This is a genomic window from Coprobacter tertius (assembly GCF_024330105.1).
GTDB classification, from domain to species: Bacteria; Bacteroidota; Bacteroidia; order Bacteroidales; family Coprobacteraceae; genus Coprobacter; species Coprobacter tertius.
On the sequence record NZ_JANDHW010000003.1, the window covers coordinates 57672 to 115342 of the forward strand.

Below are 57671 nucleotides of genomic sequence, written 5' to 3' on the forward strand. Positions count from 1 at the left end.
AGTGAAAAAATGCAGAATAGTTTAGACCAAATTCTCCCCGGATAATATCCCCAAAATCTGTTACTTCCGAGAAAAGATCCGATTATAGTTGTAATTGCAGTCAATAATGTAAGCACTAACAAGATAGGTAGTGCTATAAGCCATTGATAAAAGAAAAAGATCACTTTCATGAGTTGCGTCGTTTTTTTAGATTATACGGTTGATAGTGACGACAAAGTTAAGAAAAAATTCGAGACCTGGTGCTGAGGAAGAGTGGTTTGGATATGAATAATAAAATCTTACGAATCCGATATGATAACAATTTATAATATCGGATTATTTCCTTTGGTAAGTAATAATTGTATTATTTACAAACATTTTATAAGGTATTCAACTTTTCTTTTTATTTCTTTTTGAATGTAAGTTTATTGTAAAAATCATAATAGTTGGTGTTAGTTTCTGTTCTCAGATTGTAGTAGGGTGGTTGCATCGCCTATTTCATATAGAGAATTGATCACGGAGGAAATTTATACTCTATAAACTGGCGATTTCTTTTTTCAATACGGTTCTTTATTGTGTGAAGGATAAAAATTAATATGTATATATAAAGAGATATCTATGCATAGGAGTTAGTTTTGATCGTAAACAAAAACCCGGAACACTTTGTATTCCGGGTTTATAAAATATATAGAAGGACGTTTATTTTGTGGTTACTTCTATTTCGGGTGCAATGAGTTTATAACCTTTACCGTGTATGTTGATGATTTCGATAGAGGGATCATCTTTCAAGTGTTTCCGGAGTTTGGTAATATAAACGTCCATACTTCTCGCATTGAAGTAATTGTCGTCGATCCAGATCGTTTTCAGAGCAAAGTTACGTTCCAGAATCTCATTTACATGAGCGCAAAGCAGGCTCAATAATTCAGATTCTTTTGTGGTAAGTTTGGTTACTTTGTCGTCGATAGAAAGAACTTGTTTTTGTGTATCGAATTTAAAACGTCCGATCGTATAAGTCGTAACTTCTTTCCCTTTTTTACCTTTTACCCGACGCAGGATAGCTTCGATTCTGAATACGAGTTCTTCCATGCTGAATGGTTTGGTAATATAGTCGTCGGCTCCGATTTTGAAACCTTCGAGAATATCCTCTTTCAGTGATTTTGCTGTAAGGAATATGATGGGCACCTCACTGTTTACAGTACGAATTTCCTGAGCCAGTGTGAAACCGTCTTTCTTAGGCATCATCACGTCGAGTACACACAGATCGTATTTACCTTTTAAAAACGCTTTGTAACCGCTTTCACCATCAGAGAAAAGGTCGGCCGCATAACCTTTTGCAAGTAAATATTCTCTCAGTAACATACCAAGATTTTCATCATCTTCGCATAGCAGTATGCGCAATTTTTCTTCCATAATCATTTGTTTTTTATTAGAGGTAATGTAATTATAAATTTCGTTCCTACACCGAGTTCACTTTCGGCTCTTATGCTTCCTTTCAGATCTTTTACGATCTTATATACATAAGCTAAACCGAGACCGAACCCTTTTACGTTGTGAAGATTGCCGGTAGAAACCCGATAAAATTTATCGAATATCTTCTTTAAATCTTCTTTTTTTATCCCAATACCGTTATCCTGTACCGATATTTCTACTTTGTCGCCATCGACCAGTGTACGGATCATAAGCTCGAGCGGTACATCTTCCCGGGCATATTTAACGGCGTTATCCAGCAAATTGAAAATAACATTCGTAAAATGCATTTCATCTACCATGATGAGTGCGTCTTTTGTGTCGAGATCGGCATCGATTGTTCCTCCGAATTTCTCCACTTTAAGTTTAAATGTACTCATCACACTGGTGACAAGGTCGTTTGCATCTACCGTAGTAAGTTTCATCATCGTTTTCTGGCGCTCGAACATCGACATTTGCAGAACCTTTTCTACTTGAAAGCGTAGTCGTTTCGTTTCGTCGTTTATTACCCCCGAAATATGTTGGAACATTTGAGGGCTTTTAGCAACAGCCGGGTCTTTCAGCATTTGAGCTGCCAGAGAAATCGTCGAAATCGGCGTTTTGAATTCATGCGTCATGTTGTTGATAAAATCATTCTTCATTTCGGTAAGCCGTTTTTGACGGAAAGCGATAATAATTGTAAATAAGAATGTTATCAGCAAAATCAGCGTAAATGCGAACGATGGGATCATAAATCGTACCGAACTTAGAATATAATCCTGTTTTGTAGGAAAATAAACCTTTAGATAATTCAACTTATTTAGCGGGTCGTTGGGAAAAATTACTTGTGAAAATATTTCCGAATCTTCCTCGGGTGTATATTCAGGCGTGTTATAAAGGATTTTCCCACTCCGGCTCGTTATTGCGAACTGAAAAGGTATATTCAATCCGTTATTTTGAAATTCGGACCGTAAATAGTTTTCGACTTTCTTCGGATCGATACGTTCCATAATCGGATGATTGCTCGCCGTATTCAGTATTTTCAATATCACGCTTTCTAATAACCCTTTCTGATAAAGGTATTGCCCTTTCAGAATTTCCTGCATACCGCGGTAGGTTTTAGTCAACGGATTATTGTCTTGATCTTCTCTGCCTGAAATGACCGGTTCTTTAATTATAGTACTGGTTTGTTCATTATAACTCAGGTTCGATATGGTTCCGTCAGGGGAGAGAAGAGACAACCGCTGTTGTGTGGAAGAGAGCCCTGTCAGATTATTTCGACCTTGCTCGAATGTGAGCAATCTTTTCTGGTTTTCTTCAATGTCTTCTTCAAGATATCGTTTTGTTTCGTCTTGTTGTAAACTTGAAGAAACTTCATAAAGGCTACGTTTTACGGCTTCGGAAAACTGCTCGTTTCGCATTTTCACTATATTTTCCATATAAGTGATCTGTAAGTAAAGCAGCCCCGCGAATGTAAGCGTCATCACCAGTATCAATAACCAGATCGTCGATTTCTTCATTTTTATTATATTCTGAATAACAAGGTATTGCCTTATTATTTCATTATAATCTCATGTATTTAATTACACTAAATTTTAAACAATTTCATATTATAAACAATCGTGAACAGTCATTTGTTTAACTAAATATGAGATTTTTTTTCAAACTTAGCCTTTAACATTTCAGTGCAAATTTAACATATAAATGTTTATATGCAAAAAGTCGCCATAGCTATGGCGACTTTTTGTGTTTATTTAACGTATAAATTATTTTTATTTTCAACAGTCTTATTCAGCTGTTTGTATTGCTTCGTAAGCTTTCAATAATTTTTCTTGTACATCGGCCGGTACGAGTTCGTATGAAGAGTATTTCATTGTAAAGGATGAGCGGCCTCCTGTAATAGAACTGAGTGCGGTAGAATAGGATGACATTTCTTTTAGCGGGACTTTTGCGATGATTTTTTCAAATCCTTTTTCGCTCGACATTCCCATTATGATGGCACGTCGTCCTTGTAGGTCGCTCATAACATCTCCCATCTTATCGGCAGGAACCCACACCTCTACGTCATAGATCGGTTCGAGGATTTTAGGTCCGGCATTTTTAAAGGCTTCGCTGAACGCATTTCTACCGGCAAGCCTGAAAGAGATCTCATTGGAATCTACTGGATGCATTTTGCCGTCGTATACGCAAACTCTTACGTCTCTGGCATAGGATCCGGTAAGCGGGCCTTGTTCCATACGGTCCATAAGCCCTTTTAAAATGGCCGGTAAAAAACGGGCTTCGATTGCTCCGCCGACAATGCAATTTACGAATATCAGTTTTCCGCCCCATTCCAAATCTATGGTTTGGGTATCGCGTACATTCATTTTATATTCTTGATTGTTGAATCGGTAAGTATCCGGGGCCGGCATTCCTTCGTAATAAGGTTCGATAATCAGGTGCACTTCTCCGAACTGGCCTGCACCTCCCGATTGTTTTTTGTGTCGATAGTCTGCCCGAGCAGCTTTGGTTATAGTTTCACGGTATGGAATGCGGGGTTCTTCATAAACGATTTGGAGTTTATCGTTATTTTCGATACGCCATTTAAGAGTTCTCAGGTGAAATTCCCCTTGTCCCGAAACGATGGTTTGTTTCAGTTCTTTCGATTGTTCAATGACCCATGTCGGATCTTCTTCGTGCATACGAGTGAGAATTTCACTCAGCTTTTCAGCATCGGCTTCATTAACGGGTTTTATAGCACGTTGGAATTTAGGATCGGGATATTTTATAAAATCGAATTTATATTCGCAACCTTTTTCATTTAATGTATTTCCGGTACGTACATCTTTTAATTTTACGGTAGCACCGATATCTCCGGCTACGAGTTCTTCTATTTTTGTCCTTATTTGACCGCATACACAGAACATCTGAGCAATACGTTCTTTGCTGCCACGGTTCATATTTTGTAAGTCTTCACCTTCGTGTATCTTACCTGACATGACTTTAAAATAAGATACTTCTCCGATATGAGGCTCAACAGTTGTCTTAAAGAAGTAAAGGCTGGTAGGCCCGTTTACATCGGGGGCTACTTCATTGCCTGCCGTATCGGCTGGTTTCGGCATTTCGGTAACGAACGGTACCACATTTCCAAGAAATTCCATCATTCGACGTACTCCCATATCTCTTAATGCACTTACGCAAAAAACGGGGAAAATACTGCGTGTAATGAGTCCTTTGCGTATTCCTTCGCGCATTTCATCTTCGGAAAGAGAGCCTTGTTCGAAAAATTTTTCCATCAGCGTTTCATCGTTTTCGGCTGCGGCTTCTACCAGTTGCTGATGCAGTTCGGCCGCTTTATCTTTTTCATTGTCGGGAATATCCAGTATTTCCGGTTCTCCACCTTCATCTTTCCATTTGTACATTTTCATTTTCAGAACGTCTATCATTGCATTGAAAGACGGTCCGCAACTGATCGGATATTGTATTTTTACGATTTTGTTACCGAATGATTCGCGCATTTCTTCGATTACTTTGTCATAATCGGCTTTTTCTCCGTCAAGCTGGTTCATGGCGAACAATACCGGTTTATTCAAGTTTTCGGTATACCGAAAGATATTTTGTGTACCTACTTCGACCCCATATTGAGAATCGATGACAATGACTCCCGTATCGGTTACATTAAGAGCGGTAATGGCGCTCCCGATAAAGTCGTCTGAGCCCGGACAGTCGATTACGTTGAGTTTCTTTCCCAGAAATTCGGCATAAAAAACGGTGGAAAAAACGGAATATCCATATTCTTTTTCCACCGGGAAATAGTCCGAAACCGTATTTCCGGAATCAATGTTTCCTCTACGTTTTATCACGCCACACTCGTAGAGCATAGCTTCTGCGAGAGTGGTCTTGCCTGATCCTTTACTGCCTAACAAGGCGATGTTTTTGATTTCATGAGACTGATATACTTTCATATGAAATATGATTTAAGGTGAAACAATCGGTCTTGCCTCGTCTCAAAATAAGGTGAAGCGTCCGCAAATTAAAAATTATAATCGATAAAAGCAATCAATATAATATGTTACAAAACAGTATTATTAAACAGATATCTCGATTTGTATTATGTTTTTTGGAGGCGATGTAATATATTTGCCGTTACATATGTCGGGTTTATACATACATATTCCTTTCTGCAAAAAAAGATGCATTTATTGTGATTTTTTTTCAGATACGCGTACAGGGTTGATATCGCGTTTTACGGGTGCATTATGTCGTGAGATAGAATTGAGGGTGGGAGAATTGGGAAATACGACTGTTTCAACCATATATTTTGGTGGGGGGACTCCATCTCAATTGCCGGTCGAACGTTTGAATGATATCTTTTCGGCTTTGTCTGGATATTTCGAACTTGATTCTTGTCTGGAAATAACTCTCGAAGCTAATCCCGACGATCTTACCTCTGAGTATATTTCCGCGTTAAAAGATAGCCCTGTGAACCGTATCAGTATGGGAGTACAGAGTTTTCGGGACGAAGATCTTGTTTTTTTGAACCGGAGGCATGATGTGTCGGGCGCCTTACGTGCGTATGAACTTTGTAGCCGGGCTGGATATGACAATATAAGTATTGATCTTATATACGGGTTGCCCGGGCAAGATATTCGGGCATGGAATGAAAATCTCCGTATGGCCGTATCACTTTCTCCAGCACATATTTCGGCATATAGCCTTATTTATGAGGAGGATACCGCATTATATCGTTTACGTGACACCGGTAAGATTATCGAATGCGATGAAGAGGTTTATTTACAAATGTTCGGTTCCTTGATCGATCGTTTGACCGGTGCCGGTTATGATCATTATGAAATTTCTAATTTTGCGAAAAATGACCGATATTCTCGACATAATACTTCGTATTGGCAAGATGTCCCGTATCTCGGATTAGGGCCCTCAGCTCACAGTTATGACAGATTTTCGCGAAAATGGAATATTTCGGGTTTAATGTCGTATATCGAAAATATAGAAAAAGGCTATACCGTTTACGATACGGAGATAATCGATGATGATACCCGTTATAACGATATGGTTATTACATCTCTGCGCACAAAATGGGGGCTCGACCTCGAGGCTGTGTCATCAAATTTCGGTGAAGATAGACGAACATATTGTTTAAATGCTGCCACTCGCTATATCGAAGAAGGCTTGTTGGATTACGATGGCCGTATACTTCGTCTCTCTCGTGAAGGTATTTTTGTTTCCGATGGTATAATGTCCGATTTATTATATGTGTTGTAATTCTGATTCTTATAGAGTCAAAGCTTTATTTTGTATGAGAAATTCAGGAACATATTTGCCTGTTTCGGAGATGATTTTATCATCTGTTCTTCACGTAATTTAAACTCTACCGCATTTTTTTTATCAATAGAAAACTCTACCCCCGCTTCGTACCAAATGCGCTCGAGTCCGTTTCCTTTGGGGTTATTCAAAAAATTAAAAAATTCTATGTCGATTACTGGCTTCCACCGGCATTTTGGGGAAATTGTATAATTAAAGGTAACCAGATTTCTCCACCGGTTGTTAGGAATATTTACATGATGAGTATAAGTAGATTCGAAGCGGGAATTTAACGAAGCCGAAAAATGTTCCCATTTGTATCCGGTCAAAAGTCCGATCTGATAACGATGTCTGTTTTTGATTTCGTTTTTTAGATTTTTCTGGTTCAGATAACAATAACGGGCATTTGCTTTCAGATATTCTTTCCATAGGCTTACCGTAATACAGGCACTTGGCATGTTGCGTTCGTAATCCGAAAAATTTTCGTTAATCCACAAACTTTCCTGAATCTGTAAATTTACCCGTTTTCCGAATTTTTTACTGACGGAGAGGTTGAATATCCCTCCGTAATCATTCGAAACGGCATATACAGGGTTTGGCATAAAATAGGATATAATAAGAAATAATGTGATGAAAAAGCGACTTCTATTCATGGTGGTAAGGTTCGTTATTTAATATCGACATCGCTCGATAAAGCTGTTCTATAAAAATTAGTCGAATCATTTGATGTGAAAATGTCATTTTCGAAAGCGATATTTTTTCATTTGCTATCTTATATATGCTTTCCGAAAAACCGTAAGGTCCACCGACTATAAAAATTAGTTTTTTGGGTACAAAATGCATTTTCTTTTCGATGTAATCGGCAAATTGCATCGAAGTGTAATCTTTTCCCCGTTCATCGAGGAGAACGGTATAATCTCCCGGTTGCAGGTATTTTAGTATAAGGTCGGCTTCTTTTTCTTTTTGTTGGTCGAATGTGAGATTTTTGGTATTTTTTAGTTCGGGTATGACTTCCATTTCGAACGAAATGTAATGTTTAAGCCGACAATGGTATTCATTAATGGCTTGCGCAAAATAATTTTCTGTGGTTTTTCCGACGACCAGTAAAAGTATTTTCATATTTCCCGATTAGTTAATTTCACTTTTTTATTACTTTTGTGTGCTGTTGGTTTTATGTGATGGAAGACGGTGGTAATTCCAAAAACTCCTTTCGCAAAGATAGGGAAAATAAGTAAAAACAAAACAAAATTGAGAGATATGGATAAGTTAATTGACGATTTGATAAAACTGGCATTTGCCGAGGATATTGGAGACGGAGATCATACTACGTTATGTTGTATTCCTGAATCGGCAAAAGGTAAGTCTAAATTGCTTATAAAAGAGGCCGGTGTATTGGCCGGCGTTGATATTGCCCGCCGAGTATTCAAAGATTTCGATTCTTCATTGAAAATGACTGTTTTTATAGAAGATGGTGCAGAAGTAAAGCCGGGTGATGTTGCTTTTGTAGTCGAAGGGAGTGTTCGTTCTCTGTTGCAAACCGAGCGTCTTATGCTTAATATAATGCAACGTATGAGTGGTATTGCTTCTATGACGCGCAAATATGTAAAACAGCTCGAGGGATTGCACACTCGGGTTCTTGATACGCGTAAAACGACTCCGGGAATGCGTATGCTCGAAAAAGAGGCTGTTAAAATCGGAGGAGGGGTGAATCATCGGATAGGATTGTTTGATATGATTCTACTCAAAGACAATCATGTCGATTTTGCGGGTGGCATTGAAAATGCGATAAACAGAGCGCATGCCTATCTGAAAGATAAAAATAAAAATTTGAAGATCGAAATTGAAGTACGCAATATGGATGAGTTGGAAGAGGTGATGCGTGTCGGGGGAGTAGATCGGATTATGCTCGATAATTTTACGCCCGAACTTACTCGTGAGGCGGTAGAGCGTATTGGGGGTAAATATGAAACCGAATCTTCGGGTGGAATAACTTTCGAGACTTTACGTAATTATGCAGAATGTGGAGTCGATTATATTTCGGTGGGAGCTCTTACGCACTCGGTAAAGGGGCTCGATATGAGTTTTAAAGCTTGCTAAGAAGAATGAGTGTCGTATAAATGGCAGATCGCCTGATAAATTTATTATATTCTAAGAAAGTTAGGGAAAGGATCGGGGATGAAGAGTCTTCGGTCCTGTTTTGTTAAGTTATTAGTTGTAAAATATGCTTATATTTGTTTTGATATATGTTAATGTTTGAAAAAACAAAGAGCGGTTTAAAAGAGATGATTTTCTATATTTAAACATGGGTTTTTGGATATTGAGCGAACAAAAAAAAATAAATGTTTGTTACTAACAAGAATTGATAATTCAAATATTTTGCTAAATTTGTAAAATAGCATTACAAAAAAAATTAAATAGCGATATGTCGGAACGAGCAAGCAATAATGTTTTTGTACGGATTTTTTATTTCTATATAGACGGATTCAGAAATATGACTTTAGGTCGTACTTTGTGGGCGATTATATTAATCAAATTGTTTGTTATGTTTTTTATTCTCAAATTGTTCTTCTTTCCGAATATTTTGAAAACCGAGTTTGATAGCGATGCCGAACGAGCCGATCATGTCGGAACTGAACTGACAAGTCCCTTGGTTTTACCAACTAATGAATAACACACTAAAATATAAATAAAATATGAATGATTTGTTTTCACTTGTAGATTGGTCGAGAGCGCAATTCGCTCTTACAGCCATGTATCATTGGCTATTCGTCCCTCTAACTTTGGGATTGGGGCTGATTGTCGCTGTAATGGAAACATTATACTACCGTACCGGAGATGAACGTTGGAAGACGATCACTAAATTTTGGATGACACTTTTCGGTGTAAATTTTGCAATTGGAGTTGCTACCGGTATCATCCTCGAATTTCAATTTGGAACCAACTGGTCTAATTATAGTTGGTTTGTCGGTGATATATTCGGAGCTCCGTTAGCGATTGAAGGCATAATGGCCTTTTTTATGGAGGCGACTTTTATTGCGATTATGTTTTTCGGTTGGAACAAAGTAAGTAAAGGGGCCCACCTTACAGCAACGTGGTTAACCGTTGCTGGAGCCACGATTTCTGCATTGTGGATTCTGGTGGCTAATGCTTGGATGCAGTATCCGGTAGGGATGCAGTTTAATCCCGACACGGTACGTAACGAAATGATGAATTTTACCGATGTTATTTTTTCACCTGTTGCAATTAATAAATTTTTCCATACCGTGACGTCTGGATGGGTTCTCGGGGGAGTTTTCGTTGTAGCTATAAGTGCCTGGTTTATGTTGCGTAAGCGGGAAGCCGAGCTGGCCGGACGCAGTATGAAAGTAGGAGCCTGGGTAGGTCTTGTCGGTATGTGTATTGTTGCTTATACTGGTGATGGTTCTGCTTTTCAAGTTGCAGAAAAACAGCCGATGAAGCTTGCCGCAATGGAAGGTGTATATCATGGAGAAGAAGGTCAGGGTCTGGTTGCATTCGGGATTCTCAATCCCGAAAAGAAAAGCTATAACGACAGCATTTCTCCATTTCTTTTCGAAGTAAAAGTCCCTAAATTGCTTTCATTGTTGGCAACTCGTCACATAGACGGTTTTGTTCCGGGTATAAATGATATTATCGATGGTGGGTATATGACCAAAAACATTGCCGGAGAAGAAATTATCGCTTTATCTGCTATAGAAAAAATGGAACGGGGGCGTAAAGCTGTTGAGGCATTAGGACAGTATAAAGTCGCTCAGAAAGCGGGAGATAAAGACATTATGACCGATGCGGCAAACAGGCTGAGAGAAAATTATGAATATTTCGGATACGGATATATTACCGATCCGGCTCAGTTGGTACCTCATGTGCCTTTTGTATTTTACTCTTTCCATATAATGATTACATTGGCAGCATATTTCCTGATATTCTTTATTGTCGTACTTATTTTGCAGAAAAAAGGGAAAATGGGACAATGGAAATGGATGCAGTGGATTTGTATTTTATCTCTTCCGGTCGCGTATATCTGTCTCGAGTCGGGATGGATCGTTGCAGAAATGGGGCGACAGCCTTGGGTTATACAAGACATTATGCCGACCAATGCTGCAATTTCCAAAATTGCTACCACATCGGTACAAACGACATTCTGGCTTTTTGCTGTACTTTTTACGGTATTGCTTATTGCTGAAGTCGGAATTATGTTGAAACAAATAAAAAAAGGAACTGAACAAAAAATAAGATAATTATGGAACTCAATGAATTTTTTTACCAGCATTACTGGTGGCTTTTAATTGCCGTATTGGGCGCTTTACTGGTCTTTCTGCTTTTTGTTCAGGGAGGGCAGACTCTCATATCTACAATCGGTAAAAAGCCGATTGAAAAAACAATGTTAGTGAATTCTCTCGGTAGAAAATGGGAGTTTACTTTTACGACGCTTGTTGTTTTCGGAGGTGCTTTTTTCGCATCTTTCCCATTATTTTATTCAACCAGTTTCGGAGGTGCTTACTGGTTATGGATGGCGATATTGTTCAGCTTTATCATACAGGCCGTTTCATATGAATATCGTTCGAAAAAAGGAAATTTCTTGGGGACGAAAGTGTATGATGCATTTCTTGTAATTAATGGTTTTGTAGGTATTATTTTACTGGGTGTTGCCGTAGCTACTTTTTTTAACGGTGCCGATTTTAAAGTAGATAAAGAGAATTTGTTAAATGTGGGAATGCCTGTAATTTCTACTTGGCAGAATCCTACTCACGGTCTCGAAGCTATTATCGATTGGAGAAATCTACTTTTAGGAGTAGCTGTATTTTTTCTGGCGCGTGTACAGGCTTCACTCTATTTTATAAATAATATAGACGATCCTATTATTTATAGTCGTTGCCGTAAACAGGTTCTTTATAATGCAGTTCCGTTTTTAATATTCTTTCTTGCATTTGTAGGAGTATTGCTTACTAAGACGGGTTATGAATTTGCCTCATCGACAGAATCTACTATTTATGTACGTCCGTTTAAATATTTCTTTAATCTTATAGAAATGCCTTGGGTATTGGGGCTTTTCCTAATAGGTGTTGTAGGTGTGTTGTATGCTATTATCCGTTCTTATTTCGGAAAAGGGCAGTGGAAATACGGTATTTGGTTTAGTGGTATAGGTACGGTTTTGGTTGTATTGAGCTTATTTTTCTTGGCCGGATACAATAATACTCCGTATTATCCTTCGGCAACAGATATGCAAAGTTCTCTGACGATATATAATAGTTCGTCAAGTCTTTTCACTCTCCAGGTGATGAGTGTCGTATCGCTGTTGATTCCGTTCGTTTTGGCCTATATTTTTTATGCTTGGCGAGCTATGGACAGAAAGCCGATCACAGAACAGGAAATGGAAAGTGGAGATCATAAATATTAATCGAGAGAGAGGTTAAAAGAATTTTCCCTTTTTTAGATATACCGTATGATAATGAAAAATATATGATCAATCGGGAAAGAATAAATCGTAAATAGGACTTCACCTCTAATCATAAAAAAACGGGACCATTTAAAGTCCCGTTTTTTTATGATTAGAGGTAGTTACAATCCGTCACGTTCTAACGAAGCTAAACGAGCCAGTATTTCTACACAAGCACCTTCATGAATGATTTCCCATTCAGTCATAGTAATTCCTCCTCTCAAATCGTTATAATTCAAAAGGTTGGTATTCGAATTTCGGCAATCCGATAACCATGCGTGTGTCATGGTTTTTTCAAAGTTATCGATATAAGTACGATCGCCATCTATCTTATATAATTCTACGAATCCTCTGAAAGCAATGGCCATGAACCACATATGTTCTCCCGGATTGGGAATACGGAACGATTCACTTGTGGCATATGAGGTAAATGGCGTAAACCATCTTGAGTAAAATGATCTTGCGATATTTTGGGCATCTGTGAGATATTGGGGATCTCGTGTAATTTTATATAGCAAACACGCAGCTTGCATGGGTTGCCCCGAATTGTATGTATATTTTGCTTTAGAGATAGAATATTGGTCATTTTCTCCCGGTCCTATATTATCCCAGTAGAGATAGTCGGCAGGATCTTGTAACATTTTTTTTACCCAAGCATATAGTTTTTTAGCGTCTTCCAGATATTCTCCCTCTCCGGTCGCTAAATATAGTTTTGTCGCTAAAACTGCAGCAGGAGCGGTCGAACAAGTATTTTTCGTATTGCTTTTTTGGGGTAGTTCCTGCCAATATATACCATCTCCGCCTAATGTATTATCTCGTCCCGTTTGTAATAATTTCCACACGATTTTAGCGTAATTCAGATAACCTGTTTTTTTGGTTTGCATGTAAAGATCGGCCATATCCAGTCCTATCCAGACATTATCGTCAAAAAAACGGTCGTTTCCGCTGGCGGGATATACCGAATACCCGAGTACGTTATTACGGGTATCTCTAATTAAAAATTGGTTTATCGATTTTAACATACGGTCGTCAAATGTTCCTGTATATTTCGATTCGTATTCCTCGATTCCCAAAGAAGCTTCGCGTAAAGCTACATATCCCGAAAAACCTCCGCCTTGTCCCCATACGACTGCATCTCCGTCCCAGTATCCTGTAGGATTAGGCCATTTCCCTTTCCAAACATCGCGTGGTCCCAATAAATACCGCTTTATCAAAGAAGACATAAGTATGTCGGCTCGTTGTAAGAAAACCGGAGTAGGATGATCCGGATCTTCTGGTTTTAATGGGGTTGCGGTGGTGGTTACAGCAGCTGATTTTAATCCTGCTTTATTGATAGCGATTGCCGAAACGGTGTAAGTAGAATAATAGGGTAGGTCGATGTAAATGAGGCTTTCAGATCCTTTTTCCGCATTTACTAATATCGGATTAGGGGATGCCTTCGTCGTGTTTTTTACATTGGTACTGTAAGATATTTCTACTTTTAAAAGGTCATTGTCATTGGGGTTTTTCCAACTAATACATAATTGGTTTTCTTTTTCGGTAGGTACAGCGCTTAGAGAAGATACCGGTTGTATTTTATCACTTATATTATCTGTTACCGGAGCATTATTATCTTCGGTGCACGAACAAGAGAGAAATAAGATAAATAAAGATAGCGGGAGGATGAAATATTTTTTCATGAGAATATATTTAAAAGCAGTTTTATATAATAAAAATATAATGAGGTTACGTTTCGGATTACAATGATGGTTTATCGACAAAAACATTTGCAGGAGCTGTTGTCAAAGTATAGCTGCCGCTTTCCTTAGCATTGGCGATATAAAGATTCGTTTCGTATTTTCCGCCGTTGATATCTTGTATATAATTTGTAGCTACACCTGCTGTGAAATCCCAATGAGCGAGCAGGCCTGTCGGAGTACTTTCTTGTAAATTCCACATATTGTCATTAATTTGAGCGGAAGAGCGTGCGACAGTCCATACCCGGGCTTCAGAAACGACTCCTCTCATGCAACGCCAATCGTCTCCGAATGCACGGCCGATTTCAAAACGATCCCCATCGGTACTCGAGGCTAAGTCGACTGAAGTATGAGTTTGATTATTACGATTTACTTTCAAGACATCCTGCCTGCCGTTGATGTAAAATTTGTATTTATTGGTAATGTCAGACTGTTCGCAATCTACAACCAAAGCGATATGCATCCATTCATTCAAATTAAAGCTACTGGTACTTTCCAACATAATGTTATCACCGAGCCCGGCAATTTCTATAGGGTGTGTTTCTTTATAGTCGTCGTTTTTGCCTCTGATAATCAATTTTCCTTCCAGTCCCATAAAAGTTTGTAATCCCCTGTATCCGGTTATTTTACATGACATTTCGAATGTTACCTGTTTACAACTTCGTATAGAGTTGTCTACTAATGCAATATCTTTAAAATTAGCATAACCGAAATATTGATCGCTGAGATTCATGGCGTATCGGGGGCCGTTAACGGTTACGAGTATAGGTTGAGACTGACAACCATTATTGTTTAAAACGGTAATCGTGGTGCTTCCGTTTTTCTTTCCGGTAATATGTATTTCGTTATTACTAAGTGAAGCTTTAATAATATTTTTATTTTCGATAAGTAAGGAATATTTTCCCGGATCTGTCGACAGGATCTTTATCACGTCGTTTCCCTGTACCGAATTCAAGGTAATTTCATATTTATCTACTTCTATCGATACGGGATTGATAACCTTTATATCTATTATCGCTTCTTTATTAAGATGATCGGTTAATTTCAGTTTGGCCATGCCTGTTGCTAAAGCTTTTACTGTAAATATCCCGTTTTCTTCGATGTTTTCGGTATCTACTGTAACGATAGATTGTGCATCTTCGAGGTATTCGATCCGGTATCCGCCGTTTCCGCTGTTAATCGTAAATATGGTTTCTGCTTTGCTTGTTGAACCGAGTATCAGTATTTCAGAATTTTTATCCAAATCGAGTTCCGATAATTTTGTTACTATTACTTCGATATAGGTTCTCTTATAATATTTGTCTGTAATTACGACCATGGCGTTAGCTTTATCTTCTTGCGTTACTGCTGTTATCGTAATTTCGTTTCCTTCGGCATGTGCCGTTATTACGTTTTCATTAGATGTTGTAGCGATATAATCGCCGTTACCACTCGTTATTTTTACAGTTTTTGTTTGTCCCTGACTTAAAAAAATTTTAGAGTTTTCGATCACGATGTCTACCGGATCAGGATTATCGTTATTGTCTTTACAGGCCGAAAAAGACAACTGTAAGAGTGAAAATAATAAAAAGAAGATTTTTAATTTGTTGATTTTCATGGAAGTAAAAATAAGGTTGACGAACTTAAAATAATTATTTGTGATGATGAGCAAAGATAAAAAATAAAACGGAATTAAAGGTCGAATAACATGATAAGATTAAGAATGAAATGTTTTATGGGTATCTATATTTTAGAGAAAATTCAATCAAAAAAGTGCTTTTTATAATTAAATTAGACATATAAAAACAAAATAATAGTATAAATAATTGCAAAAGTGAGAGTAAAAAGTTTTATTTGTTACTATTTATTATGATTTGTATAATTTATAATCTGTAAAAATAAATGAAGCTTGATTAATGATAACTATTTTTATCTTTAAACATCGTACTGATAAAACACGGAAGATTTAAGTAATAAAAATTTGGCTAAATGGGGCAACAAACATCTGAGATACGATATAGTTTATATTCTTCGATAGTCTTATTATTTCTTTGTGTTATCGTGTCTACGATTAATGCCCAGCGGTTTACACCATCGCCAGCAGTATACTTAAAGGGTAAATACGTAGGGCGTTTGTATGATGTAGTCACAGTCGATAATGCTGAAGAAAAATTATATATGGTCGATACCGTGGGTATTTTTTCTCGAAAGATAGCCTTGAACTTACCTGTATTTGCGATGGGGATAAAACAAAATGATGATTGTTATTACGCGCCGTATTGGAGTGTGCAAGCCATAAATGAAAAACAGAATACCGCTGTAATAGAGCTGGCAAGTTCTATTACGGGAGATGTGTATCGGCTGGAAATTAAGAGAAAAAAATCACGGTTATATGTTACCGAAGCGATAATGTTTTGGATGAATTCTACTTATAATTACTTCTTAAGTAAAGATGATGTTATCTCTCTTAATGCCGTACAAATTTGCCGTAAGAAATGGAATAAGCCCATTAAGGGGGTAATCGTTTTCGATGATTATTTTAAGGAAACCAATGATTTTGAAAGCTATTACTGTCCCAGAAAATATCCCTTGGAAGTGTGTCTCCAAATGATGAGGCAAGGGCATATATTTAACCCTCGAGACTTTGAAGAAGAATAAAGTCGATATTATTGTGAGTACAGGATGTTTGCTAAACAAGTATAGATTATGAATAAATTGAACCAAGTAATTATATTGATTTTTTTGATATTTGTATTTACACCTCTTGTGGCACAGGATGAAACGATATATATAGTCGATACCATCCGTCAGAAGGAAAGCACCGATAAATATTGTTTCGATATTATACTTTCACATGAAGGGAAAAATATAATAGAAGATGTAGAATATATCCATATAAATGTATTAGATAAAGAGACTATGGGTATATTTCAGGTAATAGATTTCGATGAATCAGATTGTACCGGTTATAATGTCTATGTGGGAAAAGATATGCTCAGTGTAATGGATTATAATTTCGACGGATATGTCGATTTTAGTATCCCGCTTTGGTCTGATAGTCGTTTGGGGCAGATCGGATATGGATATTATTTATTTGATACGAGGTTGAATAAATTTGTCGAATCCTACTTTTTAAGTGGGTTGTGTATCGGAGGCGATAATGACGGTAGCGGATTTGATCCCCCAAATAAAACGGTTACCGAAGTCTGTTATGCGACGAAATTCGAAGCATTAAAATCAGTTTATAAGTTCGTCGAGTGTGATTCTACGGTATTGTTATCATCCGATTCGGTCTATTTCGCCCCTATCGATAGCCTCGATAATTTATTCGGTGCTTACTCCGAAGATTATACTTGGGCGGAGTTATACGGAATGGATTATGAAGACCCTTGGCATGCGATATTTCATACTTTCCCGGTTAAAGAGAAAGAAAACGCGGATATTTATTTGAAATTAGCGTTGAAATATTCCGAAGACAGCCTGACTTTCAGTGGTAATACATTTGACTACAAAAGTGTGAGCGAGGCTATTATGCAACAAATTGTCGCAGCATTCCCGAAAAATGAAAACGGCTGGTTGGCTTATGGTGACATTATGTATAATAAATATCGCTTTACAAAAGATGAAGATGCACTTTCAATAATGGGAGACGCTTACGAAAAATATGCGGAGTTAATGAGGGCAAAACGAAAAAAACGCAAGATTCCCGGGTATGTTTATGAGCGGATAAAAGAAAGGGATTCGTATCTTAAAAATCAATCAAATGATGATTCTCAATTTTAATTTTTTCAAAATAATCAGCAGAAATATCAGTTATGAAAAAAATAACCTTTTTTATTGCAATGGGGTGTATTTTTTTATGCATTGGGTGCAAGAGTAGTAAGTTTGAATATAATCATTTTGTATCTGATGTCGATTCTTTATATATTTCGAGAATAAATGAGTTACAGGCGCAAATAAATGAAATGCGTGCGCTTATAAAACGGTTAAATGATAATTTCGGGACTTTCGTACAAGATATATACGTCGATTCGTTAAGTTTCAAGGAGGTAAGATTATCACAGGGTTATACAGTATGCTTTATCCCTCAGAGGGAGTATGTTGATGGCAATCTCTCTATTTATTACAGTTACCTGCTTAAGGGTGATAGAATGAAGAAAATATTAGAAGGATGGTTTCGCACAGATGAAATTATAGATATTAAAGATTATTTCATCTTGTTTGGAATGCAAGGAAAACCTCGAGAATTCTTTTTGTACGAAAAAAAAACGGGAATGTTGCTCCTGCATGCGTCTTCTTTAAAGGTTAATTTTGAGAAAGAAGCAATTATTTATCAGGATTATCCCGAAGGGGATAATAATTTTTATATATTCGACTTGACAACCCAGTATAAAATTCAATTAAAATTGCCGGATAATGAGAAATATCAGTGGACGAAATATGGCAATGCCTATGAATCTGTATTTATTAAGGATAAAAGAAATGAATATTTTATACTGGGATCTTCTGAAGATGAAAATTGCGAATGGATACAAAAATGAAAAATACATGCGATTCAGTATCGGGTAGAGAAGAATAATTGAGGTAGTACTCTCGGTATAAACTTGCTGTCGGATTGTAAAAAACTCGATCAGAAATTTATCGTCATAATATGAAATCAACCCTATGCGAGAGTGAGCCGAAAAATTATAACCACAAAAACTTATATATATTTTTATTAGTCAAGTTTGTTAATTTATCGATGTGGAAAATTAATTAAGAGTGGATAAAGATAATAAAAAATGATTAAACCACGATATCATCCGGTAGCTGATTATATATAAGTGATATGATTGCCGGGAATAGTATTATATAGCAGAATATTAAAAATGAAATAAAAAGAATGTGAAACCAACCGTTCGGACTTATTATGAGTGTAAGACATTTAAAAAATAGATAAAATCGGATATGCGACATATATTTTAAAATCCATTTATACAAATGTTTTCAATATTGATGTTTGAGTAAAGAGATGCTACACCAGTAATATTGAAACTATGGCGAACCGATGTAATTTTCTGTTATTCCCATATTTCTTGAAATCACCGAATTATTAATATATTTGTAAAACTAATAATGGAGGGGGCAGATCCCGGTTTTTGTATTTTCTATAATGAACAACGATACTTACCTTACGATTGCCCGTTTGTCGGAAGGGCTTTATAAAGAAAAAATGAGTAAATTCATTTCTTTTGCCATTCCTGTCTCGGCGGTAGAGGAGGCAAAAGAATATATCGAAAAATATCAGAAAAAATATTATGATGCTCGACATGTATGTTGGGCTTATATGTTGGGGCATGAGCGCACTGATTACCGGTCGAATGATAATGGTGAGCCTTCGGGAACGGCCGGAAAACCTATTTTGGGTCAGATTAATTCATTTGGTCTTACCAACATACTTATTGTAGTTATACGTTATTTCGGAGGAATTAAACTGGGAACAAGTGGCCTTATCGTAGCTTACCGGGAAGCGGCGGCCGATGCGATACGTAATAATGAAATAATAGAATGCCTTGTCGAAGATGATCTCCGCATAGGCTTTGAATATCCCTTTCTAAATGATGTAATGCGTATTGTAAAAGAAGACAATGTAACGATTATTTCACAATATTTCGATCTCGATTGTGATATGACTTTGCGGCTCAGACGGTCGGGGATAATGCGGCTACGCGAACGATTATCGAAAGTAGAATCCTTGAGGTTTATCTGACTTACGAGACATTTTGATTTAATATTTCCTGTAAAATAGCGACGGCTGTTTCTACAGTTCCGATATGGGCTATGGCAAGGGATCGTTTTCCTTTAAGTTCTCGTAATTGGCAACGTTTTGGATTGGTTTGTAAGTAGTTCAGTACTTTCCCGAATGCCGGAGATTGAAAATATCGTGTATGGTTATCCGAAACAAAAAATAATATCATCCGCCCTTGTTTCAGTACTACTTTTTCCATGCCCAGTTGTTTGGCTAACTGGCGTAATCTGACAATGCGAATCAGTTCTTTTCCTTCTTCGGGGATGCGTCCGAAACGGTCTTCCAATCGGGAGGAGAAGTTCGCGATGTCTGTTTCCCGTTCCATATTATCGAGTTCCTGATATAAAGAGATCCGTTCCGACACGTTCGGTATATAATCGTTCGGGAATAGTAATTCGAGATCCGATTCGATTACGCAATCAGTTACGAAAGTTTCATTTCCTTCACTGTCGTGACGGCTTTCTTGATTGTATAATTCTTTGAATTCGTCGTTTTTCAGTTCTTCTACGGCTTCTTTCAGTACTTTTTGGTAAGTTTCATATCCCAGATCTGCGATAAATCCGCTTTGTTCGGCTCCTAACAAGTTTCCGGCACCTCGTATATCGAGATCTTGCATGGCAATATGTATTCCGCTACCCAATTCCGAAAAGTTTTCGATAGCCTGCAAACGTCTTCTGGCATCGGTACTAAGCGTATGCAAGGGAGGAGTTAACAAATAGCAGAATGCTTTTTTATTGCTTCTCCCTACACGACCCCGTAATTGATGTAATTCGCTGAGTCCGAAATTGTGGGCATTATTAATAATTATCGTGTTTGTATTGGGAATATCTATTCCCGATTCGATAATGGTAGTTGCGACAAGAACGTCGTAATCATAGTTGGCGAAATCTATAATAGTTTGTTCAAGTTTTTCCGGTTCCATTTGTCCGTGTCCGATACCTACACGTGCATCGGGTACGAGACGGCGTACGATATTCGCTAGTTCATCGAGTTGTTGTATTCGGTTGTTTACAATGAAAACTTGTCCGTTTCGACTCATTTCGAAGTTAATGGCTTCTCTAATAATTTCCTCGTTAAATCCGTGTACTTCCGTTTGTATTGGATACCGGTTAGGAGGTGGAGTGGTAATTACCGAAAGATCGCGGGCACCCATTAATGAAAATTGTAAAGTTCGGGGTATCGGAGTTGCCGACATGGTAAGCGTATCGACATTAACCTTCATTTGTTTTAGTTTTTCTTTAACGGCTACTCCGAATTTTTGTTCTTCATCTATAATCAGTAATCCGAGGTCTTTAAATTTCACGTCTTTTCCTATAATACGGTGCGTTCCGATAAGTATATCGGTTTTTCCTTCAGGCAACCCGTTTAGGAGTTGACGTATGTCAGATGATTTCCTGGCCCGACTCAGGTAATCTATTTTTATCGGGAATTCTTTTAAACGATCAGTAAAAGTCTTATAATGTTGAAAGGCAAGAACTGTAGTAGGAACGAGTACGGCCACCTGTTTGTTATCGCAAACCGCTTTAAATGCTGCACGTATGGCTATTTCTGTTTTTCCGAAGCCTACATCACCGCAAATAAGCCTGTCCATCGGTTGTTCGCTTTCCATATCCTGTTTTACTTCGGCTGTAGATTTTAGCTGGTCGGGGGTATCTTCGTAAATAAAGGAGGCTTCGAGTTCTTGCTGTAAGAAAGAATCTTTGGGATATGCATGACCTTTTTCTTCCCGTCGTTTAGCGTAGAGTTTTATCAGGTCTCGAGCGATATCCTTCATCTTACTCTTTGTCTTTTCCTTCATGCGTTCCCACGCACCGGTACCCAGTTTATTTATACGAGGAGGTTCGCCTTCTTTACCCCGGTATTTAGCCAATTTATGCAGAGCATGTATACTAACAAAAATTATATCGTCGTTTTGGTATATCAATTTAATAACTTCTTGCATTCGTCCGTTTATCTCGGTACGGATAAGTCCTCCGAATTTACCTACACCGTGATCGATGTGCACGATATAATCTCCCGGTTCGAATTGGTTAAGTTCTTTTAATGTCAGTGCCAGTTTTCCGGAACGAGCTTTATCGCTTCTCAGATTGTATTTATGGAAACGGTCGAAGATTTGGTGATCGGTGAAGAAGCATATTTTTAAATCTTTATCGGAAAAACCTTCATGAATGGTGCGCAATATAGGTGTAAAAGTAATTTGGTCTCCTCGATCTTCGAATATGCTTTGGAGGCGCTGTATCTGTTTTTCATTATCGCTCAGAATGTACAAAGTATAACCTTCTTTTAGAAAGCCGGTTAATGTTTCTCCTACTAAGTCGAAATTTTTGTGGAAAACAGGTTGAGGTACGCAATTGAACGAAAGGTGATTTTTGACTCTTTCCCGGTTTCGAGTTCCGTATCCGATCTGTTTGAATGTAAAAATGTTTTTTTTGAATGTCTCGGGATCAACAATCTTTTTGTGTATCTCCAGGTCTCCTTCCTCTGTTATAAGCAATTGCTCTGAGATCGATTCGGTTGCGATAGAGTTTATGCGTGTCAGACACCACTCGACATCTTTGAAACACCATATTGTATCGCTATTTACAAATTCGGGTAATGAAACACCGTAAACACCCCCTGATGCCATATCAGGTACAATACTGATACTGTCGAGTTGCTCATTCGAGAGTTGACTTTCTATATCGAAACAACGAATACTTTCTATTTCGTCTCCGAAAAAGTCGATTCGGTAGGGTTGTTCATGAGAAAAAGAATATACATCGAGAATGCTTCCGCGAATAGCATATTGTCCCGGTTCATATACATAATCTACCTGCTCGAATCCCTGATTGTGTAATGTATCGGCAATGGCAATCGAGTCGGCTTTACTTCCTCTTTTGAGTTTCAGCGTATTTTCATTCAGCATTTTTGCCTTTACCACTTTTTCAGCTAAAGCATCGGGATAAGTTACTACCAACAATGGCCCGTTATCTTGCAACCGGTTTAGCGTTTCGGTACGTAAAATAGCATTGGCAGGGTCTTGTTGGCCGTATTTAATATCTCTTTTATAACCCGAAGGAAAAAATAAAACATATTCTTCTCCTTTGATTTGTACCAAATCATGATAAAGATAACCCGCTTCTTCGAGATCGTTCGCTACAAGAATAAACGTCTTTCCGGTTTCGGTTAATGAAGAAAATAGTAGTGCTGCGGCAGAACCTTGCAGACCGTCGATTTGTAAAGTATTCGATTTTTTATCTTTTATAAAATGGGCCAGAGCCTCTTTACGGGCTGGCGTGTTGAAAATAGGATAAAGAGGATTCGTATCCATCGGAAGCCGGATTTCTGTAAACATCATGCAAAAGTAATTATTTTTTTTGCGAATGATTGCTGTTAAGGGGCTCAATATTGAAGATATTCTGAAAAAGAATCTTAAATGTCGAAATGTCTTCTGATAAACTTATATATGTATATTTTTATGCTTTTCTCTTAGTTAGGTTTTATGTTTATCGCACAAATATTTTATTTACAAGATGTATTTAAATAATATATATTGAATTATTATTTTTCATAAAAAATAGTATATTTGCTAATATTATTTCTTGATTTTGTAGTAAAGAATGAGAAATAGACAGATTTATTTAAAATCAGATGATAATTATATAACTTATGCATGAATCAGACGGTATAGTTATAATTCCTACTTATAACGAAAAAGAAAATATAGAGAACATAATACATGCTGTATTTCGTTTAAAAAAATACTTTCATGTATTGATTATTGACGACGGTTCTCCCGATGGAACTGCAAATATCGTAAAGATGATGCAGAAAGATTATCCCGATCGTTTGTTTATGATCGAACGAGCGGGAAAACAAGGATTGGGAACCGCTTATATTGCTGGTTTTAAGTGGGCATTGGAGCATGGTTATGACTATATTTTCGAGATGGATGCCGATTTTTCTCATAATCCAGAAGATCTTATAAGATTATGGGATGCCTGTGTAAACCAAGGTGCTGATGTTGCTATCGGATCACGGTATATCTCAGGTGTAAATGTTGTAAATTGGCCGATGGGACGTGTTATTATGTCTTATTTCGCATCGAAATATGTCCGCCTGATTACCGGTATGAAAATTGCAGATACAACAGCCGGTTTTAAATGTTATCGTAGAGAAGTACTGGAAACAATCGACCTCGATCGTATCCGTTTCAAAGGTTATGCTTTCCAGATAGAAATGAAGTTTACTGCATATAAATGTGGATTCAGACTTATCGAAGTACCCATTATATTTATAAATCGGGTATTGGGTGTAAGTAAGATGAACGGAGGTATCTTTGGCGAAGCCGTTTGGGGAGTAATTAGGCTTAAAATAGGTAGTTGGTTTAAAAAATATCCTTGCAAAAAAGGAATCTAAAAATGAAGATTTTTATAAAAAACGCGGAAATTATCAATGAAAGCAGACGTTTTACGGGTGCTGTTTTTATTGAGAATGACACAATAAAAGCGGTTTATGATGGTATTTATCCAGAAAATGTAATTGAAGAAGTTGATGAAGTGATCGATGCTACCGGTATGTGGTTGATTCCCGGTATTATAGATGATCAGGTTCATTTCAGGGAACCGGGTTTGACACATAAAGCCGATATACATAGCGAATCGGCAGCTGCCGTGGCCGGGGGTGTAACGTCTTTTATGGATATGCCTAACACCATTCCCCAAACAACGACGATAGATGTTCTTAACCGGCGCTTCGACCGAGCTGCAGAAACGTCTTTGGCTAATTACACTTTTTATATGGGGGCCAATAACGAAAATCTCGATCAACTGAAAAAAATAGATACGCATAGAGTAGGGGGAGTAAAAGTGTTTATGGGGTCTTCTACCGGCAATATGTTGGTTGATGATCGAAAAATTCTCGAACGAATTTTTGCAGAAATACCCGCTGTTATCGCGGTTCATTGTGAAAAGGAAGAAATTATTCGGTCAAATCGCGAATATTATACTAAACGTTTCGGAGAAGATCTCCCGATTATGTTTCATCCGCTTATACGTAGTGCCGAAGCTTGTTACGCATCATCTGCACAAGCTGTAGAATTGGCATCTAAATACGATACAAGATTACATATTTTGCATCTCTCTACAGCTCGTGAATTATCTTTATTTGAAGATAAGCCTTTAGAAGAAAAACGTATTACGGCTGAAGTTTGTGTGCATCATCTTTATTTCGATGATAACGATTATGCGGCATACGGAAATAAAATAAAGTGGAATCCGGCTATAAAAACGACCGGGGATAGATTGGCCCTAATAAATGCCGTTAAGAAAAACAAGATCGATGTTATAGCTACCGATCATGCTCCTCATTTATGGTGTGAAAAAGAGGGTTCGTGTCTGAAAGCTGCGTCTGGAGGTCCGTTAATTCAATTTTCATTGTTAACGATGATAGAGAAAGTTTTAGAGGGAGATCTTTCTATCGAAACTATAGTAGAGAAAATGTGTCATGCTCCGGCTCGTCTTTTTGGAATCGAAAAAAGAGGATTTATCCGGCCGGGGTATTTTGCTGATTTGGTATTGATAAATCCTGGTAAAAAATGTAAAGTGACATCTGATATAATATTAAGTAAATGTGGGTGGTCTCCTTTCGAAGGCCATACATTTCCTGTTACGGTAGATACGACGTTTGTTAATGGCATAAAAGCTTATCAGAATGGAGTAGTTAACAGAGCTTGCCGTGGACGAGAATTAGAATTTAAAGGATGAGAACCTGGTTATTGGTCGGGATAGGAGGATTTGCCGGTAGTATATTACGGTATGCTTTTTCCCGTTGGATTTCGGAACAGACCTCCGGTAGTTTTCCTTGGGGTACATTAGCCGTTAATCTGGCCGGGTGTTTGCTTATAGGTTTATTTTGGGGAATATCCGAACGGTTTGAATGGTTTGGGACAGGATTCAGAATGACGTTCATCGTCGGGCTTTGCGGTGGATTTACTACATTTTCTACTTTCTCGGGTGATGCGCTCAAATTGTTTCAGTCAGGAGCATTTTTACCTTTTCTCTTATATGTATTCGGAAGTGTTTTAATAGGTATTTGTTTTACGTTAGCAGGTTGGCGTTTAGTTGCTCCCTGATATTATTGAGTCATATGGAAATTGCATATTTGATTTTAGGTGTCGTTATTGGAAGCTTTGTATCGGGCGTTTTTTTCTATGGATACAAACGCCGGAATCGTGAGTTGCAAATGCAATTGGACGGTCGGCAAACAGAGATAAAAAGACTCGGTCAAGAACTTTTGAATGAAAAGGTCGAACGGGTGAAATCAGAAGCTGAGAAACGTTCCGCTGATGAAAAGTTACAACGACAAAAAGAAGAAATTATGGTGATGCGGGAACAAATGACAAATGAGTTCCGGCTTATGGCTAATAGTATTTTAGAAGAAAAATCGAAACGTTTTACCGAAATAAATCGAGAAAATATTGATCGTATTTTGCATCCTTTACAGGAGAAGTTGTCTGAATTCAAGCAAAAAGTAGAGGAGACTTATGATAAAGAATCGAAAGAGCGTTTTAGTCTCGACAGGAGGATTAAAGAATTGGTCGAACTGAACCAGCAAATCGGACGAGAAGCCAATAACCTGACTAAGGCATTGAAAGGAGATAGTAAAATACAGGGAGATTGGGGTGAGATGATTCTCGAGAGCATTCTCGAAAAATCAGGTTTAGTAAAAGGGCGTGAGTACTACACGCAAGAGACGATAACAGATGAAGCGGGGAAAAAACGCCTTAATGAAGATGGAAAAAGAATGCGTCCGGATGTGGTGGTGGTTTATCCCGACCAAAGAAAAGTAATTATCGATTCTAAAGTATCGCTGACGGCATATACCCGTTATGTTGAAGCCGAAACTCCTGAAGAAAGTGTAAAAGCTTTGCAGGAACATGTTCGTTCTTTGAAAAGTCATGTTTTGGAACTTTCTGCAAAAAATTATCAGGATTATGTGAAATCACTTGATTTTGTTATGATGTTTATTCCCAACGAACCGGCATATCTGGCTGCGATGAGACAGGACCCGTCGTTATGGCAATTTGCTTATGATAAGAGAGTGATGATGATTAGTCCGACAAACCTGATTGCAGCTCTTAAGCTGATCGTAGATCTTTGGAATCGGGATAAGCAAAGTCGTAATGCTCTCGATATAGCAGAACGTGGGGCGGCTTTATATGATAAATTTGTCGGATTTGTAGATTCGATGGGAGAAATAGGAGAGAATTTGGACAAGACATATCGTAGTTACCGCCAGGCAGTCGGACAGTTAAAAGAAGGAAAAGGAAATCTTATCGGACAAGTAGAAAAACTTAAAGCTTTAGGTATAAAAGCGAAAAAAGAATTACCTTCGAACGAATAAAATATATATTTTCGATTGCAATTTTTAACCTGTAAATTTTTATTATTAGCTTATGAAACTAAGCTTTGAACCCTATACTCTCGAATTAAGGCACGTTTTTACTTTATCATCTTCTTCCCGTACGACAACGCCTGTTGTTTTGGTGATGATAGAAAGTGAAGGATATATCGGATATGGGGAAGCATCTTTACCTCCTTATTTGAAAGAAACGCAGCAATCGGTAACTGCGTTTTTATCTGCTTTGAACTTAAATGGATTTTCTTTGAATCATCCGTTAGAAGATGTTCTCGGTTATATTGAAAATGTGGCTCCCGAAAATACGGCTGCTAAAGCGGCTGTAGATATTGCCTTACATGATCTTTACGGGAAGGCCCGTGAATATGCCTGGTGGCAGTATTGGGGACTCGATAGATTCTCTGTTCCGGATACTTCTTTTACGATAGGAATAGATACCGAAGAAGGGATAAGGTGTAAGACACTGGATGCGAAAGATTTTAATTTGTTAAAAGTAAAATTAGGCCGGCATACCGATAAGATGATTATATCGGCAATACGTTCGGTAACAGACAAGCCGATTTGTGTTGATGTAAATCAGGGATGGACTGATAAATATGAAGCTCTCGATATGTTGCATTGGTGTAAAGAGCAAGGTGTTATTTTTGCAGAACAGCCTATGCCTAAAGAATATATAGACGATATGGCTTGGTTGACAGCTCATAGCCCTATACCTACTATTGCGGATGAATCATTTCAGCGAATATCCGATTTGAAAAAAGTTAAGGGTGTATTTTCCGGAATAAATATAAAATTAATGAAATGTACCGGGATGAATGAGGCATATAAGGTTATACATGAAGCTCGTGACGCAGGTATGAAGGTCATGTTGGGATGTATGACCGAGACTTCTTGTGCCATCAGCGCTGCGGCCCAATTGTCCCCTTGGGTCGATTGGGCTGACCTCGACGGAAATTTACTGATTACGAATGATTGTTTTTATGGCGCCACGTTGCAAAACGGTAAAATAATTTCGACCAGAATGCCGGGAATCGGTATTAAATATAAATAGAACGAACTTTTATCTTGATTAACAGTTATACCATTAATGAAATATAGATATATGATTCCATTTAAACCTATAACGATACATGACCGGGAGATCATAACTTCGTTTACCTATAACAGTAATTTACGGAATTGTGATTTTTCTTTTGCCAATATGTGTAGTTGGCGCTTTTTATATGATAGTGAATTTGCCGTTGTCGAAGATAAACTTCTTATTCGCTTTTTTATTGAAGATCATCGCCCTGCCTATATGGTACCTTTGGGAACGGGAGATATGAAACATTCGATTGAGTTGCTCGAAGCAGATGCATCTTCATTGGGGCATACTTTATGTATTTTAGGTGTTACTCCGGATACAAAAGAAAAAATAGAAAAGCTTTTTCCTGAAGAATTCAAATTTATTGCAGAGAGAGATTATTTTGATTATATTTACTTACGGGATAATTTGGTCGGTTTGGTGGGCAAAAAATATCAATCGAAACGGAATCATATCAATCGGTTCAGGCAGGAATATGATAATTACCGTTATACTCCTATCACCAGAGATATGGTTCCTAAGTGTCTCGAACTCGAGACGAAATGGTGTGTTGAGAATGATTGTCGTGAGAACGAAGACTTGATGAACGAACGACGCTCTCTTACATTTTCTTTGCAGCACATGGATGAATTAGGAATAATAGGAGGTGCGATTTGGATAGGAAATGAGATTGTCGCTTTTTCTTTTGGGGCTCCGATAACGAATGATACTTTTGGCGTACATGTAGAAAAAGCGGATACCGAGGTGGATGGTGCTTATGCGGTTATCAATCAGGAATTTGCATCTCATATTCCTGAAGAATATATCTATGTAAACCGAGAAGAAGATTTGGGAATTCCGGGATTACGTAAAGCAAAGCTTTCTTACCATCCAGCAATATTACTTGAAAAATATGCTGCTATAAAGCACCGGTTCTGATTTATATAAGTGTTTAATGAATTGAAATACTTTACGATATGGATTTAAGGCAACAGATTATCGATTTGTGGCAGGCTTGTTTCGGTGACACCGAGGAATTTGTACAGCTCTATTTTTCAACAAAGTATTCCGATGAGAACACTTTAGCTATTATAGAGGATGATAAAGTTTTGTCGGCGCTTCAAATATTGCCTTACACCATGACATGCTGGGGTAAAAAGTATAGAGCATCTTATATTTCGGGTGCTTCTACCTGGCCTGAATATCGTGAAAAAGGACTTATGAGCCGCTTGATAAGAGAAGCTTTCATTACGATGAGAAACCGTGAAATACCTTTTTCATTCCTTATTCCTGCTGAAGAGTGGTTGTATGATTATTATGCAAAATCGGGATATGCACCTGTTTTCAGGAAGGCGTGTGAAGTTTATCGTGATATTTTACCGGCTGATTTTAATGTATGTGGAAACACGATTGGAGAATACTATGCTTATTTTTCATCGAGAATAGGAGAAAGAACTTGCTGTATACAACATTCACTCGATGATTTTAAAGTAATATTACAAGAGCTGGAATTGGCGGGAGGTAAAGTTATAGCTGTTCATAATAATGAAAAACGAATCAGGGGATTGGCTTTTGCATTGTTTTATAATAATCGGATACTGGTTAAAGACTGGTTCTATGATGATATTGCGGCCCGTAATGAATTGTTGCAGCTTATACGTAGAGAGTTTCCGAAAGGAGATATTTTTTGTGATATTCCTGCAACCGTTGAAAATAACGGATATAAAAGGGGAATGCTTAGAATCGTGAATGTACGTCGTATCTTGCATGGGTATGCGAAAGCGTTTCCCCAGGTTAAACATGTATGGAGAATAATCGACGATATTATTCCACAAAACAATGGGATTTATTTTATTAGTAATGGGAAATGCATGCAGCGTCCCGATGATGATAAATTTAATACTGATGATATTTATACCGTATCCGAACTGGCAATTCGTCTTTTTCCGATTTCAGACCCCCCTTTTTTAAGTCTGATGCTTGATTAATCTTTTTCCAAAACTATATTTTCTTTTGGAGTAATATCTTTAAGATTTGTTTTATCTGATTTTTCCCGATTCTCTGTTTTGCGGCGTTTGAGCTTCTGTACTTTTGCCGTAATTCGATAAAAAAGATCTGAAAAGCGTGTGAAATCACGTTTAAACATGATACCTACTCCTTGTGTAGTAAGTGCCGATTTAATATAATAATTCTGGTCGTTATAGTGGTTATAGGCTTTTAATCGTAAATTCCCGCTTTTGCTGAGTAAATATTCCAAATCGAAATCCCCGATAAAAGCGTTGCTGTTTACTTGATTGTCTCTATAACCGAAGTTCCCGTTAAAAATTAATCGATTATTCAAAAGCTGGCTTGAAAGAGCCAGTTCGAATTCAACATCCGAGAAGTCGCCTTTGTCGCTTCGTATATTGGTTCCTATATTCCATTTATCGCTTATCTGTCCCAGCATATTACTAAGTTGAGACGACAGGGTAGAGGATGCGACAGATACCAATTCGTTTCCTCTCGTCTGATCTACATTCATATAATCGGGGGTATAGAATTTACCGATTGCCAATAAGTATATAATTTGTCGGTTCATCATTTCGTCGGTACTGATAATACTTTTTACTTGGCGATCGATATCTTGGGTAAGGGTAGGAAATTCGATATTAAATTTAAGGTCGGGTTGTTGAAGACTACCCGAGACGCTCAAAACAGTTTGCACTGGGACTACAGTCCGGCTTAATTCTTTTTCTTCTGCAAAGCTTTCCGACAAATCTCTTAAATTAGCAGAAAGTGAATAAATAGCGTCTATATTTAAATCTGCATCGAGAGGATTTCCTCTAAAGGATATCTGACTTCCCGATTTTATGGTAAATACACGTGAAATAATATCTTGCAAATTAAAGCTATAGCTACCTTTTTCAAGAGTATATGTACCGTATATTTTCATATCTGAAAAAGTATTGTATTCGATACGGATACCGCCATTGCCATTTGCTTTTATGATATCATTCGTTGCCGGATCCATGATGATTTGCATGGTTGCGGCCGGAGTAGCATCTATCTGTAAATTTACGGTTACATCATGAGATTGGGTTTTGACGGTGGCATTTTGCGCCGGTATTATCAAAGTACTGTCTTGTTTTTCTTTGTCTCTTAATTCTTGATTCCGGTCGACAAAGGTTATAAATTGATAATCGGAGGCTTCTTCTTCTTTTGAGAGAACGAATGTAAATTTCGAATGATCGTTGGTACGCATATTTACATCGATGTTTGTACGGGCCATATCCCCCTTTATACTTGCCGTTCCAGATCCGAAAATAGTCCCGTAATAGACGGGATTGATCAGTTCGGTAACATTAAAAACAAGTAGGTTATTTGCATCTGAAAGGCCAATATCATATGTTAGATTTTTAAAATGTTTATGACGGAGTAATCCTTTGGCTTTTGCAGTATGGCCGTTTTGATCTTTTATTGTAACATTATCGAATGAGATACTTTCGGTTGTAAGTTTTACCGTATCGCTTAATTCATATACTGTATTGAGGTAGTCGACTCCAAATTTTATTTTTTCAGCATATGCTTTTCCGGTTACGTTTAATGCATTGAATTTTCCGAAAAAGTTTATTTTCCCAGTAGCGTTACCTGTAAAATTGGTGAGAATTTTCCCGATAAAAGGTTGTAGGAAATCGAGGTTGAGATGTTGCGCGTCGAACATAAGATTTAAAGAATCTTTTGTTGGGAATATGTAGCCGTCGATACCTGTGTCGGGATATCCTTTTTGGGAAACGCTCCCTTTAAGCAAAATTCCCTGATTTTTATTTTCCCATTGGCTGAACAAATGGAGATCGCCTAATACAGCATCGTTATAAGAGAAATTGGTTACATCAAATTTTCGTGTGTTCAATATCGGTGCCCCCGATAACAGGTCTGATATCCGAATATCTCCGGTAGCCTGTCCGCCGAAAGTAACGTTATTTATATTGAGCGATTCGAATATGTAGTCGAGATTCAAGTCATTCAATAAAAGAGAGAGTTCGTCGTCAGGTGATTTTGATGCAGTTCCTTCGATATGCAGAAATTGTTTTCCGTGACGTATTTCGAAGTCGCTTACTGCAATTCGGCCTGAATCAATCCGCACTATTGATGGCTGAACCTTCCAGATAGAGTCATTGAGTATCAGATCGGTCGCATTTATGCGTATATCCATAGATGGCAATTTCCCATTAATGCTTGGCTTGAATACAGTACTTGTCGATAGTTCCCCGCAAAAAGTAGATTTATCGGCATTACTCCAGTTTAAACGGGAATTTAACCGGTCATTGGCAGCATCGGCATTTACTGACCAAGTGATCATTTTTTTCTTTTTGTTTGTATGGGTAATGTTGGTGGATAAGTTTATTCCAAAATTGTTTTTTTCAACAAAAAATTGCATGTTATTCAATTGTGTCTTTTTTAAATTGAATTTTGGGGAGGAAGATACAACCCTGAATTGTTGTTTTTCATCGTTATAAAATCCTTCGAGAACTGCTCCGTCGGGAAACGATACTGGTAATTCGAAAATACGTGAAATATTTTCTGTTCCCGATAAATTGAATTGGAAGTTGAAGTCGTTCTGGTGATCAATAGTTTTATGGTCGGGTTGTATTATCGATGGAATAACTGAAGATAAAATTTCGGTAAGTGATTGTTTTAGAGTTGTAAATGAATATTTTCCGCGTACTTCTCCGTTGAAAAAGTCGGAATGTACCGTGATCCATTGCGGAACCCCCTCATTATGAGCATTAATTGCAAATTGTTTCATGAAAAATCGTTCGCCGTTATTGATGAACTCGAGGCTGTCGAGGGATAATGTTCCCTCTGCATTATCGGGGTGGTCACCGTGAATATCGGCATTGATGATAAATGATAATTCCGAGTCGGGATATTTGGGAGAGAGTTTTAGTTTTCCCGGTTTTATATTTTCTCCCATGGCTCTGAAATGGAAAGATGGCTGTTTATTCTCGAGGTCGATAATCCCGTCCATATGTAAATGTCCGTTTGGGTCGTCGATACCGGCTGTTCCGTCATATCGCATACCGTTGTAGCTACCGTTTAAAACGATATTTTCGTAGGGATAACCGTTGTAATCGAATTTTTGGATTTCGCCTTTAAGTTTTCCCGAAGGTTTTCTGTTACTTGCATGTAAGCCATTTAAGTCGAGGTTTAAACTTATTTTTCCCCAAGGATTTTTGTCGCGGAATAACCCGTGAAGATTAAAATCTTCGGTTTTTATGTTACCCTGATAGATGAAAAAATGTTGTATGGGATTACGGGAAATTGTCATATCACCATGTATATCGCCCTGACCCGTTTTAATGGTCCCTTGAGTAGTTAGTTGGGTGAGAATTCCCGAAACTTTTCCATCGAAATGTATTATTCCTAACCTGTTTAAAATGTCGGATGGTTTTTTGTCGACGGAAGAAAAATTATTTAGGATTGACTGAATACCATCAGGGGTAGCTTTTGATGCACTGATTTGTGCAGCAATATAAGCACTGTCTTTTTTAATAATCTCTTTCAGAACACCATCACCTTTGATGTATATATCGTCGTTTCCGTATGCTATAGCCAGATGATTGAGTTTAAGATTATTTACCGGACCTTCTACATGGCATGAAAAGTCGATAGGAGTACCGAAATACCGAAATGCCGGAACGAAAGCCGTGAGATCGTGAAGGGTAATATTTGCATGGGAAATACCTAGTTTTAAGTAAGTACTGTCGCAGAAATCAGATAAATGTTTTGATTTGGAAAAGTCGGCAGATGCAGTACTTAATACAACTTCTGTTAATGGCAGATTCAACTTGAATTCCGAAAAATGAGCTTCATTTTTGTTTGCAGCGAGTTTAAAAGCCAGTTTCGATAATTTAAAACCGGATTGTTCTGCAAAGCTGATTCGTCTTACATTTATGTTCAGAGAATCTTTGCGTAATGATTTTAGTGACATCGTCGATAAAAAATCGTGTAATCTGATATGATTCTTATCGAATTTCCCTGTTTCTTTGTGGGGTTCGGAAAGTATATCGTAAGCAATGTTACCCCTTCTGATAACGACTGTATTTATCTGTACGTCTATTGTCGGGTTATTTGTATTTTTCTTTTTCGATGTAAAGGCATCGATGATATACTGGAAATTGTAAGGGGATTCAGGATCTTTTTTAGAAATATGCAGATCGAAATCCAACAAGTGAGCTGTTGTAAATACTAATTTTTTATGTAGCAAAGGATAGAGTTCGAGTCCTGCCATTAATTTTTTTGCATACAATAAAGTATCCCCTTTTTCATCAGTGAGGTAAACACCGTATAGGGCGATTTTATCGAAAGGCTCGATACCGATTTTTTCGATAGAAACGGGAGTGTTTAATAAATGAGAAAGTTCTTTTATACCAATGCGGCGTATTTTCTCTTGCATGGCGGGAATGCTAAGTAAGAGATAGGCCCCCGAATATATTGAACAAAGCAATATTATCAGGCTGATTGTTATGTATTTGAATACTTTATAAAGTCTGATCATGATTTATATGAGGCAAAATTATCAATTTTCGGGAAATATTCTTTATATATTTGTGTTTTATTATGTAATTTCGCCAGTCTGAAAATTAGAAAGATCGATAAGTATGGATACGACAATTTTAGGTATAGAATCTTCTTGTGACGATACGTCGGCTTCGGTGATACGTAATGGAGTCATGTTATCGAATGTAATTGCCAGTCAAGCGGTTCATGAAGCGTTCGGTGGGGTTGTTCCCGAATTGGCTTCTAGAGCGCATCAGCAGAATATAATTCCTGTCGTATCTGAAGCGTTGAAACGTGCCGGAGTAGATAAGAGCGAGTTAAGTGCCGTTGCCTTTACCAGAGGTCCCGGCCTCATGGGTTCTTTGTTGGTAGGTACTTCTTTTGCAAAAGGCTTTTCTGCGGCTTTGAATATACCTATGATCGAGGTAAATCATTTGCAGGCTCATGTATTGGCACATTTTATTAAAGAGAATGAAGTCGATAAAGATCAGCCGTCTTTCCCGTTTCTTTGTCTCTTGGTATCTGGAGGTAATTCGCAGATTATCAAAGTGAATTCTTATAAAGATATGGAAGTTATCGGACAAACTATCGATGACGCTGCCGGTGAAGCATTTGATAAATGTGCCAAAGTCATGGGACTCCCTTATCCTGGAGGACCTGTTATAGATCGTTTGGCAAAAGACGGAAATCCTGATGCTTTTCGGTTTAACAAACCGCATATCCCGGGATATAATTATAGTTTTAGTGGATTAAAAACTTCATTTTTATATTTGTTACGGGATTCTTTGAAAAAAAATGACCGTTTTATCGAAGAAAACAAGACTGATCTTTGTGCGTCGTTACAACGGACTATTGTTGAGATTTTGATGGATAAACTACGGAAGGCGGCCAAAGATCTCGGAATAAAGGAGGTCGCTGTTGCAGGAGGCGTTTCAGCTAATTCTGCTGTGCGTAAAGCATTTGAAGATCATGCCGTTAAGTACGGATGGAAGATACACGTACCAAAATTTTCTTTTACTACCGATAATGCTGCAATGGTCGCGATTACTGGATATTATAAATATCTCGATAAAGATTTCTGTTCGATGGATACGGCTCCATTTGCCCGCGTAGAATTATAAAAGTATATAATGGATCGAAAAAATGTTGGGTATCTGTTATATGGAATGGGATTTACGTTGTTCTGTATCCCTTTTATTTATTATTGACGTTTTTTGTTTTTTTGTGGATAATATCCGGATATATATTTCCGCTGTCATTCTTTTATCTTTAACTATAGGCTGGATTATATAGTAGTTATGAAGAGATGCAGAGAAGAATCAAATTGGTTCGATTTTATATTTTATTAATTGTTTTAGTATCATTATTATTAAGTGCTATTGTGTCGGATTTTAGTTTTGATCGTCAGGACTTATCATCAGGGGATTATAATTTCATTACTTAACGGCTGGAGTCCGGTTTATGGTAAAAGTCCCGATGCCGAATCTTTATGGGTAAATCATTATAGCAAAGCTTTTGAATTCTCGCAAACGATGATCGTATCTTTTACGGGTTTTTTAGAATCGGGAAAATATTGGTTTCTTCTGCATTTTGTTTTGTATATTCTTTTTTATTACTTTATTAAAGTGAAATTATTTACAGATATTTCTAATTAATGTTTTATTCTTTTTATGTTTCCATTTTTAGAATTAAAGCTCGAGAAATTGCACTTATCATATGAAGAATTATGTTAAATATTTTTTATATTGAAAATGATAAGTAGAAGGAATTTTTTTAATTTCCTTCTACTTATCCAAATGCTATTATTTTTTATTTAATGTAAATCGATCTATATCCGGAGCCCAGTTATAAGAAGAACCCATACGTACAGTATTATATCCAGGTTTTAACGTTACATTGATGGTTAGAGATTTTAATGTATCTATGTTGTCAGAATATAAATGATTTATTGTTTGCTTTTCATTGTTTACCGTTATATCCAGAGATCTGTCTTGCTGATCGCCGAAGTAATAAATCGTCATTTCATAGTTTCCACCCGTTTTACTGTAAATTTCATTCCACTCAGCATAATTTTCGGGTGCACCGCCTAAATAGCCGACTTTCATTTTTCCAGATGCATTACGGGCATAAGCATAAACGATTCCTTTACTATTTTTTTCTAAATCGTTGAACAATGGCAAATAAGCCCATTCTGCTTCGAAGCTCACCGGCTCAAGACGTTCTTGTGCTTCCATTTTTAATATCATTGCACTATGCGGAGGAAGTTTTTTTCGAAAGTTTCCGGTGAATTTACCTAAGTTTTTTTTCTTTATCAGGTCTCGTACCATAATATTCCCACCCAATTCCAGAGTCTCGAATGGAATATCGAATGAACATATCGTGTCTGATGGGTTATATAAAGCTACTGCCCGGATATTTCCTCTTTTCTCAAGAATGTCTTTCACAAGAACATATCCTTCATTCTCGTGTTGTACGACATAAGCCTGTAGACCTAAAATATCTTGGTTCAAGGCTATAAGTTCCTCGTTTCTCAGTAATTTCAACGAAGAATCCGGTATTTTGGAAAGATCGCATCCGATCAATAAGGGGGAACTCATGATGCACCATAATCCGAAGTGGGCTTCTTCTTCGTTAAGAGTAAGACCATTTCCACCGACTCCGCAATTATCTCTGAATCCTATCACCAGCATATCCATGTCGTTATAACGTCCGTTTCCAGCGTATGCCGATAAATAGAGATTTTTCCCTACTACATATTTCAGTGAATTCCATGAGGCATTAATGTCTCCGCTTATTCTCCAAGAAGAAGAGATATCTGAAGCCCATGTTCCAGGGAAAGCCCAGCGACAAATGTTTAGGGATATATCTTTTTTACTGGTTGTCTTTATTGCGTTATATATATCGGTATATCGCTTTTCTTCGTCTAAGCCTAATTGTAAACCTCCGCAATAATCGATTTTTATAAAATCGAAATCCCAGTCATTGAAATATACTTGTGCATCTTGTTGATCATGTCCATATAATCCGGCATGAAGACCTTCTTCGTCTTTATTAGAAATAGACCCACATGTAAATACTCCTGCATCTGAGTATATGCCAGCTTTAAGTCCTAAAGAATGAATATGATCTGATACACATTTCAATCCGTTGGGGAATCTTTTTTTGTTTCCTTCCATATTCCCGTTTTTGTCACGAATACCAAAAAATCCGTCATCGATATTTATGTATTTATATCCTGCAGATTTAAGCCCTTTTTCTACCATTAAATCAGCTTGGTGCATGATGATGGAATCACTGATGTTTACCAGAAATGCGTTCCATGAACTCCATCCCATAATGGGGGGATTTACGGCTGAAGTAACCATAACAAACATAAATAAAAGTACGGTAATTGCTAAAAAAAATTTTTTCATGATATTATTATTAATTTATGTAATACTGAAGTTGTATTATAAATATAATGGTACTAAAATACACATAAGTTCTATTAATTTCGACTCAAATTGTTTTTCTTACTGATTTTTATTGCAAAAATATAATTTATTCTCGAATATTGTCTCTTAAATATAATTTGTACTTTTGAAGAGTTTAAGTAAAATATGGAATATAATATAGTGTTTTTTCTGATTTTGTTTTTTGTTGTGGTTGAATTTTGCATGCAACAAATGTTGTCTTTTTTAAATCGTCGGGCTGCTTCTCCTGTTTTACCGGATAAACTGATCGATTTATATGATAAAACAAAATATGCCGAACAGCAACAGTATTTTTCGGTAAACAATAAGTTGGGGTCGATAAGTTCTATTGTAGATTTTGTCGTAATCATATTATTTCTTGTTTTTGGTTGGTTCGGCGGATTATATGACTGGGCATATCAAGTAACCTCGGGCAGTTTGATATGGAATACGTTGTTGTTTTTCGGACTTTTATTTATGGGTAATACATTGTTGTCGTTACCTTTCGACATATATGATACGTTTGTTATCGAAGAACGTTTCGGATTTAATAAAACAACACCGTTTTTATTTGTTGCAGATCAATTAAAGTCTTTGTTTTTCGGATTGTTTATCGGAGGGCTTTTGTTAACGGTCATTCTTTTTCTGTATCAATGGTTGGGTAGTTTGTTTTGGTTGGCAGGCTGTGCTGTTGTTGTTTTATTTATGATTTTATTAAATATGTTTTATTCACAATGGATTGTTCCTTTATTTAATAAACAGACACCATTACCCGAGGGTGAGCTTCGTTCAGCTATAGAAAGATTTGCCGATCATGCGGGTTTTTGTCTCGATAATATATATGTTATCGACGGTTCGAAACGATCGACTAAAGCAAATGCATATTTTAGTGGTTTGGGAAGTAAAAAGCGTATTGTTTTGTTCGATACACTTATCGATGAACTCACAACAGAGGAGATTGTTGCTGTTTTGGCTCATGAGACGGGGCATTATAAACATAAACATACATTACAAATGCTGCTTTTATCAGTAGTAAACGTATTTCTTATATTTTTTCTTTTTTCATGGACGGTGGGTAATGTTGCATTTGCCGAAGCTTTAGGTGGAAAAGGCAGTTCTTTTGCTCTCTCTTTAGTCGCATTTTCATTACTTTATTCGCCTTTGGGTTTGATTACGGGGCTGTTTATTAATGCTTTATCTCGTAAAAATGAATATCAGGCAGATGCATTTGCTGCTAAATACAATTTGACAGAAGCGTTGATAAGCGGTTTGAAGAAAATATCGGTACGGTCTTTATCTAATCTTACGCCGCATCCGTTATATGTAAAAGTATATTATTCGCATCCGACTCTGTTACAGCGTATCGGACGATTAATGAATAAAGCATAAAATTATGAATGTTGAGATTATTGTTATCGGTGACGAATTGCTGATAGGACAGGTTACAGATACTAATTCTGCATGGATAGCCCGGGAATTGAATAAAATAGGTTGGGAAATTACGGAGATAACAACGGTGAGAGATCGGCGAGAAGAAATGTTATCGGCTTTCAATCAGTCGTTTGCCCGTGTAAATGTTGTTTTAGTAACAGGTGGGTTAGGACCTACTAAAGATGATATGACAAAGCAGACATTATGTGATTTTTTCGGTGGAAAAATGATTTTTGATGATTCTGTTTTACAAAATATAGAACGTTGGCTTTCTAAGCGTAAGATAAAGCTCAATGATTCTACCCGGAGTCAAGCTATGGTACCTGATGTATGTTCGGTTATACAAAACCCGGTAGGAACTGCTCCCGTAATGTGGTTCGAAAGAGAAGGAAAAGTCCTCGTTTCGATGCCGGGTGTACCGTTTGAGATGAAAAATGCCATGGAAAATGAAGTGATTCCTCGATTACGACATCGTTTTCCCGATCATACGTCGATACGTCATTTTACTTGTCTGGTTATGAATTTTACCGAGTCGGCTTTATCGGAATATCTGACCGATTTTGAAGCCGAAATGCCTTCGGCTGTGAAATTGGCATATTTGCCAAATCCAGGTGTTATTCGCCTGCGTCTGACAGCTCGTGGAGAAGATGATTTGGAAACTTGTCGCATGCTCGAAAAACAGGCGGAAAAATTGTGTGGATTATTAGGTAAAAATATTTTTTCATACCGGGATACCACGATGGCCGGAGCATTAGGTGCTATATTAGAGAAAGAAGGTTATACTGTTGCGACAGCTGAAAGTTGTACGGGTGGAAATATTGCACACGAAATAACACTGATCCCCGGTTCATCGGCATATTATAAAGGTAGTATCGTATCGTACGCCAACGAAATAAAAGAAACAGTATTAGGAGTAAGTACAGAAGATCTTGAAAAATATGGTGCTGTGAGTCGTCAGGTAGTTGAGCAGATGGTTAAGGGTGTACAAAAGTTGATGCATACCGATTGTGCAGTGGCTACTTCGGGTGTTGCCGGCCCGAACGGAGGAACTTCTGAAAAACCGGTCGGTACCGTTTGGATAGCTGTCGCATTAGGAGATAAGATCGTTAGTGAAAAATTTTTGTTTGGCGAAAACCGGAAATATAATATAGAAAGAGCCACCCATATGGCTTTCCTTTCGATGATAAAATTATTGTCCGGTAGCTAAATGAACTTAAATAAAAAATAATGATATGAGAAAAATATACAAGGGATATGTTTATTTTTTTTGTATAGGTATTTTTATATATATTATTTACGGATGCAGTGATAGAAATCACACTGAGAAAGAACAGTTGAACGATCTGATAGTTATTTGTGACAGTCTCGAGTTGGCAGGGGACTCTACATTACTTGAGGAAACGGCCTGTTTATTGAGCGAATACCCTCCGAAGGAGGAAAATCGGTTGCGGTCTTCACTTTATAAAATATCGGCAGCGTATAATCAGGGAAAATATTATTATGTTTTGAATGCCCTTAATCGTTTCTCCTCCGATTCTGCTTGGATCGGTTTCCCAGAGGGGGAAGCCCGGGCGTTATTTCTCGAAGCTCGAGCTTTGCAAAAGATGAAATTGTATGGTCAAGCTATTCGTGTGTATGAAAAACTCATTACTTTAACTCCTGATGAAAATGGTGGAAAACGAATCACTTGTATCATGAAGGAGGGATTACTGCAAATGATGTATTGTTACATTTTTGCAGGGAAAAGGGAAGCTGGAGTCCGGGCATTCTGTGATATCGATTGCAATAAAAATTTTTGGTTGAGAAATCGTTATCCACGTAGTATAAAAGTTTGTTTAGCTTATTCTCTTTATGAAGCATCTCATTTGGCTGAAGCTGCATCGGTAATCACACAAGCATTGAGTATAGAGGAAAAGGATAGGGAAAATGAACAACTTTATGTAGATTATGGGATCGCGGCCGTTATTTATAATCAGTTCGGGGATATCAGAAAAGCAATTTCTTGTAGTGAGCAATGTTTGTCGATACTTAATAGATTAAATGAGAAGAACGGAATTTTTTATGCTTTAAGCAACCTTATTTATCAGTATCAACAAATAGGAGAATTTGAAAAAAGTTTGGCAACATACGAAAAGCTACTTCAAACGGATGAAATAAAGAAAAATCCCTATAATTATTGTGTAGCAGAGGTAAATATTTCTTCTCTTTTCCGTGAATGGGGACTCGATGAGGAGTGTATGGGCCATTTAGATGTTGCCCGTCGCATGGCTTACCTCAGTAAAGAAACAGACGCTCTTTTGCGAGTAAATAATATGGAGTTACTGATTTTAATGGATAAAAGCGATTATAATTCGGCGTCTGGTGTATTGGATAGTATTTCGTCTCTATTACCGGTAAATGATCGCGGTAGTTTTTATCAATTATATTATGATGTATATCGATCTTTGTTGAAAATAGATTCTTTGAAAGACCCGAAGATAATCAAAATAAGAGTACAAAAGCTATTAATGGATTTGAAGGCCCTTCAGATGGATAATAACAAACTAAATATTCTTTTCTATCTGGGCAGAATACTTGAATCGAAAAATGAAAATGCTTTAGCTGTTGTAGCTTATCGAAGCGCGAGAGATTATGTGGATTCAAATGATCTCGTGTATTATAAGAGGCTTATTTTTGGTGCTTTGGCCCGGAGTTACCATAAGCTGGGAGCCTTTGCGAAAGCTTCTGAATATTATCTTTTGTACAATGACGCAGATCGGGTATTTACCGAAAGACGGAATGCAGGACTAATGGCTCGGTTTAGGGTAAAATACGAAACTCGACAGAAAGAGCAGGATAATAATTTATTAAGGTCGGAGTTAAAACTGAAAGAACGTACTTTGCAGTATTATTCGGTTATCGGTATTTCTGTTTTTTTGTTATTGGTTATAATTGCTCTTTGGTTAATTATGAGGCAGCGTACTCTACGGTTGAGTCATGAAACCGATTTGCGCCAACATGAATATGATGTGATGCTGATTGAAGAACAAGAACGCCAACTTCGTAAAATGATTCAGGATAAATCGGAATTAAATCGTAAAAATGAAGAGTTGAGATACGAAATAGAACGTTCGGGAGCGAAAAATGATCTTCAAAATCTTATAAATAGTTTATCGCCGAGATTACTTACTCGAGAAGAGGAATTAAATTTCAGACGACAGTTTTCTATGATACATCCCACATTTATTACCTCTCTCAGAGAAAAGGTTCCGTCTATTACTTCCACTGAAGAATTGTTGGCTATGCTGATTAAAATCAATCTTAATAATGAAGAAATTGCTTATGCTTTGGGGAATAACAAGTCCAGTGTAATAACTTCCCGTTCGCGACTCCGTAAAAAATTGGGAATAGACAAAAGTGTTATTCTCGAAAATTATATACGATCGATTTAATTATAAAATATTCCCGGAAATATATACAAAAAGTGATATTTCCGGGAGATTTATGTGTCGATTATCTTGTTGAAAGATATTTTATTTCAGTGCTTTAATTACCGATGGAATGAGGGCGTTTAGTGTGTTTTCAGATTGTGCAGTATAAAAGTTTCCATCGATTACTGCCTTTTCATCGGTTGCGATTCCTTTTTGTATAGCGGCTTTTGCCAAAGGATGTATGGCGAGTTTATTATTGTCATTGATTCCTGAAATTTCGAATATTAGTGCAGCGGCACAATGTCCTATCATGATTTTACCTTTTTTATGAAACTCTTTGACCACTTTTAAGAGATCGATATTATAGGATTTATCTGCGTTTTGCTGAAATACGGGAACAGCGTCTCCGCAGGAAAATACTAATGCGTCATAATCGTCGGTATGTCCTTTTAAATTTTTTATAATATCATCCGTAATAATGGTTATGCCCGAGTTGCTTTTAATTTCTTTCGTATCTGCTACTGCGAAAACTTTGTAAGAGATGCCGTTTTCGAAAAATGCTTCCAGATATTGGAACAACCCGTAACCGTTTACCGGATTTACAGCCAGAATAGCTACTTTTTTTTCCATAATTATAAATGTTAAGTGATATAATAGTTATTATTAGTAAGTTTATTACTTTTGTATTGCAAATATAAATAGTTTGTTTTGTAGATACAAGAACGAACTTAAAAATAAGATAGTTACATAAAAGTAACTATTGTTGACTGATATAGGATTAGAAAGTAATAAAAAATGAAAAATTTTCATACCGATGGTTTTTGTCCGGTACGGGATGTTCTCGGCCGTTTAGGTAATAAGTGGTCGTTATTGGTGTTGATTACATTAAATGCAAATGGAATAATGCGTTTTAGCGATATTCATAAATCGATAGGGGATGTATCGCAACGTATGCTGACAGTTACATTGCGTATGCTCGAATCAGACGGCTTAGTAAAACGAAAAATATATGCTGAAATTCCGCCTCGTGTCGAATATTCGTTGACTTCACGGGCAGAAAGTTTAATTCCTTTATTGAATGATTTGGTTGATTGGGCATTACAAAATATGCCGGGAATACGAGAAAGCAGAAATCTTTCTGTATAAATTTTATTTGTGATGTTAATTAGCTATATTGTTGATTTTTAAATTAATATTATTCTTAAAATAAATTGTACATAGATTTGTACATAGCTTCAGCTACCGGCTATTGTTGTTTAATTTTAATATTGTATCCATATTCATTAAACAGGCGATAGGTGTTGGAGTTTTAATTTTTTTTTTACGCCGGACAAACATTATGTCCGGCGTTTTTATTCAGATTATTATTATATCGAAATTTTTTTCAATTTGTAATAACGAAGCAGTAAAAAACTTTTATATTGTTTTATTCTCAATAGAGGCATTCCTTTGAAAAGCAGAGGGAACTTTTGCTAAAATAAAGTTGGGAAAGAATATTTATGGGTTAAAAATTTGGATGATATTCTCAAAAACGTTTACTTTGCACTCTGTTTGTAAAAGCCGCAAAAAATCAATAAAAAAAAGATAAAGCGATGTCGAAGATTTGTCAAATTACCGGAAAAAAAGCAATGGTTGGCAATAATGTCTCGCACTCGAAGAGACGTACGAAAAGAAGATTTAATGTCAACCTGTTTACTAAAAAGTTCTATTGGGTAGAACAAGATTGTTGGATCAGCCTGAAAATCTCAGCTGCAGGTCTCCGTACTATTAATAAAATGGGATTGGACGCTGCGTTGAAACAAGCTGCTGAAAAAGGTTTTTTAAACGCATAATTTAGAAGAAAGAAAGATGGCAAAAAAAGCTAAAGGTAATAGAGTACAAGTTATTCTCGAATGTACGGAGCACAAAGCAAGTGGTATGCCCGGGACATCGAGATACATTACCACCAAAAACAGGAAAAATACCACTGAGAGATTGGAGCTGAAAAAGTACAATCCTATTTTGAAAAAAGTAACTATTCACAAAGAAATAAAATAAGTTTAGGCCATGGCAAAGAAAACCGTTGCATCATTGCAAAAAGGAGAGGGACGTACTTATTCTAAGGTAATAAAGATGGTTAAGTCTCCCAAGACCGGAGCTTATATCTTTCAGGAAGAAATGGTCCCCAATGACAAAGTGAGCGAAGTGCTTGCTAAATAAAAGATATTTCGATATATACTATAAAATCTTCCCTGCATTTTACTATGTGGGGAAGTTTTTTATTAATGTACTTTTTACTATCTTTGTTATTCTAAGATAAGACCATTTTGAAAAAGTGTTTTCATCTTTAAGTTATTGATATTCTGTTTATAATCTTATAAATTTGGGAAATGGGTATATTCGATTTTTTTTCAAAAGAAAAAAAGGAAACCCTCGATAAGGGATTGTCTAAAACCAAAGAAGGTGTATTTTCGAAACTTGCGCGTGTCGTTGCCGGGAAAACGAAAGTCGATGATGAGATACTCGATGATCTCGAGGAGGTTTTAATTACATCGGATGTCGGTGTCGAAACCACACTGAGGATTATCGAACGCATCGAGAAACGTGTCGCCCATGATAAATATGTGACTACTTCCGAGCTGAGAGTTATGCTTCGTGAAGAGATTGCCGCATTGCTTACCGAGAATAATTCTGAAGATATTGCTGAATTTTCGGTTCCGGCCGATAAACGTCCTTACGTGATTATGGTTGTCGGGGTTAATGGTGTCGGGAAAACGACAACGATAGGTAAGTTGGCATATCAGTTTAAAAAAGCGGGTAATAGTGTTTATTTAGGAGCTGCAGATACGTTTCGGGCTGCAGCCGTAGAGCAATTGGTAATTTGGGGAGAACGGGTAGGTGTTCCGGTTGTGAAACAGAAAATGGGTTCCGATCCTGCTTCTGTTGCATATGATACGCTGAGCTCGGCCAAAGCTAATAATGCGGATGTTGTGATTATCGATACGGCAGGCCGGTTGCATAATAAAATAAACTTGATGAATGAGCTTTCGAAAATTAAAAATGTAATGAATAAGGTTGTGCCGGGTGCTCCCCATGAGGTTTTATTAGTTCTCGACGGATCTACCGGGCAAAATGCATTTGAGCAGGCAAAGCAGTTTACTGCAGCGACCGAGGTAAATGCCCTGGCAATTACAAAACTCGATGGAACGGCTAAAGGGGGTGTTGTAATCGGCATTTCCGATCAGTTTAAAACCCCTGTAAAATATATTGGCTTAGGAGAGGGAATGGAAGACCTGCAAGTATTTAATCGAAAAGAATTTGTAGATTCGTTATTCGGAGAAGAGTAAAATGATAATACCGGATAGCCGCAAAACAGAGCGACAGACTTCATGCGCCGTTTTGTGGCTATTTTGTTTTTAAATAATAAATATGATAAAGAACAGAGTTGATATTATTACTTTGGGTTGTTCTAAAAACTTGGTCGATTCAGAACAGTTGATGCGACAGTTCGAAGCTGCAGGGTATATTGTGAAGCATGATTCCGATAAAGTTTCGGGTGAAATCGTAGTTATCAATACTTGCGGATTTATTGGGGATGCTAAGGAAGAGTCGATTAATATGATCTTGAATTTCGTGCAAGCGAAAGCCCAAAAAAAGATACGCAAACTTTTCGTAATGGGATGTCTTTCGGAAAGGTTTATGACCGACTTAAATCAAGAGATACCCGAAGTAGATAAATTTTATGGAAAATTTGATTGGAAACAGTTGATTACCGATTTGGGTAAACCCTATCGTGACGATCTACGCTATGAGAGGATTCTTACCACTCCCCCGCATTATGCTTACATAAAAATAGCCGAGGGGTGTGATCGGTGTTGTTCTTATTGTGCGATTCCTATTATTACCGGGCGTTATCAATCTCGCCCTATGGAAGAGATAGAGGAAGAAGTAAAGCTAATGATTTCTGAGGGAGTAAAAGAATTTCAAATCATTGCACAAGATCTTACCTATTACGGGAAAGATTTATACAAAACGTGGAAATTACCTGAACTCATCGATCGTTTAGCTATGATTCCCGGTGTCGAATGGTTGCGTCTTCATTATGCTTATCCTGCTAAATTCCCGTATGAATTATTAGCTGTTATGCGTAAGCATGATAATGTATGTAAATACCTCGATATTGCTTTACAGCACATAAGTGATAATATGCTTTCTCGAATGCATCGTAATGTAACTAAAGAGGAAACTTATGCATTGCTGAAACGTATACGTGAGGAAGTGCCCGGTATTCATATACGTACGACGTTAATGGTCGGATATCCCGGAGAAAGTGAATCTGATTTTGAGGAGCTTAAGGAGTTTGTACGGGAAATGCGTTTCGAAAGAATGGGTGCGTTTGCTTATTCTGAAGAGGAAGGAACATATTCTGCTATACATTATGTCGATGATATTTCTGAAGAAATAAAACAAAAAAGACTCGATGATCTAATGGCTTTACAGGAAAAAATCGCAGCAGAAATAAATGCGGAAAAAGTAGGACGTAGAATGAATGTGATAATCGATCGTGAAGAAGTCGACTATTATGTAGGGCGTACCGAGTTTGATTCTCCCGAAGTGGATCCTGAAGTTTTGATAGAAAAGACGATGGAGTTGCACATAGGAGAATTTTACCTTGTGGAAATTACAGGTGCACAAACATTCGAGTTGATAGGTCATGTTATAAAATAATTTCCGTTGTATATGAAGAGTGCCATATCCGAAATATCTGTAATCGATAAAGCTATTTCTTTATGTCTGTCTCGCGGAATCCCTTTTTATATTTACAGATTACCCGGAAGTGAAGTGATCGTTTTTGGAGCTCAAACATCTGTATTTGTCGAAGAAATGGGTGAAATAGGAGCTTATATTGAAGAAAAAGGGTTCTTATTTTCACCATTCGATATTTTAGATTCTTGCCCGGTGTATTTTCTTAAAGGAGATTATAATTTAGATACTCCTGATTTACTTTTTAAGTTGTCGAGTATCGGAAAATCTGTTGATTGGCCCCTTTACAAAGGAGAGGACATTACACAAGATGAATATTACGAGCAGGTAGAACATTGGATAAAATTATTTGAAACTACTGATTTACGGAAAGCGGTATTATCACGTACCCGTACAATTTTTTGCGATGGCGAAAAAGTTGCACTGAAAATATTCGATAAAATGGCTGCTCGTTATCCTCAGGCGTTTGTTTACATGGTTTATATTCCCGGTAAGGCTTTATGGGCAGGGGCGACTCCGGAGACTTTTGTGAGACAAAATGATGATTATCTCGAGGTGATGTCTCTTGCAGGGACTAAAAAAGCGGATGATACCACTTCTTGGGGGCAAAAAGATCGTGAAGAGCAACAAATCGTTACCGAATATATCGGAGAAAAGTTTTTGTCGACTTTTGGAAAGAAGCCTTGTTTGAAAGGACCTTTTGTACGTAAAGCCGGAACGGTTTCTCATCTGTGCACGATCTTGCGTTCAGAAGGTAGAAGCCCGTTGAATATTGTGTCTTCATTGGTAAAAGAACTGCATCCTACTCCTGCTGTCGGAGGTTATCCTTTGAATAAGGCAATAACTCTTATTAAAAATACCGAAAAACATGAAAGAAGGTATTATGCCGGTTATTTAGGCCCTGTATATGGTGATGGGACGTTCGATTTATTTGTAAATTTGCGTTGTATGGAAATATTCGGTAATGCTGTTCGGATATATGTAGGAGGCGGTATTACTGCGTTATCGCAGCCTGAGGCCGAATGGAATGAAACAGAGATAAAATCACGGACATTACTCGATGTAATCGGTATTTGATGACTTTTTTAGTATCTGTAATATTAGATTAATTTTGATATGGAATATTCCGAAAAGGAAGGTTGTAGAATATTGGTGGAAGTGTTGGCTGCAAAAGGAGTTAAAAGGGTCGTCCTTTCTCCGGGGTCGCGAAATGCTCCATTGATCGTATCGTTTGCTCGTTGTGATAAATTTGAAAAATTTATAGTACTTGACGAACGAAGTGCGGCTTTTATGGCATTGGGTATGTCTCAGCAAACTGAAGAACCTGTTGCTCTAGTATGTACTTCGGGTACGGCATTACTAAATTATGCACCGGCGGTGGCAGAAGCCTATTATCAGCGTATTCCGTTAATCATTATTTCAGCCGACAGACCTCCGGAATGGATCGATCAAGACGATAGCCAAACAATACGGCAATTCGGAATTTTTGGCAATTTCGTCAGGTCGTCTTATATTTTACCCGCTGAAATTACTTGTGACGACGAACGTTGGTATGTAAATCGTATTGTAAATGATGCTATAAATACAGCTTTGCAAAGAGTAAAAGGTCCGGTTCATATCGATGTTCCCTTACGTGAGCCACTATACGGGGTAAAAGAATATAACACCTGTATGAGTGAACGAATAATAAGTCATTTCGGTTCGGAAGAGTGTTTGTCAGCTGATACGATGAACACTTTTGCATCTTACTTTAATCGTACAGAAAAAGTATTGATATTGGCTTCTTTTTCGAGTCCCGATAAGACTTTAAATAATGTTTTATCGATATTATCGAAAAAAGATAATGTTGTTGTGTTTACCGAAACGATTTCTAATTTATCTTCTTCCGGTTTTATCCCGACTATCGATCGGGTTTTATCGGCTATGACCGATGAGGAAAAAAAAGCGTTTTCTCCCGATTTATTAATTACATTCGGAGGATCTTTGGTATCGAGAATGGTAAAAAAATGGTTGCGGGATAATCCACCCAAAGAACATTGGAATCTTAATTCCGAAAAGCATTTTGTGGATACGATGAAATGTTTATCGTCACAGATTTCCATTTTGCCCTCGTCATTCTTTACGGGCCTACGGCCATTGCTTACAGTGACTAAAAGTAATTATGCGATAAAATGGGAAGAGATACGGAGCCGGGCCGCTCGCTCGCATAATAAATATATATCTGAAATTCCGTGGTGTGACTTAAAAGCTTTTTCTATTTTATTGCCGTTGTTACCTTCAGGTGTACGTTTGCAACTTTCTAATAGTACTCCTGTCCGCTATGCCCAATTATTTGAATATTCCCAAATAGAACGTTGCGATTCTAATCGGGGAACGAGCGGTATCGATGGAGCTACTTCTACTGCTGTGGGAGCTGCAGCGGTTACTCCCGGTGTTACTGTGTTCATAACAGGAGATATGGGCTTTTTATACGATTCTAACGCCTTATGGAATCGATATATTTCACCTCGTTTGAAGATTATCGTGATGTGTAATGGGGGAGGAAGTATTTTCCGGTTTATTCCGGGACCATCTGAATTGCCCGAACTGGAATCCTATTTTGAAACTCATAGAGATGTAGATGTGGAAGGACTTGCAAGTCTGAACGGATTTAAATTTTTTAAGGCAGATTCGGAGACTTCATTGAAATCGGTATTGCCTGCTTTTTTCGATGAAAAGGAAAAGCCGGTGATACTTGCTATTGAGACTCCCCGTGAATTGAACGCCGAAATATTACGTGGATATTTTAAAAGAAACCAATAAAACCGATAAATACTATGGCTGTAAGAGAATGGCAGAAAATAAAAGATTACGAAGACATAAAATTTGAATTCTTCGAAGGAATCGCGAAAATTACGATTAATCGTCCGGAAGTTTATAATGCTTTCCGACCGCAAACGAACTTTGAAATGCTCGATGCAATGACGATTTGCCGAGAACGTAATGATATAGGAGTTATCGTTTTAACTGGGGCTGGCGATAAAGCTTTTTGTTCCGGTGGTGATCAGAAGGTAAAAGGGATAGGCGGATATCTCGATGAAAACGGGGTACCTCGTCTTAATGTCCTTGATTTGCATAAAGCGATACGATCTATTCCTAAGCCGGTAATTGCAATGGTAAACGGATATGCGATAGGTGGAGGACATGTTTTACATGTGGTATGTGATTTAACGATTGCTTCTGAAAATGCGAGATTCGGACAGACCGGCCCCAAAGTCGGCAGTTTTGACGGTGGTTTCGGATCGTCTTATCTTGCTCGTTGTGTCGGTCAGAAAAAAGTTCGGGAGATATGGTTTCTATGTCGACAATATACGGCTAAGGAAGCAGAAGAAATGGGAATGGTAAACAAAGTTGTTCCTTTCGAGAGACTTGAAGAGGAAACAGTAGATTGGTGTAAAACTATTTTGCAGCGTAGCCCGATGGCAATAAGAATGATAAAAAGAGCTTTGAATGCTGAACTCGACGGACAACGAGGATTGATGGAGTTTGCCGGAGACGCGACTCTTATGTATTATCTTATGGAAGAAGCGCAGGAAGGGAAAAATGCCTTTCTTGAAAAACGTGATCCTGATTTTCAGAAATTCCCTAAATTTCCCGGATAATTCGTGATGCTGGAAGCAACTTATTGTAGGTATATTCTCGATTTTAAGACTCCCGGGGGAACCTCGAGAGGAGTATTGAAACAAAAGGAGACTTTTTTCATTAAGGTTTGGAATAAGGAATTTCCCGAATGTTTCGGTATAGGAGAGTGTGCCGTTTTTAGAGGATTGAGTGCTGATGATTATCCTGATTATGAAGGTCGTTTAAGTAAATTGTGTAGTGAGATAAATGAAACTACTCCCGATCGGTTATCTGGCTGGAGTTCATTGAAATTTGGGCTTGAAACAGCTCTTGCCGATTTGCAGAATGGGGGAACACGGTGTATTTTTAATTCGGATTTTATAAAAAGAAATGTGCCGATAGAGATAAACGGCTTGGTATGGATGGGCGATAAAGAGACGATGCGGAAACGTATAGAGGAAAAATTGAATGCAGGTTTTCGGTGTATAAAACTTAAAATTGGTGCTATCGATTTCGAATCGGAGCTTTCTTTATTAAATACTATCCGTTCTCGTTTTGGTTGTGATTCTGTAGAATTACGAGTCGATGCAAACGGTGCCTTTTCATCGGAAGAAGCGCCTGCTCGTCTCGAAGCATTGTCACGCTATGCACTGCATTCTATCGAACAACCTATTCGTCGGGGACAATGGGATGCATTGAAGATTTTGTGCCGTAATACGCCGATTCCTATCGCTCTTGATGAGGAGTTGATTGGTTTAGACGATAAAATAATGAAAGAAGATATGCTGCGTTATGTAAACCCTCAGTATGTTGTTCTGAAGCCGGCTTTAGTCGGCGGTTTTTCCGGTGCTTCCGAATGGATAGAATTGGCAGTGAGACATCAGGTCGGATGGTGGGTGACTTCAGCTCTCGAATCGAATATAGGGTTGAATGCTATTGCTCAATTTACAAGTAGTTATCATCCCGTGATTCCACAAGGATTAGGGACGGGGATGTTATATACCAATAATATTGTTTCACCACTCAGGCAAGAAGGATCTGTATTGACTCTCGATCCTCTCGCCGGGTGGGATTTTTCGAGATTGAAATGGAAATAAGACTGAATGGGATAGTGTGCCGTTCGGCAGATGAATGCGCAGAAGTTGCAAATGAAGAAATTGCCCGATTTTATTGTGAATGGAACAATACTTTGCCGTATGTCTTAGGACGTACGTCGGGTTCTACCGGTAATCCCAAAGAAATTAAGCTTATAAAAGCTGATATGGAGGCTTCTGCACGACTGACAAATGAATTTTTCGGGATAACGGATGAAACAACGATGCTATTGTGTCTTTCTCCGTCATATATTGCGGGAAAGATGATGATGGTGCGGGCAATGATTTCCGGTGCCGACCTTCAGGTAGTTTCTCCCTCTTCATCTCCTTTATCGAGTTTAAAACGCATTCCGGATTTTGCCGCTATGGTTCCTATGCAGGTACAGTGTTCGTTAAATGAATCAGAGACGCGTGAAAAATTGGCCGGTATCGGTTCTCTTATTATCGGCGGGGCTCCGGTTACACCTGCTCTGGAAACTTCTTTACAAACGTTGCCTGTAAAATGTTATGCTACTTATGGTATGACAGAAACCGTTTCGCATATAGCTTTACGTGATCTCGGATTTACAGATACTCCGTACCAGGCACTCGGGGAGGTTACATTTGAAATAGATGATCGTGGGTGTCTTATAATAAATACTCCGCATCTAAGTTGTTCCCGATTTGTTACTAATGATGAGGTTCGGTTAAAAGACGCACGTCGTTTTCATTGGTTGGGACGGCATGATAATGTAGTTAATTCGGGAGGTGTGAAACTTTTTCCGGAAGAAATTGAGCAGAAAATCTCGGAATGTATAAAGCGTCGTTACTTTGTTATGGGAAAACCCGATTTAAGATTGGGTGAAAAACTCGTTCTTATTATAGAGGGTGAGGAGATGCCCCCGGATGAAATTTTAAGGCTACAATCTGATATGGAACGAATACTTATTCCTTATCAACGTCCTAAAGAAATATTATTTATATCCCGTTTTAAGGAGACCTATTCGGGTAAAGTAATTCGTGATATTCAGGAATAGCGTTTGGGATATCGAAATAATATCGATAATAAAGCGCATATTCCCATTAGCATGGGATAATAAAGATATTTGATGATGGCAAGCGGGGATACTGCCGCTAATGAAGCCGCCATTAGCATTTGAGCCCCATACGGTATAATCCCCTGTATGAGACATGAAAAAGTATCGAGTATGCTGGCCGATTTTCTTTTATCGACTCCGAAACGGTCTGCTATGTCTTTAGCAATACCACCTACAGTAATAATAGCGATTGTATTATTTGCCGTACAAAGATTGGCAAAGCCGACTAATCCTGCAATACTCATTTCGGCACCTCGCTTAGAATTTATTCGTTTGGTTAATTTTATGATAATATAATTTATACCACCGTTAAAACGAATCATTTCCAGCATTCCTCCGGCCATTAATGTAATAATAATGAGTTCTCCCATTCCTGAGATACCTTCACCCATAGATCCTACCCATCCGAAAAATGAAAATCCTCCGGTAATCAAACCTGTAATACCGGTAGATAGTATTCCCAATATTAGTACGACCATCACATTGACTCCGGCGATAGCCGTACCTAAAACAATCAGATAAGGTACTACTTTAGGCCAATGAATAGCTGTAATTTCGGAGGGTGAATGTACATGTAACCCGGCAAAGATATAGTAAATAAGTACTAAAATTGCGGCAGGTACTACAATCATGCTGTTTACTTTGAATTTATCTTTCATCAAACACCCTTGCGTTTTGGTTGCGGCAATTGTCGTATCGGAAATAAAAGAGAGATTGTCTCCGAAAAAAGCCCCTCCGGCTACGATCGCAGTGATAAACGGTACATCTAATCCTGTTCTCTGGGCGATACCGACAGCAACGGGAGTAAGAGCGACAATTGTTCCTACCGATGTTCCAACCGAAAGAGAGATAAAGCAAGACGCGATAAAGAGCCCCGCCAACAAAAGGTTATCGGGTAGTATATGCAATGTAAGATTTACAGTAGCATCAATAGCTCCCATAGATTTAGCTGATTGAGCAAATGCCCCTGCCAGAATGAATATCCATATCATCAGCAGAATATTTCCGTTAGCAGCTCCTCCCGAAAAGTGAGCGATGCGTTCGCTTATCGATTTTCCTTGTGAAATTGCAATAGAAAAAGCCGATGCGATAAGAAAAGCTACAGTAATAGGGACTTTGTAAAAATCATTTACGATTATCGAGGTAACGACATATACTCCCAAGAAAACAAACAAGGGACTTAATGCCCAAAAACTGGCTTTATGGGGTTGAGTCAGATCATCGTTCATCATATTTTTTTTATTAAAACACCGGATAATGAATAAAAGTTGAACTTTTGGGTTCATCTTCATTTTAAGCATTATTTTTTATAATATGCCAAGATAGATCTTATTGTATTTAGCGGCTCTTATTTTAAAGATGTACGAATATACTACTAAAAAATAGGAAATTAATATGACGTAAAAGAAATATTACTTTGAGGATATTTTTATGGAATTTTTTGTTTTCTCATGTATTTTTTGATAAGCATTTCTTTGATTGTTTTCGATTTTGCGAACTGTTTTCAAAACTTTGTGAGTATATATTTTTCCATAAGAATTTACTGTAATAGAAGCATATGTAATAAATATTAATATTGCTAAAGCCGCTAATATTTTTTTTAAGGGTTGGTAACGTAATAAGAACCCGGATAGAGCCAGAATTAAATAGCAAATATATATCCATAGCGTATTAGCCGATCTTTCATAGTATTCGAGGAGATAGCGTTGTAAAACAGTTGAATTTTCGGCAAGTCTTGTAGCTTGTTGGTATAAAATGTTATTTTGTATTGTACACAGGCTATCATTACTTATTGTCGTTTTTTCAGCGTATCGATATTCTACCCCTAAATCATGCAGATGATAAGTTTTATAGGCTTCTGTCGCCATGCTGTCCGGTAATTGTAAAAGAGTTTGTCTGCATGCGTTTATATTCGATCGGTAGATATTTTTTAATGAATCGATGCGAAATAAGATTTTGTGTTTAGGTAATGTACTGGGGAAGTCAGATAAAAATTCGTCTATATTTACAGAAAAATCATATTCTATATTTTGAGGTGATCCGTATTCTTTTATTTCGATATATTGTTTTACCGAGGCAGCCATTATATGTTCGCGTAGATACCAATCATAAAAATAAATTCCTATCGATAGCGGAATGATAATGATTAATCCCTTTGCTAAGGATTTGAAGAAAAAACTCCATTTCAGACTATTTAATCGCCAGAAAGTTAAAAAAGTAGCGACAGAAATACTGTTGCAGACAAGGGCTGTAAGCAAGCCAGTTACAGTTAAAAGGCAAACAAACAATGCTTTTCTGATGGGTATGTTTAGTAATATAAATTCATCGATTCGATCGATATAGTTTGCTATACATGAAAGTATAAAAAGTATGACAAATGTAATAACGGAATATTTTGTGAATTTGCTAAAACTTTTCATATAACAATGAATCTATTGATTAATGAATTATATTGTGCTGTTAAATTTTTAAATTGTATTAATAGTTAGCATCAAATATTTTCTATTACGAAAATCAATAACTATCTTATTAATTGATCAATGGCAGAAAAGGCTATTGTTCTTTATCTGTTGAGATTATATAAAAAGATATTTGAAACAGAAAAATAAATAAAAATACGACAAACATTAAGTGTTTGCCGTATTTTGGTAAGAGCCGCAAGCCGGAATCGAACCGGCGACCTTTTCATTACGAGTGAAACGCTCTACCGACTGAGCTATTGCGGCGAAAACGGTGCAAAGGTAAACTTTTTAGTTTGTTATTTCAAGAAAAGAGCGGTAAAATTTTATTACTTTTTTACCGCTCTTTATATATTCGTTTTTTAATTGTTGATTATTAGTTTATTGAGCTGTATATCAATTTTAATTTAATATTTTCGGTATCAATCTCAGCTTGTGCCGGATAGGCAATATATGGAGATATGCTCGATACTACTGTTACTTGTTGATAGTATTCATTTATGACTGTCTTTGTTTCGATATTTATCGGTACTAACAATATTTCTTCGTTGTATTCGGGATGTGAACCATTAAGAAACCAGGTTTCTGGCTGGTCATATTTGGCATCGTTCCCCATAATGGTCGTGAAGAAATCACGTATATTGCCGAAATCGTAACTATGTGTATTCGAGTTATAAGTTGCATAGAAATAATTTTTCGAATCGGTTAGTAACCGTTTGGTGAAAAATTTATTTAAGTCCATTTCCACTTTATTTCCATCTTGGTCGGTCGATTCACCCTGTTTACGAATAAAGAGAAGATAGGGTGGTGGAATGACTCCGTAATCATTTTTTGCCGGTTTTACAATAGGAACCGAAAGGGTTATCCCGTTTAACATAGCGATATTACCTTGCGTTTCTTTTGTTTTAAGATAGGTGTTTATTATTTCGCGTGTAGGAATCGTTATTTGAGCATTGTATCCGACAGGTGCCTGAATAATCGTTTTTCCTTGTGCGATCAAATTTTCTACTTTGGGGGCGATTGTTCTTTCGATATGGTTTACCGTAGGTACCATATTGTTTACCGAAAAACCATGCGTAATATAAGGTATAATAGAATCTGTCACTCCGTCGTATGCTTTTACTGTTCTATGATGATACCACGATATTACCGATTGTTCTATATTAATAAGCGATCCGATACCGTAACTGTTTTTTATGTATAATCCAGGGAAAATGTCTGGGAGACGGTCGATGTCGGTAAAGGCCGAAGGGTCTTCTTTGAATTTGTCATACAAAAATTTGGCGAAAGACTGCGGTAATTTCGTATCAATATATTTGGCGCCAGTTGTTGTTAAGGAATCGGGGATGCTTAATTTGGATGCAGAATAGCTGGTTTTGTTCAAAAAATCGTTCGACTGATCGTAATAATTATTCGGATCGAGATTACTGTATAGGGGTGTTTCGAGTTTTTTGTTTAATTTGTAAACACTTAGTTGCATAGGGGCTAAGGAGTCTCCCCAGAACTTCGAATCTTTGAATCCCATTGATAATACTAAAGAGTCGATATTGGCCCACTCGATCGTATCGATACTCGAGAGATAAATAAACTGAGTAAGATAGCCAGCCTTAACACTCCCGAAATCGGGTATATTTAATGAACCGATCATTTGCGTTAATGTACGGTTCGGTATATTTTCGCAACTGATCGATTGAGTCTTTACTTTTTTGCTGAATGTTGAG

Annotated in this window: 46 protein-coding genes and 1 tRNA gene (2 of these 47 cut by a window edge); 31 read left to right on the top strand and 16 right to left on the bottom strand. The window is 37.4% G+C overall.

Features of this window, described 5'->3' with window-relative positions; translation table 11 throughout:
• The 4 genes from NMU02_RS03720 to fusA2 form a co-directional block, all read right to left on the bottom strand.
• A protein-coding gene (locus tag NMU02_RS03720; protein ID WP_255025902.1) for a lysophospholipid acyltransferase family protein crosses the window boundary here: on the bottom strand, positions 1-170 show its 5' portion. Its footprint begins 559 nt before the window's first position; 170 of the gene's 729 nt are visible here — the first part of the coding sequence; its start codon is at positions 168-170; its stop codon lies off the left edge, out of view.
• A 508-nt stretch (positions 171-678) separates the two neighbouring features.
• The gene (gene rprY, locus NMU02_RS03725) at positions 679-1389 is read right to left on the bottom strand and encodes a response regulator transcription factor RprY (RefSeq protein ID WP_255025903.1); all 711 of its coding nucleotides are present in this window, start codon (positions 1387-1389) and stop codon (positions 679-681) included.
• Positions 1390-1391: 2 nt separating this feature from the next.
• Entirely contained in the window at positions 1392-2945 is a 1554-nt protein-coding gene (locus NMU02_RS03730; RefSeq protein WP_255025905.1) for a sensor histidine kinase, read from the bottom strand.
• Between the two features lie 267 nt (positions 2946-3212).
• Positions 3213-5369 (bottom strand): elongation factor G2, encoded by a 2157-nt coding sequence (gene fusA2, locus NMU02_RS03735; RefSeq protein WP_255025906.1) that lies wholly within the window; start codon positions 5367-5369, stop codon positions 3213-3215.
• Positions 5370-5556: 187 nt separating this feature from the next.
• Between fusA2 and hemW the strand changes: the two genes are divergently transcribed.
• The gene (gene hemW / locus NMU02_RS03740) at positions 5557-6687 is read left to right on the top strand and encodes a radical SAM family heme chaperone HemW (RefSeq protein ID WP_255025909.1); all 1131 of its coding nucleotides are present in this window, start codon (positions 5557-5559) and stop codon (positions 6685-6687) included.
• A gap of 17 nt (positions 6688-6704) precedes the next feature.
• On the opposite strand, the gene NMU02_RS03745 is transcribed toward hemW, so the two are convergent.
• Positions 6705-7328, bottom strand: coding sequence for a DUF2490 domain-containing protein (locus tag NMU02_RS03745; protein WP_255025910.1), 624 nt, complete (start codon positions 7326-7328; stop codon positions 6705-6707).
• A gap of 43 nt (positions 7329-7371) precedes the next feature.
• Entirely contained in the window at positions 7372-7845 is a 474-nt protein-coding gene (gene rlmH / locus NMU02_RS03750) for a 23S rRNA (pseudouridine(1915)-N(3))-methyltransferase RlmH (RefSeq protein WP_255025912.1), read from the bottom strand.
• 138 nt (positions 7846-7983) lie between these two features.
• Between rlmH and nadC the strand changes: the two genes are divergently transcribed.
• From nadC to cydB, 4 genes are all read left to right on the top strand, one after another.
• The gene (nadC, locus tag NMU02_RS03755) at positions 7984-8823 is read left to right on the top strand and encodes a carboxylating nicotinate-nucleotide diphosphorylase (protein ID WP_255025913.1); all 840 of its coding nucleotides are present in this window, start codon (positions 7984-7986) and stop codon (positions 8821-8823) included.
• 325 nt (positions 8824-9148) lie between these two features.
• Positions 9149-9397, top strand: a complete 249-nt coding sequence (locus NMU02_RS03760; RefSeq protein WP_255025914.1) for a DUF4492 domain-containing protein — start codon at positions 9149-9151, stop codon at positions 9395-9397.
• Between the two features lie 22 nt (positions 9398-9419).
• Positions 9420-10982, top strand: coding sequence for a cytochrome ubiquinol oxidase subunit I (locus tag NMU02_RS03765; RefSeq protein ID WP_255025915.1), 1563 nt, complete (start codon positions 9420-9422; stop codon positions 10980-10982).
• A gap of 2 nt (positions 10983-10984) precedes the next feature.
• On the top strand, positions 10985-12142 hold the full coding sequence (gene cydB, locus NMU02_RS03770; protein WP_255025916.1) for a cytochrome d ubiquinol oxidase subunit II: 1158 nt from the start codon (positions 10985-10987) through the stop codon (positions 12140-12142).
• A gap of 161 nt (positions 12143-12303) precedes the next feature.
• Here the strand turns inward: cydB and NMU02_RS03775 are convergent, their stop codons facing one another.
• A complete protein-coding gene (locus NMU02_RS03775; protein WP_255025917.1) occupies positions 12304-13860 on the bottom strand; it encodes a glycoside hydrolase family 76 protein in 1557 nt (518 codons plus the stop codon).
• 58 nt (positions 13861-13918) lie between these two features.
• Positions 13919-15514: a LamG-like jellyroll fold domain-containing protein gene (locus tag NMU02_RS03780; RefSeq protein WP_255025918.1), complete on the bottom strand. Its 1596-nt coding sequence runs from the start codon at positions 15512-15514 to the stop codon at positions 13919-13921.
• Between the two features lie 371 nt (positions 15515-15885).
• Here NMU02_RS03780 and NMU02_RS03785 point away from each other — a divergent pair, with 371 nt between their 5' ends.
• The 4 genes from NMU02_RS03785 to NMU02_RS03800 all read left to right on the top strand — a co-directional run bounded on the left by NMU02_RS03785 (position 15886) and on the right by NMU02_RS03800 (position 19645).
• A complete protein-coding gene (locus tag NMU02_RS03785; protein WP_255025919.1) occupies positions 15886-16554 on the top strand; it encodes a hypothetical protein in 669 nt (222 codons plus the stop codon).
• A gap of 48 nt (positions 16555-16602) precedes the next feature.
• Positions 16603-17679: an XAC2610-related protein gene (locus NMU02_RS03790; protein WP_255025921.1), complete on the top strand. Its 1077-nt coding sequence runs from the start codon at positions 16603-16605 to the stop codon at positions 17677-17679.
• A 32-nt stretch (positions 17680-17711) separates the two neighbouring features.
• Positions 17712-18437: a hypothetical protein gene (locus NMU02_RS03795; protein WP_255025923.1), complete on the top strand. Its 726-nt coding sequence runs from the start codon at positions 17712-17714 to the stop codon at positions 18435-18437.
• Positions 18438-19048: 611 nt separating this feature from the next.
• On the top strand, positions 19049-19645 hold the full coding sequence (locus NMU02_RS03800) for an IMPACT family protein (RefSeq protein WP_255025924.1): 597 nt from the start codon (positions 19049-19051) through the stop codon (positions 19643-19645).
• 1 nt (position 19646) lies between these two features.
• Here the strand turns inward: NMU02_RS03800 and mfd are convergent, their stop codons facing one another.
• Entirely contained in the window at positions 19647-22994 is a 3348-nt protein-coding gene (mfd, locus tag NMU02_RS03805; RefSeq protein ID WP_255025925.1) for a transcription-repair coupling factor, read from the bottom strand.
• 338 nt (positions 22995-23332) lie between these two features.
• Between mfd and NMU02_RS03810 the strand changes: the two genes are divergently transcribed.
• Genes NMU02_RS03810 through NMU02_RS03840 form a run of 7 tightly spaced genes read left to right on the top strand, consistent with a single transcriptional unit; the run spans position 23333 to position 30133 of the window.
• On the top strand, positions 23333-24082 hold the full coding sequence (locus tag NMU02_RS03810; protein WP_255025926.1) for a polyprenol monophosphomannose synthase: 750 nt from the start codon (positions 23333-23335) through the stop codon (positions 24080-24082).
• A gap of 2 nt (positions 24083-24084) precedes the next feature.
• A complete protein-coding gene (locus tag NMU02_RS03815) occupies positions 24085-25428 on the top strand; it encodes a dihydroorotase (RefSeq protein WP_255025928.1) in 1344 nt (447 codons plus the stop codon).
• Positions 25425-25796: a fluoride efflux transporter CrcB gene (gene crcB / locus NMU02_RS03820; RefSeq protein WP_255025929.1), complete on the top strand. Its 372-nt coding sequence runs from the start codon at positions 25425-25427 to the stop codon at positions 25794-25796. Before NMU02_RS03815 ends, crcB begins: the two co-directional genes overlap by 4 nt.
• 14 nt (positions 25797-25810) lie before the next feature.
• Complete coding sequence (locus tag NMU02_RS03825) at positions 25811-27067, top strand: DNA recombination protein RmuC (protein ID WP_255025930.1); 1257 nt, start codon at positions 25811-25813, stop codon at positions 27065-27067.
• Positions 27068-27119: 52 nt separating this feature from the next.
• Positions 27120-28133 (top strand): dipeptide epimerase, encoded by a 1014-nt coding sequence (locus NMU02_RS03830; RefSeq protein ID WP_255025932.1) that lies wholly within the window; start codon positions 27120-27122, stop codon positions 28131-28133.
• 51 nt (positions 28134-28184) lie between these two features.
• Entirely contained in the window at positions 28185-29084 is a 900-nt protein-coding gene (locus NMU02_RS03835) for a DUF2156 domain-containing protein (protein ID WP_255025933.1), read from the top strand.
• Between the two features lie 38 nt (positions 29085-29122).
• Positions 29123-30133 carry a GNAT family N-acetyltransferase gene (locus NMU02_RS03840; protein WP_255025934.1) on the top strand — a complete coding sequence of 337 codons (1011 nt, stop codon included), beginning with the start codon at positions 29123-29125 and terminating at the stop codon, positions 30131-30133.
• Here NMU02_RS03840 and NMU02_RS03845 read toward each other — a convergent pair.
• Positions 30130-34581 (bottom strand): translocation/assembly module TamB domain-containing protein, encoded by a 4452-nt coding sequence (locus tag NMU02_RS03845; RefSeq protein WP_255025935.1) that lies wholly within the window; start codon positions 34579-34581, stop codon positions 30130-30132. The genes NMU02_RS03840 and NMU02_RS03845 overlap by 4 nt on opposite strands.
• Positions 34582-34786: 205 nt before the next feature.
• Here NMU02_RS03845 and tsaD point away from each other — a divergent pair, with 205 nt between their 5' ends.
• Positions 34787-35806 carry a tRNA (adenosine(37)-N6)-threonylcarbamoyltransferase complex transferase subunit TsaD gene (gene tsaD, locus NMU02_RS03850; RefSeq protein WP_255025937.1) on the top strand — a complete coding sequence of 340 codons (1020 nt, stop codon included), beginning with the start codon at positions 34787-34789 and terminating at the stop codon, positions 35804-35806.
• 681 nt (positions 35807-36487) lie between these two features.
• Here the strand turns inward: tsaD and NMU02_RS03855 are convergent.
• Positions 36488-38098 (bottom strand): alpha-galactosidase D, encoded by a 1611-nt coding sequence (locus NMU02_RS03855; RefSeq protein WP_435522011.1) that lies wholly within the window; start codon positions 38096-38098, stop codon positions 36488-36490.
• A 186-nt stretch (positions 38099-38284) separates the two neighbouring features.
• Here NMU02_RS03855 and NMU02_RS03860 point away from each other — a divergent pair, with 186 nt between their 5' ends.
• The 3 genes from NMU02_RS03860 to NMU02_RS03870 are packed head-to-tail and all read left to right on the top strand — an operon-like array spanning position 38285 to position 42999.
• The gene (locus tag NMU02_RS03860; protein WP_255025938.1) at positions 38285-39526 is read left to right on the top strand and encodes a M48 family metallopeptidase; all 1242 of its coding nucleotides are present in this window, start codon (positions 38285-38287) and stop codon (positions 39524-39526) included.
• Positions 39527-39530: 4 nt separating this feature from the next.
• Positions 39531-40775 (top strand): competence/damage-inducible protein A, encoded by a 1245-nt coding sequence (locus tag NMU02_RS03865; RefSeq protein WP_255025939.1) that lies wholly within the window; start codon positions 39531-39533, stop codon positions 40773-40775.
• Between the two features lie 25 nt (positions 40776-40800).
• The gene (locus tag NMU02_RS03870; RefSeq protein WP_255025941.1) at positions 40801-42999 is read left to right on the top strand and encodes a hypothetical protein; all 2199 of its coding nucleotides are present in this window, start codon (positions 40801-40803) and stop codon (positions 42997-42999) included.
• An 81-nt stretch (positions 43000-43080) separates the two neighbouring features.
• Here the strand turns inward: NMU02_RS03870 and NMU02_RS03875 are convergent, their stop codons facing one another.
• Entirely contained in the window at positions 43081-43608 is a 528-nt protein-coding gene (locus NMU02_RS03875) for a DJ-1/PfpI family protein (RefSeq protein ID WP_255025943.1), read from the bottom strand.
• Between the two features lie 165 nt (positions 43609-43773).
• Between NMU02_RS03875 and NMU02_RS03880 the strand changes: the two genes are divergently transcribed.
• From NMU02_RS03880 to NMU02_RS03930, 11 genes are all read left to right on the top strand, one after another.
• Positions 43774-44124 carry a winged helix-turn-helix transcriptional regulator gene (locus NMU02_RS03880; protein WP_255025944.1) on the top strand — a complete coding sequence of 117 codons (351 nt, stop codon included), beginning with the start codon at positions 43774-43776 and terminating at the stop codon, positions 44122-44124.
• A gap of 446 nt (positions 44125-44570) precedes the next feature.
• Positions 44571-44810 (top strand): 50S ribosomal protein L28, encoded by a 240-nt coding sequence (rpmB, locus tag NMU02_RS03885; RefSeq protein WP_255025946.1) that lies wholly within the window; start codon positions 44571-44573, stop codon positions 44808-44810.
• Positions 44811-44826: 16 nt separating this feature from the next.
• On the top strand, positions 44827-45015 hold the full coding sequence (rpmG, locus tag NMU02_RS03890) for a 50S ribosomal protein L33 (RefSeq protein WP_009319565.1): 189 nt from the start codon (positions 44827-44829) through the stop codon (positions 45013-45015).
• A 9-nt stretch (positions 45016-45024) separates the two neighbouring features.
• Positions 45025-45177: a DUF4295 domain-containing protein gene (locus tag NMU02_RS03895; protein ID WP_255025947.1), complete on the top strand. Its 153-nt coding sequence runs from the start codon at positions 45025-45027 to the stop codon at positions 45175-45177.
• 170 nt (positions 45178-45347) lie between these two features.
• Positions 45348-46304, top strand: a complete 957-nt coding sequence (gene ftsY / locus NMU02_RS03900) for a signal recognition particle-docking protein FtsY (RefSeq protein WP_255025948.1) — start codon at positions 45348-45350, stop codon at positions 46302-46304.
• Positions 46305-46386: 82 nt separating this feature from the next.
• Positions 46387-47685: a 30S ribosomal protein S12 methylthiotransferase RimO gene (gene rimO / locus NMU02_RS03905; RefSeq protein ID WP_255025949.1), complete on the top strand. Its 1299-nt coding sequence runs from the start codon at positions 46387-46389 to the stop codon at positions 47683-47685.
• Between the two features lie 12 nt (positions 47686-47697).
• Entirely contained in the window at positions 47698-48798 is a 1101-nt protein-coding gene (locus tag NMU02_RS03910; RefSeq protein ID WP_255025950.1) for a chorismate-binding protein, read from the top strand.
• A gap of 39 nt (positions 48799-48837) precedes the next feature.
• Positions 48838-50523, top strand: coding sequence for a 2-succinyl-5-enolpyruvyl-6-hydroxy-3-cyclohexene-1-carboxylic-acid synthase (gene menD, locus NMU02_RS03915; RefSeq protein WP_255025952.1), 1686 nt, complete (start codon positions 48838-48840; stop codon positions 50521-50523).
• A gap of 14 nt (positions 50524-50537) precedes the next feature.
• Positions 50538-51362 (top strand): 1,4-dihydroxy-2-naphthoyl-CoA synthase, encoded by an 825-nt coding sequence (gene menB / locus NMU02_RS03920; RefSeq protein ID WP_255025953.1) that lies wholly within the window; start codon positions 50538-50540, stop codon positions 51360-51362.
• Positions 51363-51368: 6 nt separating this feature from the next.
• Positions 51369-52418: an o-succinylbenzoate synthase gene (locus tag NMU02_RS03925; RefSeq protein ID WP_255026204.1), complete on the top strand. Its 1050-nt coding sequence runs from the start codon at positions 51369-51371 to the stop codon at positions 52416-52418.
• The gene (locus NMU02_RS03930) at positions 52409-53431 is read left to right on the top strand and encodes an AMP-binding protein (RefSeq protein WP_255025954.1); all 1023 of its coding nucleotides are present in this window, start codon (positions 52409-52411) and stop codon (positions 53429-53431) included. The genes NMU02_RS03925 and NMU02_RS03930 overlap by 10 nt, the downstream gene beginning before the upstream one ends.
• Here the strand turns inward: NMU02_RS03930 and NMU02_RS03935 are convergent.
• From NMU02_RS03935 to NMU02_RS03950, 4 genes are all read right to left on the bottom strand, one after another.
• Positions 53422-54723 carry a Na+/H+ antiporter NhaC family protein gene (locus NMU02_RS03935; protein ID WP_435522012.1) on the bottom strand — a complete coding sequence of 434 codons (1302 nt, stop codon included), beginning with the start codon at positions 54721-54723 and terminating at the stop codon, positions 53422-53424. The two genes, NMU02_RS03930 and NMU02_RS03935, sit on opposite strands and share 10 nt — an antisense overlap.
• Before the next feature lie 180 nt (positions 54724-54903).
• Positions 54904-55911, bottom strand: a complete 1008-nt coding sequence (locus NMU02_RS03940) for a hypothetical protein (protein ID WP_255025956.1) — start codon at positions 55909-55911, stop codon at positions 54904-54906.
• Between the two features lie 233 nt (positions 55912-56144).
• A tRNA-Thr gene (locus NMU02_RS03945) sits at positions 56145-56217 on the bottom strand.
• A gap of 109 nt (positions 56218-56326) precedes the next feature.
• On the bottom strand, positions 56327-57671 hold the 3' portion of the coding sequence (locus tag NMU02_RS03950; RefSeq protein WP_255025958.1) for a DUF4270 family protein. Its footprint extends 116 nt past the window's final position; only the last 1345 of its 1461 coding nucleotides appear in the window; its start codon lies beyond the right edge, outside the window; its stop codon occupies positions 56327-56329.

Bases quoted from the DNA above. Each gene is read 5' to 3' on its own strand.
- NMU02_RS03860 (WP_255025938.1), top strand. From the start codon at position 38,285: ATGGAATATAATATAGTGTTTTTTCTGATTTTGTTTTTTGTTGTGGTT.
- NMU02_RS03840 (WP_255025934.1), top strand. From the start codon at position 29,123: ATGGATTTAAGGCAACAGATTATCGATTTGTGGCAGGCTTGTTTCGGT.
- NMU02_RS03825 (WP_255025930.1), top strand. From the start codon at position 25,811: ATGGAAATTGCATATTTGATTTTAGGTGTCGTTATTGGAAGCTTTGTA.
- NMU02_RS03795 (WP_255025923.1), top strand. From the start codon at position 17,712: ATGAAAAAAATAACCTTTTTTATTGCAATGGGGTGTATTTTTTTATGC.
- NMU02_RS03730 (WP_255025905.1), bottom strand. From the start codon at position 2,945: ATGAAGAAATCGACGATCTGGTTATTGATACTGGTGATGACGCTTACA.
- rlmH (WP_255025912.1), bottom strand. From the start codon at position 7,845: ATGAAAATACTTTTACTGGTCGTCGGAAAAACCACAGAAAATTATTTT.
- NMU02_RS03940 (WP_255025956.1), bottom strand. From the start codon at position 55,911: ATGAAAAGTTTTAGCAAATTCACAAAATATTCCGTTATTACATTTGTC.
- NMU02_RS03875 (WP_255025943.1), bottom strand. From the start codon at position 43,608: ATGGAAAAAAAAGTAGCTATTCTGGCTGTAAATCCGGTAAACGGTTAC.
- tsaD (WP_255025937.1), top strand. From the start codon at position 34,787: ATGGATACGACAATTTTAGGTATAGAATCTTCTTGTGACGATACGTCG.
- rprY (WP_255025903.1), bottom strand. From the start codon at position 1,389: ATGGAAGAAAAATTGCGCATACTGCTATGCGAAGATGATGAAAATCTT.
- ftsY (WP_255025948.1), top strand. From the start codon at position 45,348: ATGGGTATATTCGATTTTTTTTCAAAAGAAAAAAAGGAAACCCTCGAT.
- NMU02_RS03780 (WP_255025918.1), bottom strand. From the start codon at position 15,514: ATGAAAATCAACAAATTAAAAATCTTCTTTTTATTATTTTCACTCTTA.
- NMU02_RS03910 (WP_255025950.1), top strand. From the start codon at position 47,698: ATGAAGAGTGCCATATCCGAAATATCTGTAATCGATAAAGCTATTTCT.
- NMU02_RS03930 (WP_255025954.1), top strand. From the start codon at position 52,409: ATGGAAATAAGACTGAATGGGATAGTGTGCCGTTCGGCAGATGAATGC.
- NMU02_RS03895 (WP_255025947.1), top strand. From the start codon at position 45,025: ATGGCAAAGAAAACCGTTGCATCATTGCAAAAAGGAGAGGGACGTACT.
- NMU02_RS03775 (WP_255025917.1), bottom strand. From the start codon at position 13,860: ATGAAAAAATATTTCATCCTCCCGCTATCTTTATTTATCTTATTTCTC.
- NMU02_RS03935 (WP_435522012.1), bottom strand. From the start codon at position 54,723: ATGATGAACGATGATCTGACTCAACCCCATAAAGCCAGTTTTTGGGCA.
- rimO (WP_255025949.1), top strand. From the start codon at position 46,387: ATGATAAAGAACAGAGTTGATATTATTACTTTGGGTTGTTCTAAAAAC.
- NMU02_RS03835 (WP_255025933.1), top strand. From the start codon at position 28,185: ATGATTCCATTTAAACCTATAACGATACATGACCGGGAGATCATAACT.
- menD (WP_255025952.1), top strand. From the start codon at position 48,838: ATGGAATATTCCGAAAAGGAAGGTTGTAGAATATTGGTGGAAGTGTTG.
- fusA2 (WP_255025906.1), bottom strand. From the start codon at position 5,369: ATGAAAGTATATCAGTCTCATGAAATCAAAAACATCGCCTTGTTAGGC.
- NMU02_RS03760 (WP_255025914.1), top strand. From the start codon at position 9,149: ATGTCGGAACGAGCAAGCAATAATGTTTTTGTACGGATTTTTTATTTC.
- NMU02_RS03810 (WP_255025926.1), top strand. From the start codon at position 23,333: ATGCATGAATCAGACGGTATAGTTATAATTCCTACTTATAACGAAAAA.
- NMU02_RS03765 (WP_255025915.1), top strand. From the start codon at position 9,420: ATGAATGATTTGTTTTCACTTGTAGATTGGTCGAGAGCGCAATTCGCT.
- nadC (WP_255025913.1), top strand. From the start codon at position 7,984: ATGGATAAGTTAATTGACGATTTGATAAAACTGGCATTTGCCGAGGAT.
- rpmB (WP_255025946.1), top strand. From the start codon at position 44,571: ATGTCGAAGATTTGTCAAATTACCGGAAAAAAAGCAATGGTTGGCAAT.
- NMU02_RS03855 (WP_435522011.1), bottom strand. From the start codon at position 38,098: ATGAAAAAATTTTTTTTAGCAATTACCGTACTTTTATTTATGTTTGTT.
- NMU02_RS03880 (WP_255025944.1), top strand. From the start codon at position 43,774: ATGAAAAATTTTCATACCGATGGTTTTTGTCCGGTACGGGATGTTCTC.
- NMU02_RS03845 (WP_255025935.1), bottom strand. From the start codon at position 34,581: ATGCAAGAGAAAATACGCCGCATTGGTATAAAAGAACTTTCTCATTTA.
- NMU02_RS03785 (WP_255025919.1), top strand. From the start codon at position 15,886: ATGGGGCAACAAACATCTGAGATACGATATAGTTTATATTCTTCGATA.
- mfd (WP_255025925.1), bottom strand. From the start codon at position 22,994: ATGGATACGAATCCTCTTTATCCTATTTTCAACACGCCAGCCCGTAAA.
- NMU02_RS03830 (WP_255025932.1), top strand. From the start codon at position 27,120: ATGAAACTAAGCTTTGAACCCTATACTCTCGAATTAAGGCACGTTTTT.
- NMU02_RS03870 (WP_255025941.1), top strand. From the start codon at position 40,801: ATGAGAAAAATATACAAGGGATATGTTTATTTTTTTTGTATAGGTATT.
- rpmG (WP_009319565.1), top strand. From the start codon at position 44,827: ATGGCAAAAAAAGCTAAAGGTAATAGAGTACAAGTTATTCTCGAATGT.
- NMU02_RS03790 (WP_255025921.1), top strand. From the start codon at position 16,603: ATGAATAAATTGAACCAAGTAATTATATTGATTTTTTTGATATTTGTA.
- crcB (WP_255025929.1), top strand. From the start codon at position 25,425: ATGAGAACCTGGTTATTGGTCGGGATAGGAGGATTTGCCGGTAGTATA.
- NMU02_RS03925 (WP_255026204.1), top strand. From the start codon at position 51,369: ATGCTGGAAGCAACTTATTGTAGGTATATTCTCGATTTTAAGACTCCC.
- cydB (WP_255025916.1), top strand. From the start codon at position 10,985: ATGGAACTCAATGAATTTTTTTACCAGCATTACTGGTGGCTTTTAATT.
- NMU02_RS03815 (WP_255025928.1), top strand. From the start codon at position 24,085: ATGAAGATTTTTATAAAAAACGCGGAAATTATCAATGAAAGCAGACGT.
- NMU02_RS03800 (WP_255025924.1), top strand. From the start codon at position 19,049: ATGAACAACGATACTTACCTTACGATTGCCCGTTTGTCGGAAGGGCTT.
- NMU02_RS03745 (WP_255025910.1), bottom strand. From the start codon at position 7,328: ATGCCAAACCCTGTATATGCCGTTTCGAATGATTACGGAGGGATATTC.
- menB (WP_255025953.1), top strand. From the start codon at position 50,538: ATGGCTGTAAGAGAATGGCAGAAAATAAAAGATTACGAAGACATAAAA.
- hemW (WP_255025909.1), top strand. From the start codon at position 5,557: ATGTCGGGTTTATACATACATATTCCTTTCTGCAAAAAAAGATGCATT.
- NMU02_RS03865 (WP_255025939.1), top strand. From the start codon at position 39,531: ATGAATGTTGAGATTATTGTTATCGGTGACGAATTGCTGATAGGACAG.